Source organism: Terriglobales bacterium (assembly GCA_035457425.1).
Classification (GTDB): Bacteria; Acidobacteriota; Terriglobia; order Terriglobales; family Acidobacteriaceae; genus JACPNR01.
Genome location: DATIBR010000119.1, coordinates 1 through 46,672 on the forward strand (window position 1 = coordinate 1; position 46,672 = coordinate 46,672).

Genomic DNA, 46,672 nt, shown 5'->3' on the forward strand with positions numbered 1-46,672 from the left:
GGCGGCCATCCTGAAGCGCAACGGGATGAAGGACTGCGTCGCGGTCAGCGACCCGTACCACCTGTTCCGCATCCGGCAGATGCTGGAGCGCGAAGGCGTGACGGTGTATCCGTCACCGCGGCCGCAGGCGAAGCCGCTGGGATTCTGGGCAAGGAACGCAGCGGTGCTGCGCGAGGTGGTCAGCTACAGCGCGTGGAAGCTCGGGTTGACGTAGCGCGGGCGGGACGCCCGCGCTACCGCCGGCGAGCCGCCGGCGCTACTTTCGTTTCAGGGCGAAGCTGAACCAGAGCGAGTTAGCGCCGTTGTAGTGGACGCCGGAGCGCCTGGCGGGCTCGAACCCCATGCGCTCGACCTTGATGCTGCACTTCGCGCAGGGCTGGTCGAGCGGGATCTCGTAACGGCCCAAGTACATCGTCTGCTTCTGTCCGACGACTTTGTTGGTGGGGTCGACGACCGAGACCATGACGCGGCCGAGCGGCCAGCCGTCCTCGTCGGTCACGACGCCCTGGATCTTGCCGCGCGGCGGCAGGCTGGAATCGCCGCCGGTGTACGCGGGACCGCGCAGCGGCCGCCCGCCGAGCTTTCCGGTGAGCTTGCCCTGGTCGAGCTCGAGGACGCCGTTGACCAAGACGTACGCGATGCCCTTCGCCGGACGGTTGGGGTCTTCGAAGGTGGCGACGTCGATGACCGTGTCGGGGTCGAAGATGGTGATGTCGGCGAAGTAGTCGGGCTTGAGCATGCCGCGGTCGACGAGCTTCACGCGCTGCGCGGCGAGCGAGGTCATCTTGCGGATGGCGTCTTCCAGGCGCAGGACTTTTTCTTCGCGCACGTACTTGCCGAGGATGCGCGGGAAGGTGCCCCAGGCGCGGGGATGCGACTTCGATTCGCTGAGCGGGCCGGTGGTGCTCTGGCCGCTGTAGTCGGTATCGACGGCGACCCAGGGCTGCTGCATCGCGAGGCGCACGTCGTCTTCCGACATGGAGAAGTAGACGGCGCCGGTGTTGTCGCGGTCGGCGATGACGAAGTCCATGAGCGCGTCGAGCGGATCCTTGTTCCACGCCTTGGCGATCTGCGCGACCGTCTGGCCTTCGAACTTCTTCAGCTCGGGGTTGAGCGTGGAGACGACCATGATGCCGTCGGGCCCGCCGGTGCCGCGCCACATGTTCTCGTCCTGGCCTTCGGGGCCGGTGAGCTCCTGGCGGATCTGCGCGCGGACCTTGGGGTCCTTGAGGCGCGCGACGAAGGCCTCCTGGCCGCCGGCGTGGAAGCTGGGCGGCACGGTCGCGCCGAGCGAGGTCGCGGCGGCGACGTAGGGATACTGATCGGCGGTGACGTCGAGGCCGGAAGCGCGCGCCTCCTCGACCTTGGCGATGATGCGCTTCATGCCGCCCCAGTTCTGCTTGCCGGAGAGCTTGAAGTGCCAGATCTCGACCGGGAGGCCGGCTTCGCGGCCGATGCGGAAGGCCTCGTCGAGCGCCTGGAGCTCGGTGTCGCCCTCGTTGCGGATGTGCGAGGAGTAGATGCCGCCGTGCTTCGCCGCGGCCCTGGCGAGGGTGATGAGCTCTGCCGTCGAGGCGTAGCTGGCGGGCGCGTAGATGAGCGAGGTGGAGAGACCGAGGGCGCCGTCGGTCATGGCGTTCTCCACGTACTCGACCATCTGCTTCATCTCTTCTTCGGTGGGAGCGCGGTTCTCCTTGCCGAGGACCATCTCGCGCACCTGCGTGGCGCCGACGTAGGTGCCGATGTTCACGCCCGAGCCCTGCTTCTCGAGGCGCTGGAAGTATTCGTCGAGGGTGCGCCAGTCGACGGTGAGCTTGTAGTGCTCGAGGAAGTCCCTGGCTTCGGAGATGGTGAAGTCGTTCTGCGGGGCGATGGATTCGCCCTCGCCGGTGATCTCGGTGGTGATGCCCTGGGTGACCTTGGATTCGACGCGCGGGTCGATGAGGACGGAGGTCTCGGACTGGCCGAGCATGTCGATGAAGCCGGGCGCGACGACGAGGCCCTTGGCGTCGATGGTGCGTTTCGCCGTCACGTTGGCGTCGGCGCGGCCGAGGAAGACGATGCGGTCGCCCACGACGCCGACGTCGGCGTAGAACCACGGGTTGCCGGAGCCGTCGACCACCTTGCCGTTGCGGATGAGGACGTCGTACTGGGGCGTCTGGCCGGCGGCCAGCAGGGAAGACAGGAGCAGTGCAAGAAGAGCGAGCTTTTTCATGGCGGCACAGTATAATCCGCGCGTTTGGAGGTCGAACATGGACAGCGGCGACGACAGACAGAAAGTAGTGGCACTCATGACGGCGGTACTGCTCTCCGGCAGGGCAGTGGCGGCGGGCGCGAAGGGGCAGAAGGACATCGACGGTGCGGTCGAGACAGCGTACCGGATCTGGACGTCGGTGAAGTGGCACGAGACCGACGCGATCAAGAAGATGGCGGCGGCGGCGAACCGGTGAAGCAGCGATTAGCGATCAGCGGTTAGCGTTCGCTGCCTAGAACAAACAAAGGACGGCGGCGAACCGGTAGGGGCGGCGATCCTCGTCTTGAAGGGGCTGCGGTTTGGCGCAGCTAAGAAGCGGGCGAAAGAGCGTGTCGTCGGCTAAAGCCGACTCTTCCTTCATGCCGAGTCTTGACGGCGCGGCTGAAGCCGCGCCCCTTCAAGCCTGACTCGCCTCGCTCAGCTAGAAGAGACAGAGCATGGCAGCGAAGAGGGCGGCGGCGAACCGGTAGGGCGGCATCGTCGCGGGTGAGATCCTTCGCGCGCTGCGCGCGCTCAGGATGACACTCACGGAAGAGTTGGATCAGTACAGGCAGAGCACGGCCGCGAAGACGGCGGCGGCGGCGGTAATAGAAGTCAGTCGGCCAACGCCGCGAACGAGAGCAGGAGCGCCGCGACTGCCGACGTGCTGAGCAGGTTCACGGCGTCGTTGTTGAGCCATCCGCGCCGCTCGAGGGTCGCGCCGAGCAGACTGTCGACGAATGTGCCGAACAGCGCTGCGAGTGAATAGAAGGGAACTCCCGGCCACTCCAGTCCGGTGTCGAGCACGGCAGCGAGCGCGACGGTCGAGCTCGCAGCGACCAGAGCTGCGATGGTCCCCAGGAGACTGACGCCGCCATCGGTGCCCGGCGTAACGGGTCGAAGCGAGGTAATGAGCACCGTCTTGCCGCCGAATGCCTTGCCGATCTCGCTAGCGCAGGTATCGGCGGCAGCCTCGGCCAGCACGACCAGCGCCACCCCGGTAGCGACGAGCGCGAAGTCCAACCCCAGCGGGAGCGCCAGCAGGATCGCTCCGACGCCGAGATTCGCCACCACCTGCGAGGCGGTGCGCCCGCCCTGGGGTTCCGCCAGGCCACGCTCCTGCTTGTGCGTGTGTCCGGCGCGCGTCGCCGCCCACGTAAGCGCAAAGACGAAGAACAGGACCTCGAACATGTGGCGGTTCACGTTGGCATAAAGCGTGAACGCGATGCCGAAACCAGCCAGCGCGCCGGAGACGGTGACCGCACGCCACAGCCACGCCAGCACGGCAAAACCTGCGGCGACGGCGGCCGGAACCAACAGGTCCCTGAGTGGTAAATACCGCCAGAAAATGACGGTGAGCGCCGCCGGGGCCAGTCCTATAATCACGGCGCAGGCCTGGTAGGCCGTGCTGCGCCCAGCCGGATTTTGCGCTGTTGGCATGTCGTCGGGGGGGTCCCGGTGGCAGCACCGGTTCGAGTGCAGCGCATCCTAGCAGACATCCCCTGTAATACGCCCTAGCGTCCGCCGCGGCGGACGACGACGACAATTCAAGGTGGGAACCATGGCTTCGTCCGTGTGGACCGGCTATTTGACCTTTGGCTTGATCTCGATGCCCGTGCGGCTGTTCTCGGGCGCGCGCGGCACGCGCGTGTCGTTCAACATGCTGCATCGCGAGGACCATGCGCGCGTGAAGCAGCAGATGATCTGCTCGGAAGACGGGCAGGTGCTGACCCGCGACGACGTGGTGAAAGGCTACGAGTTCCGCAAGGGCGAGTACGTGGTGATCGAGCCCGACGACATCAAGCGCATCGAGCCCAAGACCGCCAAGGCGATGGAGATCCTGGAGTTCGTCCCGGCGGACCAGATCGACCCCATCTACTTCGAGTCGTCGTACTACCTGATGCCGGAGGAGGCGGGCCGGCGCCCGTACGCGCTGCTGGTGAAGGCGCTGGAGGAGAGCGAGTACGTGGCGATCGCGAAGCTGGCGATGCACAACCGCGAGTACACCGTGTTCCTGCGGCCCTACAAAGGCGGCATGCTGCTCGAGACCATGTATTACAAGGACGAGGTGCGCGAGGTCGAAGGCTTCGGCGAGACCAAGGACGTGCAGGTGAAGGAAGCCGAGGTGAAGGTCGCGCACCAGCTCATCGAGGCGCTCTCGGGCGATTGGGACCCGGAGAAGTACTACGACACCTTCGAAGCCAACGTGAAGCAGCTCATCAAGGCGAAGCTCGAGGGCAAGGAAGTGACCGCGGTCGAGAGGCCGGCGAAGCCGGGCAAGGTGGTGGACCTGATGGCCGCGCTCAAGCAGAGCCTGGACCAGATGGAAAAGAAGAAGCCGCGGCGCGTGGAAGCCTCGCAGGCGGAGAACGTGGTGCAGATCTCCGGCGGCGGCGCGAAGAAGAAGGCCGGGAAGCGACGGACGGCGTGAGGCAGTCCACAGTCCACAGGGGCCGGGCGGTACGGGCCTAGCGATGCGGCAGGTCGGTGAGCTGGCGGCTGGAGAAAGTGCGGCCGAGCTGAGAGGTGTCGGTTTCCACCAGTGGCTGCTCTGTGAGCGTCGGGCCGCCCTCCATGTTCTCCATGTCGATCTTGAGCTCAAGCATCATCTTCACACTCTGGCCGGGCTGAAGCGTCAATCTGCTCTTCGGTGACTTGAATCCCGAAGACCTCACGTCGATCACATAGTCGCCCGGGGGAAGATGCGCGAGGTGAGCCTCTCCGCAGTCGTCGGTCCGTCCGGCATAGGTCCTATCGCCCGCGACCGTCTTGAGGGTGACATCCGCCCTGCCGACCACGGCGCGCTGTTGATCCACCAACATGAGTAGAAGATCAGCGTCGGACCGTTGGGTTTGAGTGTGGACCGCCACTAGCTGGCGCGGCAGCGGCCGGGTCGCGCAGCCGGCGAGGGAGGCTGCCAGCACCGTGCTGAGGAGGACGACGACGGTGGTTTTTTGAGAGAGCAAGGTCATGGCGAGGTCCTCAGGGAAGAGAACGCCGGCGTGCGGGTAGCTTGCAGGGAAAATTCCAAGGCGTGGTCCCTCGACTCGCGCTCCCTCGTCCTGCGGACTCGGCTCGCGCTTCGCTCGGGATGACAGAGGAACAGGAGCCGCGAACAGGGAAGGGTTTGCAGGGGTTCCTTGTGCCGTCGGCTAAAGCCGACTCGGCATGAGGAATGGCGCTGACGCGGGGCTGAAGCCCCGCTCTTCCACCGGAGCAGCCCGCATCAGTGAGTGTCGGTTGAGGCAGCCTTCTTGACGGGCTTCTTTTTCGCGGCGAGCCACTGGTCGACGTTGCGCTCGACGAGGTCGAGCGGGAGGGCGCCGGAGCCGAGCACGACGTCGTGGAATTCGCGGATGTCGAACTGGTCGCCCAGCTCGCGCTTGGCGCGGGCGCGCAGCTCCTGGAACTTGAGCTCGCCGATCTTGTAGGCGAGCGCCTGGCCGGGCCAGGCGATGTAACGGTCGATCTCGTTGGTGACGTCGAGCTCGGTCTTGGCGGCGTTGTCCATGAAGTAGTCGATGGCGCGCTGGCGGTCCCACTTCATGGAGTGCATGCCGGTATCGACGACCAGGCGCACGGCGCGCCACATCTCGTAGGTGAGCTGGCCGAACTTGGCGTAGGGGTCCTTGTAGAGGCCCATGTCCTCGCCGAGCGATTCGGCGTAGAGTCCCCAGCCCTCGACGAAGGCGGTGTAGCCGCCGTAGCGGCGGAACTTGGGGATCTCGCCGAGCTCCATGGCGCGGGCGATCTGCAGATGGTGTCCGGGAACGGACTCGTGGAGCGAGAGCGCCATCATCTCCCACTTGGGGCGGGTCTCGGGCTTATAGAGGTTCACGTAGTAGGTGCCGGCGCGGGAGCCGTCGGCAGCGGGCTGGTTGTAGTAGGCGGTGGTGGTGTCGGGCGCGGCGGCGGCGGGGATGGGCTCGACGCCGTAGGGAGCGCGCGGGAGCGTGCGGAATACCTTCACCAGCTTGGGATCGATCTCCTTGGCCATGGCGCGGTAGGCCTGGAGGAGCGCGTCGCCGTTCGGGTAGTAGAACTTCGGGTCGGTGCGCAGGTAGTGGAAGAACTCCTGGCGCGTGCCGTGGAAGCCGACCTGGTCCATGACCTTCTGCATCTCGGCGAGGATGCGGGCGACTTCCTTCAACCCGATCTCGTGGATCTGCTGGGGCGTGAGGTCGGTGGTGGTAAAGCGGCGGGCGCGTTCGGCGTACATTTCCTGGCCCATCGGCATCTGCCAGGCGCCGACCTGATCGAAGCAGGCAGGGAAGTATTCGTCCACGAAGAACTGCTTGAACTTGCGGAAGGCGGGCACGATGCCATCGGCGATGGCTTGCCTGGCCGCGTTGCGCAGGCGTTGCTGGTCGGGGGGCGCGACGTTCTTCGACATCTCGCGGAAGGGCTTGTAGAAGCCGCTTTGCGCGGGGTCGTCGACGATCTGGTGGTCGATCTGCGCGAGGATGCGCTGCATGATGACTTTCGGCTGCACCATGCGGACCTTCATGCCTTCGCGCATGAGCGCGATGTTCTGGTCGAGGTAGGCGGGGAAGGCCTTCAGGCGCGCGACCCAGTCTTCGTAGTCCTTCAGGGTCTCGAACCGCAGGTTGTCGGCGAGCTCGTCCTCGGTCTGCGGACCGCCGCGCTGGTTCAGCGGGACCAGGTACCAGCGGTACTTGTGCTCGGCGATGCCCTGCTCGTAGTCCTTCCGGAAGAGGTCGTAGTCGAGCTGGTCGGCGGGGGAGAGCTGCGCGCGCGCGATGCCCTTGAGCTTCGCGAGCACGGCGAGGTCGTGCTGGTGGCGGCGCTCGATGGCGGCCAGGCTCACGTCTTCCCAGCGATCGTTCCAGCGGCGGTCGCCCATGGTGGAGGCCCAAGTGGGGTTCTGCTCCATGGCGTAGTCCCACTCGGCGTCGAAGAGCTGGTGGAGCGCCTGGGAGGTGGAGGCGCGGGGCGCCTGGGATCTCGCGGGCACGCTGGAAACAAGGATGGAGAGGAACAGGAATGCGACGAGCCGTCGGCGCATGGGAAGCCTCCGCAAGGACGGGATGGAGAGGTACAGGATACTAGGGATGGACGCTCGCGGCGGTCGAAGCGTGAAGTTGGGATATGCTGGTGGGATGAAGTTGGAAGCGATGATAGGCCTGCTCGCGGGTGGGTAGCACCAGCCGTGCGGCGGGGCCTTATAAGCCTCGGAAACGCCAGATCAGCGTGCCGGGAGGGGGCAGCACCCTCACCCACCACCAAACCAGCGAGTGAGCGCTGAAGCGCTCCGTCCTGCCGGCGGAAGCCGGCGCCGCGCGAGACGGCGCCTCGGTTCCAAGTAGCGCGTTCGGCAGACTCCGATTACAATCGGTGTCTCCCCTCGCGGTAGCAGCGTCACTAATAGAAGTGTGTCCGGGAGCAGATCCCGGCGGAGCAGGAATGCGGAAACGTAGCACCGGCATAGCGGCCATTTTCCTTCTTACTGTCCTAGCCCTCGGGTGCGGGTCGACCTTCCGCCCGATCGCGACGCCGATCCCGGAGCCGGGCGGCGACCCCAACGCGTTGAAGCGCGCGATCGTAGTGACCGACAACGGGGGGGCGCGCGGGGGCGCGAGCGTCATCAACACCACCGGCGACAGCAACCTGGGCAACGTGCCGGCGGGCATCGGGCCGGTGCACGCGGGGTTCGTCACGGTCGCGCGCACGTACATCGCGAACCAGACGGAGAACACGGTGACGCGCATCCTGACGTCGTCGCCGGGGAGCACGCCGGCGACCATCCCGATGCCGCCGGGTTGTGCTCCGCAGTACGTCTTCAATCGCCTGACGGTCAATGCGTATGTGGCGTGCCCGGGAAACGATACGGTGGCGGTGTTGAACTCGGGACAGGATTCGGTGGTCACGAGCGTCGCGCTGGCGGCAGGGGCGGGGCCGGTGGGGATCAACCAGACGCTCAGCGGCAACAAAGTGTATTCGCTCAACGGCGGGAACGGGACCGTCACGGTGATCGCCGCGCTGGACAACACGGTCAGCACGACGCTCGCGGTGGGGGGGTCGCCGACGTGGTCCGACATGAGCCAGGACGGCGGCTTGCTGTTCGTGGCGAATGCGTCCGGGTACGTGACGCCGATCGACACGGCGACCGACACGGTGCTGCCGAACATCGCGGTGGGCGCGAACCCGACGTTCGTGGCGTTCGACACCAATCGTCGCCGGCTTTACGTGGTGAACCAGGGCGGCGGCAGCGTGAGCGTGATCGACGCGGTCTCGACCTCGCCGACCTACCTGACGGTGATCCGCACCGTGACGGTGGGCGCGACGCCGACTTCGGCGACGGCATTGAGGAACGGGACGAAGGTTTACGTGGCGAACTGCGGTTCCGACAGCGTGTCGGTCATCGATGCGGCCAGCCTGGCGGTGACCAAGACGATCGCCACCGGGACGTGCCCGATCTCGGTCGCGTCGCCGACGGATTCGTCGCGCGCGGTGGTGGGCGTGCAGGGCGCGGCCGGCGGCACCGATTTCACCGACCCGCCGAGCATCCTGGACATCAGCACGCAGACCGATACGGTGATCGTGAACCTGAAGCCGGCGCAGCAGAGTGCGGCGTGCGACGCCGCGACGGCGCCGAACAACTACTGCGCGTTGCAGCGGCCGGTGTTCGTGGTGATGACGCCGTAGGAGTTGCGAGTTCCGAGTTGTGAGTTGCGAGTAAGAGCGAAGGGCGGCCGAGAGGCCGCCCTTCTTCTTTTGCGGGCTAAAGCCCGCTCGCTTGTTCAGGGGACGCGACACGGCCGGCTCAAGCCGAGCCCGGATACGTTGTCAGCCGGCGACGGCGGCGCGCTCGGTGCGGCGGCGTCGGTTGTAGCGCATGGCGATGTTCATGTACATGGTGCCGTTGTCGGTGTCGAAGCACATCACGAGCGCTTCCTGCTCTTCGTTGGACTTCTCGCCGAGCTCATCGGAGTGGAGCTCGGGAGGCGCGATCTTGAAGCGAAAGCCCTGGTCGTTGAGGGTGGTGACGGCGTTGCCGATGATCTGGTTGGCAAGCTCGAAGATGGTCTCGCGCACGATGTCGGCGCTCTCGGCGACGGGTTCGCCGGCGAGGTAACTGGCGACCTTCACGGCGGTGGCGCTGTCGAGGTCGAAGATGACGCGCCCTTCGATGTCGCCGTGGATGGCGATGATGGCGGCGGTGCCCTTGCGGCGGTAGGCTTCCTCGTCCATGGCGACGTCGCCGATCTTGGTGGGGCACTGCAAGGTCTCGGCCAGGACCGCGTCGGCGGCATTGATGAAGGGCTGGATGAGCTCCATCTTCATTACTTGTCTCCTGCCGCGGTGGCGGCCACAGCGATGGCGTCTTCGCCGAGGACGTACTTGATGACCTCGTAGAGCACCTCGGGCTTGACCGGCTTCTGCACGAAGTGGCGGGCGCCCTTCTGCAGGGCGGTCACGATGTTCTCCTGATAGCCGACGGAGGAGACCATGATGACGCGCGCTTCGGGATGGGTGCGCACGATGCGCTCGGCGGCCTCGATGCCCTCCATCTGGGGCATGGTGATGTCCATGAGCACGACGTCGGGGCGCGAGCGCTCGTACTCGGTGATGGCGGTGAGGCCGTCGCCGGCTTCGCCGGCCACCTGGCCGCCGAAGATCTCGATCATCTTGGTGAGGTTCTTGCGGGCGAAGACGGAGTCGTCGACCACCAGATACCGTATCGGCTGCTTGTCCTTGCTGCGAAGCAACGCCGCGTACTGTTCCATACCAGTCTCCTGAACTACTCGGACCGTTCGTTCGAGGGCTTCGCGGTGAAGCTGCTCCGCCCTCGCGACTAACGACGCGCGATGCGGCGCGCGTCAGCCGCTCACCCAACTAAGCTCGCACCGCCTTCATGCGGTCGGGCACGCACTGCGCCTGAAAGGTGTTGGCCATCATGTCGAGCGGGACGACGCGGATGGCGTTACCGCGCTCGATGGCCGCCTTCGGCATGCCGTACACGATGCAGGAATCTTCACTCTGCGCGATGGTCAGGCCGCCCGCGGCCTTGACCGCGCCCAGGCCCTCGGCGCCGTCCTCGCCCATGCCGGTCATCAGGGCCGCGATGGCTTCGCGGCCGAACTCCTGCGCGACCGAGCGGAACAGCACGTCGACCGACGGGCGATGGCCGTTCACGCGCTCCTCGTCCGACAGGACGACGATGTTGCCGAGGGGCATGCGGCGGACCTTCATGTGGCGGTTGCCGGGGCAGATGAGCGCGCGGCCGGCGACCAGCAGGTCGCCGGACTGGGCTTCCTTGACCTCGATGGCGCAGCATTCGTCGAGCCGGCGCGCGAACAGGTCGGTGAAGCCCTCGGGCATGTGCTGGACCACGATGATGGAGCCGGGGAAGTCCGGCGGGAGCTGCGAGAGCACGTACTGGAGCGCGTTCGGGCCGCCGGTCGAGATGCCGATGGCGACGATCTTGGAGGGGGCGGCGTGCGGCTTGCCGAGCGACTTGGGCGGGCGGCGCAGGGCGGGGAGCGGCTTGAACTCCACGGGCGCCGCGGGCATCTTGGTCTGGGCGGCGGCCTTGATCTTGGTGATGAGCTCCGCGGCGATCTCGTCCATGCGCGCCTGCGCGGCGTCTTTCGGCTTAGCGACGAAATCGAAGGCGCCGAGCGAGAGCGCCTTGAAAGTCGCGGAGGCGCCCTGCGTGGTGTGCGCGCTCACCACGATGACCGGGATGCGGTACTTCTTGTGGATCTCGCGCAGGGTCTCGATCCCGTCCATGCGCGGCATCTCGAGGTCGAGGGTGACCACCTGCGGCTTGAGCTCCTCGATCTTCTTGAGGCCGAAGCTGCCGTCCATGGCGGTGCCGACGACGTGGATGCTCGAGTCGCGCTCGAGGATCTGCGGGATGAGCTTGCGCATGAGGGCGGAGTCGTCGACCACAAGGACGCGAACGGGATCGCTCATGCGTGCGCTCCCTTCGCGGCTTCGCGGCCCAGGCGCGCGACGACCGCCTGGATGTTGAGGATGAGCACGACCGTGCCGTCGCCCAGGATGGAAGCGCCGGAGACCAGTTCGGTGGCGACCAGGTAGTCGTCGAGCGCCTTGATGACCAATTCTTCTTCACCGACCAGCCGGTCGACGACCAGCCCGAACTTGCGATCGCCGATGGCGATGACGACGATGAAAAGTTTCTTCGAGGCCGACGGCTTCCGCCTGGTGAGGCGCGCGAGGCGGACAAGTGTGAGCACTTCGTTGCGGAGCTGGATGACCTCGTGGTTGTCGACGCGGTGGATCTCGCCTTCGGTGGCGCGGGTGATCTCGAGCACGGCGCCGAGGGGCACGGCGTAGAGCCGGTCGGAGACCTTGAAGAGCAGCGCCTTGATGATGGCGAGCGTGAGCGGCACCTTCATCTGGAAGGTGGTGCCCTCGCCGAGCCTGGTGACGATGCCGACCGAGCCCTTGAGGCGGTCGAGGACGGTCTTGACCACGTCCATGCCGACGCCGCGGCCGGAGATCTCGGTGATCTGGGCGGCGGTCGAGAGGCCGGGGTGGAAGATGAGCGCGAGCTGCTCGCCTTCGCTCATGCGATTCGCTTCGTCGGCGGAGACGATACCGCACTCGATGGCCTTGGCGACGACCTTGCCGCGGTCGATGCCGCGGCCGTCATCGGAGACTTCGATCACGACCTGATTGCCCTGGTGGTAGGCGTTCAAGCGGATGGTGCCGACGGCGGGCTTGCCGGCGGCGACGCGCTCCTGGGGCGTGCCGAGCCCGTGGTCGACGGCGTTGCGCACAAGGTGGATGAGCGGCTCGGCGAGCGTGTCGAGGATGCTCTTGTCGAGGTCGGTGTCCTGGCCGCTGACCTGGAGCGCGACTTCCTTGCCGGCGGCCTTGGCGATGTCGCGGATGATGCGCGGCACGCGCCGGAAGAGCTGCTCGACCGGCACCATGCGGATCTTCATCACCGATTTCTGGAGGTCGTGCAGGACGCGGGCCTGGAAGGCCATGGCGTCGGCGAAGCGGCCGCGCAGCGGGTCCTTGGCGAAGCGCTTGTCGAACTCGCCGATGGTCTGGAGCAGCATGGACTTACCGATGATGAGCTCGCCGACGAGGTTGAGGACGTCGTCGATGCGCTCGGCGTCCACGCGCAGGGAGCTCTCGACAGCGTGGGCGGCCTGCTTCGCGGGAGCGTCCTTGGCGGTGCCGGCGGCAGGGGCCGACATCACCGCCTCGATCGAGGGCACGGGCGTCTCGCTCAGCTCGAGCACGTCGTCGGGAGCAGCGGCCGCGGGAGCCGCAGGCGCGGCGCTGGAGCGCACGACCACGACTTCCTTCACCACAGCGGGGATCTTCGACTTCCTGGCGATCCAGTGCTCGTCGTGCGTGCTGGCAAGCGCGATCTCGACCACGTCGATCTGGGCGGGGGCGGCGTTCTCGTCGGGATGGAGGACGAGGACTGTGCCGGCGTCGGAGATGACGTTGCGGATCATCTGCATGGCGGCGGCGCGCATCGGGCAGTTGGGGTCGATCTGGAGCGCGACGTGGAAGATGGCGTTGCCGCGCGCGGCGGAGTCGGCGATGACGACCTGCTCGTATTCCGACCAAGCGAACCTGGGCGCGAAGCTGGTCTCGGCGGCGGGCGCGCTGGTCAGGCGCTTGACGTGCTCGCGCAGGGCGTCGCCGGAAGGCGGCTGGAGATTGTTGCGATAAGCCGCGAGCATGGACTGGAAGGTGTCGGCGGCGGCGAGGACGACCTCCGGGATGCGTGCGGCCTGCGCGGTCTTTGCCAGCTCGGGCGTGAGCACGTTCTCGAGCTCGTGCGCGAGCTCGGAGAGGTCGCGGTAGCCGCACGCGGCAGAATCGCCCTTGAGCGTGTGCACGGTGCGGCGGATGCTGCGCACGGTCTCGGCGTCGCCGGGGCGCTTCTCGAGCTCGAGGGCTTCGTCGTTGAGCGTCTGCAGGAGTTCCTGCGCGCTCTCGAAGAAGAGCTCCTTGAGCTCGCTCGCCTTGTCGTCGGAGAAGAAGCTCACGCGCCTGCCTCGATGCGTTGGTACGCTGTGCCGTTGTTGACGTGGATCATCTTGAACTTGTCGGTGAGGCCGAAGAGGCTCTCCGCGTGGCCGACGAAGAGGAAGCCTTCGCGGTTCAGGCAGCGGTAGAACTTGTCGACCAGGCGCTTCTGCTCGGCTTCGTCGAAATAGATCATCACGTTGCGGCAGAAGATGACGTCGTTGCGCTGGGGCAGGAACTCCGTCTTCAGGTTGTGGAAGTCGAAGTGGACCATCTCCTTGACGGCCTTCTTGACGGCGTAACGGTCGCCGACCTTGTCGAAATAGCGCAGGCGGTAGCTGTAGTCGACCGGCTCCATGTGGTTCTCGGGATAGCTGCCTTCCTGCGCGGCGCGCAGCACGGAGTAGTTGATGTCGGAAGCGAGGATCTCCACGCGCCAGGGCGGCGGGATGAGCGGCTTCGGGCTCGGCATCTCGAAGGGCAGCGGATTGCGGAGGTAGTAGTAGGCGAGCGCGTCGCAGATGAGCATCGCGATGGTGTAGGGCTCCTGGCCGGTCGAGCAGCCGGCGCTCCACACGCGCAGCGACCAGTCGCGGCGCTCGGTCTTCTTGTGCAGGATCTCTTCCAGCGTGACCTTGTGGAAGAGGTCGAGCTGCGGCTTGTTGCGGAAGAAGCTGGTCTCGTTGACGGTGAGGTTCTCGAGCAGGGCGGAGAGCTCGGCCTTGCCTTCGCGGCTGGTGAGCAGCTGGTAATAGCGGTAGAAGCTCTCGAGGCCGGTGGCCTTGAGGCGGCGCTGGAGGCGATCCTGGAGGAAGTGGACGCGGCGCTCGTCGAAGTACATGCCGCACTCCTGGTAGACCAGGGTCTGCAGCAGCTTGAGTTCCGGCTCCGTCAGTTGGATCTGAAGACTCGGTGTGGTCGCCATCGCCTCTCGCCAGAGTGGTGCGTCGCGGCGCTCGCGCGCCGCGCCCTTCGCAACTTCTCGCTTACGTCGTACGAAACCTGGTCTTGCCGAACCTGGTGTTGCCGAACCTGGTGTTGCGGAACCTGGTGTTGCGGAACCTGGTGTTGCCCGAAGCTAGGAGCCCGCCGAGGCGGCCGACTGCGCCGCCTCCGCCAGATCGCCCAGCCGCTTCAGCTCGCCGCGCTGCAGGATCTTGCCCAGCTCGATGAGGATGATGAGCCGTCCGTTGAGCTTGCCGACGCCGACCACGTAGTTCAGCTCGCCTTCCTCGAAGACGTTGGGCGGATTGTCGACCTCGCTGCGCGGGAGCTTGAGGACTTCCGACGCGGAGTCGACGATGAGGCCGACCATCTTGCCCTCGAGCTCGGCGACGAGGATGCGGTTCTTCTTGGTCCACGTGATCTCGCGCTCGCCGAAGCGCTTGCGCAGGTCGACGACGGAGATGATCTTGCCACGCAGGTTGATGACGCCCTCGATGTACTCGGGCGCGTCGGGGACGGAAGTGATCTCGGGCACGCGCACGATCTCGTGCACGAGCTCGATGGGGACGCCGAAGGTCTCGCGCCCGATGCGGAACCCGACGATGTGCAGGTCCTTGGTCGTGGCCATCCCGTGTGCCCCTAGTTCCGCGCCGCGGCCGCGGCGGCGACGCGCCCGCCCTGCTCGAACTGCTGGCGGCGCTGCGACGCGCCGTACGCGGCGTTGCCGTTGGCGCCTTCGATGACAAAGCGGTCCATGGCTTCCAGCAGCATGCGCGACATCTTCGACATCTGCTCGGCGGAAGCCGCCAGCTCGGTGGAGCCGGAGGTGGACTGCTGCACCAGCTCGCGCATCTTCTCCATGGCCTTGACGACGGCCTGCGCGCCCGAGGCCTGCTCCTCGACCGAGGAGTTGATCTCGTGCGTGATCTCGTTGAGGCGCGTGGTGGCCTTGGCGATCTGCGCCGAGCCGTGCGACTGCTCGTTGGTGGCGGCGCCGATCTCCTGCGCGAACTTGTAGACCTCGGTGACGACGTTGGAGATCTTCTTGAGCGCGGTGGAGAGGTCGCTGCCCAGGGTGAGGCCCTCGTTGACGATGGTGGTCGAGCGTTCCATGTTGTCGACCGCCTTGCGGGCTTCCTTCTGGATGGACTGGATGAGCTCGCTGATCTCCTTGGTGGAGGAAGCGGATTTTTCGGCGAGCTTGCGGACTTCATCGGCCACGACCGCGAAGCCCAGGCCGTGCTCGCCGGCGCGCGCCGCTTCGATGGCGGCGTTGAGCGCCAGCAGGTTGGTCTGCTCGGCGAGGTCGTCGATGACCTCGATGATCTTGCCGATGTCGTCGGCGCGCTGGCCGAGCGCCCCGATGATCTCGCCGGAAGAGCGGATGGAGCCGTTGATGCGGTTGAGGCCGTCGGTGGCCTTCTCCATCGTGGTGATGCCGGCCTGCACTTCTTCGCGCGAGCGCTGCGAGATGTCGAGCAGGACCTTCGCGGTGTCGGCCACGCGCTGGATGGAGGCGACCATCTGGTCGATGGAGGCGGAGGTCTCGCTGACGCTGGAGGCCTGCGTCTGCGTGTTCTTGACCATGTTCTGCACGTTGATGGACATCTCGTGCATGGTGCTGGTGACTTCGTCGATGGCCGAGGAGGCGTGGACGCTGATCTTGGCGGACTCGTCGGAGGCGTCGGCGACCTGGTTGGAGCCCGAGGCGACCTGCGCGGCGCTGTCGCGCACGCTCTTGACGAGCTGGCGCAGGCCAGTCGTCATGGCCATGAAGGCGTTGGCGAGAGTGTCGCGCTTGGAGCGCGGCAACACCTCGACGGAGAGATCGCCGCCGGCGATGGCTTCGGAGACGGCCGCCATCTCCTTCAGGTACGTGACCATGTTCTGGAAGGTGCGGGCGAGATCGCCGATCTCGTCCTTGCTGCTGGTGTCGATGGTGTGCTCGAGGTCGCCGGAGTCACCGATCTCCCGCGCGACGCCGATGAGCTGTGTCAGGGGCACGGTGATGGACTTGGCGGTGAAGCGCGCGACCGCGCCGCCCAGGGCGAAGCACAGCAGGAACATGATGATGGAAATGGACCACATCAGGACGCTGGCGGTGCTGGTGGAGCGCTCCTGGTCGGCGAGCATGCGCGCGTTGGCTTCGTCGGCCATGTCGAGCGGCTCGGTGGAACGCTTGAGCCAGGCGGCGGGATCCTGCTGCAGGTAGAAGATCTGCAGCTCCGCGACGGTGGCGTTGCCGGCGTCGACGTCCTTGCGCTTGGCGATGAGGGGCGCGGCGAAATCGGCGCTCCACTTCTGCTCCAGCTCGCGGACGCGAGCCATCGCGGTGCGCTGCTCGGGCGTGATGGCCTTGGCTTCCGCGATCTTGATCTGCTTGTCGAGCTCGGTCACGCCGGCGTGCATCTTGTCGGCTTCGCGGGTGTCGCCGCTGAGCAGGTAGTTGGCGAGCGCCAGGCGATTCTGCATCATCTGGTACTTCACGTCGCCGGTCGCGCTCTTGGCCTCGAGCGCGTTCTTGAGCGCGCCCTGGGCTGACTGCTGGCGCCAGATGCCGCCCGTCATGACCAGGAAGAGCAGCGTCAGGACGAGCAGGACGCCGCCGAATCCGTAGTAGAGCTTCTTCTTGATGCTCATGTTCTGTCTCCCACCACTTGCCGGGGGTTACGTTACTGAGGTCTGGTGAAATCGAAGGCCACGACCTGGGTCGTCTCTTCGCCGGCCGGCTCGAATTTCCATTTCTTCACGGCTTCCATGGCGGAATCGATCAGGAGCGGATGGCCACCGACCGCCTTGGCACTCTTCACCGTGCCGGCGGGCGTGATCACGACCTCGATCTTGACCGTCCCCGAAACGTTCATGCGCTTGGCGAGCTCGGGATACGCAGGCGCTACTTTACTCTTCGCTTTGCGGTCCTCCGCCAACGCGTTCGGGGTCGCCGCTGCCAGAACCGCCGAGGCCAGCACTCCCAGGGCTACCCACTTCTTGAGTCTGTCAAAAGACACAGCTCCTCCTAAACGGCATACGCCGGAGGGAACAAGTGCAATGTTGCTGCCATCGGAGACGGTCGGGGAGCGCCGGCCACAAATTTAATAACCGTCGTTGAATCAATAGATTAGCGATGATGCGCGGGAAGTTCGTCGGTGAGGTGACGCGCGAGGGAGTCTCATTGGGCGGTGGATAACGGGCTACCCGTCTCAGCGTGAGACGAAAGCGTGTCCGGCGATGTTTATTACTCGGTTAACGGGAGGACTTATTTCTTGACTCATTTTGAGAATCCACATAAGTTTCAGGTTCTCCCCCAACAATCGAGCCCGTCTCACCGATGCCCGTCTCAGGCAGAACGACCGCCGATGCCGCCGCGCCCGTCTTCCAGGAGGCGTTGCTGCGTTTCTCCGCGGCGGTGGCGGAGGGCGGCGACTTCCAGCGGCTGATCCGATTGTTCTGCGAGTCGGCGAAAGAGATCTTCGAAGTCTCGGGCGCCTACTACTGGCGACTGGACGAGAACGAGCGCCTTGTCGCGGTCGACGCCGAAGGGCGGATGGCGGCGGAGTTCCTGGCGGCGACGCTGGAGCTGCACGAGAGCGCGGTCGCGACGGAAGCGGTGCGCGACCGGCGCACGGTCTTCGTGAATGACGTGGTTGCCGAGCGCTATCCGATGGCCGGACGCTTCGGTGCGCGCGCGATGCTGGCCGCCCCGCTGGTGGTGAGCGGGGAAGTCGTGGGCGTCACGGTGCTGCTGCACGACGGCAGGGGCGACTACTTCAACGAAGACCTCGCCGCGAAGGCGACGATCCTGGCGACGCAGCTCGGCAGCATGGCCGAGATCGCGCGGCTGCGCGAGTCGTCGTTGGAAGAGCGCGAGCGCGCGGTGCAGCTCATCGAGCTGACGCAGGCGCTGCAGTCCAGCCTGGACCCGGCCACCATCCACCAACTGCTGGTGACGCGGGTCCGCGATCTGTTCGGCGCGGCGCTGGTAGCCCTCTACCTGCCGGAAGAGAAGACGCTGTTCCCGAAGGCGGTGACGGCCGACGGTCCTCCGAGCCTGGCGGCGGCGCAGGCGGAGACCCTGGCGCATGCGGGAGGGGAGCGGCTCGCGGCCACGACGGGCAGCGAATTGCCGGCGGCGATCCGGTTCGACCGCGGGCTGCGCAGCGGCGCCGTGCCCTTTGAAGAGGCATTGGCGGTGCGCATCCGGACCGCGCGCGACTACGGCGTGCTGCTGGTGTGTTTCGCGCCCGGGGCGCAGGTGCGCGGGCGCGCGTTCCGGCTGCTCGGGTCGCTGGCGAACTCGGTCGGCCTGATCCTGGCGAACGCGGAACTGTATTCGACGACCGAGCAGCATCGCAGCAGAGCCGAGAACCTGGTGAAGCTGGCGCTGGAGCTGAGCTCGTCGCTGAACCTGCCGGGATTCGTGCAGAGCTTCAGCTTGCGGGCGGCGGCGATGCTGGGGGCGCGCGGCGCCGGCCTGGTGCTGGCGCAGGGCAGCGCGCTGGAGACGATATTCCTGAAGACCGAGGCAGGCGACGATCGGGGATTGCCGCGGCAGCTGAGCGCCGCGATGGGGCAGCACGCGGCGAACCGCACGGAATCGATCGCGGCGGGCCGCGCGGCGGAGCTGCTGGGACCCAAGCTGGCGGCCGCCTTGCGCTGGAGCGATGCTTGCGTGGTGCGGCTCGTCGGCGCTTCCAACGAGTTCCTCGGCTACCTTTGCCTGGGCGACCTGAGGCGCACCTGGTCGGAGGAAGACCGCGAGCTGCTGCGCGCGATCGCGGGACACGTTTCGGTGGCGCTCGAGAATTCGCGCCTGTTCACGCGCATCGCGCAATCAAACAAGCAGTGGGCGGAGATCTTCGACGCGATCTCCGACTTCATCGTGGTGCACGACCACGCGAACCGCGTGCTGCGCGTGAACCGGTCGCTGGCCGAGTACCTGGGCGGGCAGCCGTCGGAGCTGATCGGGGTGGGCATGCGGGCGCTCGGCTCCATCACGGCGGGGTCCTCGGAGCTGCCGTGCCCGTTCTGCCGCGCCGGCATGGAATCGGCGGATGAATACATCCATCCGGTGCAGGAGCGCACGTACCTGGTCTCGACTTCGCGCATGCGCGGGGCGCTGAACGAAGGCACGCAGACCATTCACGTGCTGAAAGACATCACCGAGCGCCGCGAGGTCGAGCGGCGTTACCGCGAGCTGTTCGACAACACGCAGGAAGGCATCTTCTTCTCGACGCCGGAAGGGCGGTTCCTCGAGGTCAACGACGCGCTCGTGCGGATGCTGGGGTATGCGTCACGCCAGGAGCTGCTCGAGCTCGATATCTCCTCGCGGCTCTACCTGCATCCCGACGACCGCGAGCGCTTCCGCAAAGCCATCGAAGAGCGGGGCATGGTGCGCAACTACCAGGAGGTGCTGCGGCGCAAGGACGGCACGCTGGTGCACACCCTGCAGAACAGCTTCGCGGTGCGCGATTCGAGCGGCAAAGTGACGCAGTACCGCGGGATGATCCTCGACATCACCGAACTGAAGACATTCCAGTCGCAGCTGCTGCACGAGCGCGATTTCAACAGCAAGATCCTGAACAACACGCAGAGCATGATCCTGGTGTCGGACACCGCCGGGCTGATCAGCTACGCGAACCGGCGGTGCTTCGATTCCGGGGGCTTCAAGGAGAGCGAGCTGCTGGGCAACCGGCTGGTGGACCTGGTCGCGCCCTCGCGCCGCAAGAAGTTCGAAGAGGCGTTCGACGCGGTCATCGGCGGGCAGCAGGTCGACAACCTGGAGCTTCCGATCCAGCGCGCGAGCGGGAAGCTCGGGCACTTCTCGGTGAACCTGAGCCCGATGCGGGACGAGCAGTCGAACGTGACCAGCATCGTGGCCGTGATGACGGACATCACCGACGCGGCGCTGCTGAACGCGAAGCTGGTGCACGCGGAAAAGATGGCGGCGGTCGGACAGCTCGTCTCGGGCGTGGCACACGAGGTCAACAATCCGCTGACGGCCATCCTGGGATTCGCGGACCTGATGCTGGAGCAGCAGGAGATCCCGGATTCCGCGAAGAAGGACCTGCAGATCATCGTGCAGGAGGCGCAGCGCACGCGGCAGATCGTGCAGAACCTGCTGAGCTTCGCGCGCCAGACGCCGGCGGAGCGCAAGCCGGTCGACCTCAACGAGATCCTGCGCCGCACGCTGAAGCTGCGGGCCTACGACTTCTCCAGCCACGGCATGGACGTGGTCGAGCGCTACGACGAGAAGCTGCCGGCGGTGATGGGGGACGCGCACCAGCTGCAGCAGGTGTTCCTGAACATCGTGAACAACGCGTACGACGCGGTGCGCGAGGCCGACCGCCGCGGCCGCATCGAAGTGGTGACGGCGAAGGTGAACGGCAGCGGCGTCGAGGTGCGGTTCATCGACAACGGTACCGGCATCGCGCATCCCGACCGCATCTTCGATCCGTTCTTCACGACCAAGGAAGTGGGCAAGGGGACCGGGCTGGGGCTGAGCATCTGCTACGGGATCCTGCGCGAGCACGGCGGCGAGATCGGGTGCCAGAACAACGGCGAGCAGCCGGGCGCGACGTTCATCCTGCGGCTGCCGGTGGCCGCAAAGGTCGAAGGAGCGTACGCATGACGACGAAAGCCGCGGGTGGAAAGCTGCCGGTACTGGTCGTCGAGGACGAGCCGTCGGTCATGTCGTTCCTGCAGGCCGCGCTGGAGCGCAAGGGCTACAGCGTGGTGAAGGCGACCTCCGGGGTGGAGGCGCTGAAGTTGCTGGCGAGGGGCGAGTTCCTGGGCGTGATCACCGACATGCGCACGCCGGGCGGGGTGAGCGGCGCCGACGTGCACGCGTGGGTGAAAGCGAACCGGCCGCAGCTTGCCGACCGCGTGATCCTGGTGACCGGCGACACCGTGAATGAAGAGACCGTGGCGATCCTGCGCAACACACAAGCGCCGGTCGTGGAGAAGCCGTTCCGCGTGCAGCAGTTGCTGCAGGTGGTCGAGCAGATCCTGGGGAAGGCAGTATGACTGAAGATTTTCGCGTCCGTTTTCTGATCGTGGATGACCAGCAGAGCATCCGCAAGCTGTGCATGACCATCGGGAGTTCGCTGGGCTTCGTGTGCGCGGAGGCGGAGAGCGCGGAAGACGCGCTCGCGCACCTGGAGTCGAACGCCGCCGACATCGTGCTGGTCGACCTGAAGATGGCCAACATGGGCGGCCTGGAGTTCCTCGACACGCTCAAGAAGATGCTGCCGCGCACGGAAGTGGCGATCATGACCGGCTATGGCTCGGTCGAGACGGCGGTGCAGGCGATGAAACTGGGCGCCTATGACTACATCACCAAGCCGTTCCGCGTGGAGGAGATGAAGCTGGTGCTGCAGCGAATGGCGGAGAAGGTCCGGCTGGTGGCGGAGAACCAGTTTTTGCTGGAGCAGGTCCGCACGCAGATGGAGCTGAACGGGATCGTCGGGACGTCGGCGCGGATCCAAGACGTGCTGCGGATGGTCGCGCGGCTGAAAGACACGCGCACGCCGGTGCTCATCACGGGCGAGAGCGGGACGGGCAAGGAACTGGTGGCGCGCGCCATCCACTTCGGCGGCGTGTACGCGAAGCGCCCGTTCGTCGCGGTGGATTGCGGGTCGCTGGTGCCGACGCTGATCGAGAGCGAGCTGTTCGGCTACGAGAAGGGCGCGTTCACCGGCGCGCTGCGCACCAAGGCCGGCCTGTTCCAGGCGGCGGACGGCGGCACCATCTTCCTGGACGAGATCGGCGAGCTGCCGATGGAGATGCAGGCCAAGCTGCTGCGCGTGCTGCAGGAGAAAGAGGTGCGTCCGGTCGGCAGCAACCAGAAGATCCGCGTGGATGTGCGCGTGATCGCGGCGACCAACCGCGATCTGGAGACCGCGTACAAGAACGGGACGTTCCGCAAAGACCTTTACTTCCGCCTGAACGTGGTCACGCTGCACCTCGCGGCGTTGCGGGAGCGGAAGTCCGATATCCCGACGCTGGTGCGGTGGTTCCTGGGCCGGTTGGCGCCCAACCTCGGCATCCAGGTATCCAACGCGGCGATGAATTGCCTGCTCAATTACGAGTGGCCGGGGAACGTGCGCGAGCTGGAGAACTGCATCGAGCGCGCGGTCGCGCTGGGGAACGAGACGCTGATCGACGTCCGCGACCTGCCGCCGGCGATCCAGGCGGCCAGCACCATGCCACTGGCCTCCCACTTGGGCAGGGAAAAGACGGCATCGATCTCCGCTCGTGGGGCAGTCAACGCCAGCGAGCCCGGGATGCCGTCGATGGATCTGGAGGAGATGGAGCGCGCCACCATCCAGCGTGTGTTCGACCAGGTCGGCGGCGACAAGAACCTGGCCCGGGAGATCCTCGGCATCAGCCGGGCGACCCTATATAGAAAGATCAAGCGGTACAACATCCGGGTCGGAGCGCAGGCGGAGAGCGCGGTCGCCAGCCACTAGCGGCCTGAGACTGTTTCAGAGTGAGACGGATGGGGGTCTTTTTCCACCAAGGGCCACCGCGAGTCCATTCATAATCAATCACTTACGGCTACGTTGGTTTGGCCGTCCCCGTGCATTTCCCTTAGACGTCTTATCACGCCTTCGCAGCGTTCGAGAGGAGAACCGGCCCTCGGACGGGAGTGAGAGACGCAACTTGGCCTCTTTCTGGAACGTCCCTTCCCCCGGGCGTCGTCCAAAACCAGGAGAGAGGTGCGAGGAAGATTCGTGGGACAGCATGTCGCGGTTGCGTCATCGACTGCGGGCGAAGGCTCCGTGGCGCGCCTGGCGCAATTCTTTCCTGAAGCGGTCGCGGTGCGCATCCCGGTGCGGATCACCGGGACGGGCCACCGTGGTCGGGAGCTTTCCGAGCAGACGCTGATCGAGTACGGCACGGCGCAAGAGGTTCTGTTCGCCTCGAGCCAGCCGCTGGAGTTCGAGGAGCGGCTGCGACTGGAGAACGCCGACGGCAGCCTGCGCGCGGAGGCGGCTGTCGTCGCAGTGCAATATCACAACGGACGAACGGCCGTGGCGGCGCGGTTCACCGCGAAGCCGGCGAATTGGATCATCCAGCCATGAGCACCGCAACCGCAACAGCACAAACGAACGAGATTGCCGCGCAGTGGCGACTCGCGCGGCAGATTTACCCGGTGTACGCGGCTGCCATCCGGCAGCACGGCGTGGCGCTCGAGCCCTCGCGCGACCTCGAGTACCCGGTGGACCGGAACGAGCCCGAGGCCATCGCGCGCGTGCAAGAGTGGTTCGCGAGCGCGGACAAGAAGGTCGAGGTCTGGCACCTGCGGCAGGTGCTCCAGACCTCGGAAGTCTCGACCGAGCCGGTATTGCGAGCGCTGGTCGCACGTTTTCTCGAGCAGGAAGAGCGGAGCGACAGCGACCGCGACAAGGTCGATTTTCTGCTGGCGCAGTATTTCTTCCAGTGCGCGCCGGCGAAGCTGCACCAGACTGAGCCGACGCTGGATGACGTGGCCGAGGTCCTGGGGCCGGTGCTCGGGGAGTCCATCCCGGAGGCGCCGAGCTGGCTGGCGCCGCTCGATGAGGTACTGGCGGAGCTGAAGCAGTGCGAATCGCTCAGCGACATGCTGGAGCGGAACCTGCTGGCCCGCGCGCGGAAACTCAAGACGGAATCCGGACCGAAGTTCTTCGGCTCGAGCGCGCTGCTCACCTTCACGCGCTTCAACATCCTGGTGCGCGGAGCGTTCGTGCGGCTGATCCAGGGAGACCTGCACGCCATCCGCTTTGCCTTGCACGCGCTCGAACAGCGCGGCCAAGCGATGTTCGACTGCTCGAGCGTCGGTCTCGGCAAGCAGGAGACCTCCGATCACTTGCGCCAGTTCTGCCACGAATGGAAGGCGCTGTTCCGCCGGCAGTACAGCTCCGGCCAGTCGTTCCAGCAGTTGATCAAGCTGCGGGAACTGCTGGAGGCCGCTCTGGAAGCGCCTGCGCCGGTGGTGGCCGAGGCTGAGCCGGAACCGCAGCCCGAGCCCGTTGCGGAGAGCAAGCCCGACCCGGCGCCGGCGCCGGCCGAGGTCCAGGCCGAAGAACCGGTGGCGGACGCCAAGCGTCCGCCGGTGCCGCCCATTGTGCAGGTGGAAGTGGCGGCGGCCTACACGGCGCCGGCAAAGCCCGCGCCGGTGAAGATCGGCAGCAAGCCATTGCCGCCGCAGCCGAAGGCAGTCGCGGCGCCGACCGACGTGGACGGCTGCCTGGAGCTGATCGCCGAACAGCTGTTCCGCGACAGCGCGAAGAAGAGCACGGCGGTGACCGCGGTGACGGTCGCGGGCCACAAGCTGATGCTGTCGTCGTGGGAGGTCACCGCGTTCGTGGAGGGCGGCGACGATGTGTCGGACGCGCTGCAGCGCGCGGTCGCGGCGCGGGCGTTGCTGTCGCGCGCGGTCGAAGAGCGCAAGGCCGGCAAGCCGCTCGATGCCGGACCGATGCTGGCGGCCGCGCACCAGGAAGCGGCGGCGCTGCAGGCGCAGATCGCGCACGCGAAAGAGAAGAAGAACATCGATGGCGCCGTCAACCTGGCCGCGAGCGCGCGCCGCTTGATCGGCCTGATGGAAGAGATGGAGCACGGTCCAAAACCCCCGCAACGGAGCGCGCAGTGAACCAGGACACTGTACTGATCATCGCCGACGAGGCCGAGTTCCCAAGGAACGTGATGGGCCGGTGGCAGGCCGAGCGCAAGGTGCCGGCTTTCACCCTGGTCGGCAGCGAGTCATGGAAGGGGGCGCGGCAGGCGTCGTACGACCTGGCGCTGGTCGGCGGGATCCGCAACGGGCGGCTCGCCATGGTGCTCGACTCGCTCGATTCGTCTTCGTCTCCGACCATCTACGTGCCGGCGGACGACCAGTCGGCGTCGGCGATGCGCACCAGCCATCCGAAGCTCCTCATCCTGCCGCAGCACGACGGCTGGCTCGACGCCCTGATCCTGCTCTCCACCGAGGCGCTGCGGCATGCCGAGGCGGCCGCGCGCGCACGCCGGGCGGAAGAGGCTTCCTCGCAGGACCGCCGCCACGCCACGCTGGGACGCTACATGCTCGAGCAGCGCCACAGCATGAACAACGCGCTGACCTCGGTGCTAGGCAACGCCGAGCTGCTCTTGCTGGAACCCGGGGCGTTGAACGCCGAGGTGCGGGAACAGGTCGAGACCATGCACTCGATGGCACTGCGGATGCACGAGATCATGCAGCGGTTCTCGTCGCTGGAGAGCGAGTTGGCCTTCGCTGAGAAAGAGTCTCAACGTGAGACGAAGGCGCAGTCTCAGCGCGCCGCGACGGGCACGTAGCCCAGATTGCCCGTTCGTGTAACATCCCTAGAACAAACAACTTAACCAACGAGACAAGAGTTGATTCCGGAGCCATCAAGGTGGCTGTGGAATTGCTTTTGTATTCATCGGATAACTCCGCGGAGAGGTGCGCCCGCCCGCCGAGTTCCCGGAAAGAACGATGAAGAAGATTCTGATCGTCGACGACTCGCAGGCCGAGATCAAGCTGATGCAGAGTGTGCTGCAGGCGGCGGGGTATTGGCCGGTGGCCATCAACGACCCGATGAAGGTCGAGCAGACCATCGAGAGCGAGCGGCCGAACCTGATCCTGCTGGACGTGGTGATGCCGCAACGCAACGGCTTTCAGGTGTGCCGCGAGCTGAAGGCGAGCGCCCAGTACGGGCGCATCCCGGTCGTGCTGGTGAGCTCGAAGAACACCGACAGCGACAAGTTCTGGGCGAAGCAGCAGGGCGCCGACGATTACGTGGTGAAGCCGTGGAAGAAGGAAGCGCTGCTCGAGGTAGTGCAGCGCCTGGCGTAGCGAGATGCCGGAAGAGAATCCCCAACTCGAGCCGATGCAGGCGGAAGCAGACGGCGGAGCGATCCCGCCGGAGTTCGCCGAGCAACTGCCGGAGCACCAGTACTGCGTGTTCCGCGCGGGACGCGAGCGCTTCTGCCTGTTGGTGCTCGACGTGGACGAAGTGGTGGAGTGGCCGCGGGTGACGCGGGTGCCGCTGGCGCCGCCGTTCCTGATGGGGGTGTTCAACCTGCGCGGCTCGATCGTGCCGCTGATCGACATCGCGTTCACCGAGGGCCGGCGCGCGGACCTCGCGCCCAAGCACGTGGTGGTGGCGCGGATGAAGGGCGAGGGCGACCGGGACGACCTGCGGCTGGGCATCGCGGCGGACGAAGTGATCGGCACCTACACCACCACCGACACGCTGCTGGTGGACGAGGCGCCGCGCGACGTGCCTCACTGCTGCGGCATGTTGCGGCACGAAGATCGTTTGGCGCTGGCTTTGGATCTGAAGCGCGTGACCGAGGCATTTCCGGTCGGCGTGATCTGAGCACGAAAGTTCTGGGTTCTGGGAGGACGGTATGAAAGGTCGGTTGAGTTCGACCATCTGGATGCTGGTGGCGATGAACCTGGCGGGGATGTTCCTGGTCCTGCTGCTCGGGTACTGGGCGGGCGGCTGGGCGAAGGGCTTGCCCTTCCTGGACGCCTTCAGCATCAGCGACGCGGGCAAGGACCTGCTGGGCGCGTTGCTGGTGATCGCCATCGTCGGGATCGGCAGCGGCATCATGCTGGCGAACAAGGTGCTGACGCCGGTGAAGGAGCTGGTCGAGGTGTCGGAGAAGCTGGCGGCGGGCGAGTACCGCAGCGCGAAGGCCGACGTGCAGTCGAATGACGACTTCGGGCTGATCGCCGACAACCTGAACCGCTCGACCGAGCGGGTGTCGAAGGCCGTCTTCAACCAGGAGGCGCAGGAGACGCTGCAGCGCAGCGTGACCGAGTTCCTGACGATCACGAGCCAGATCGCGCGCGGCGACCTGACGCTGCGCGGCAAGGTGACGAACGACGCGCTCGGCAACGTGGTCGACTCCGTGAACTACATGCTCGACAACTTCGCGAAGGTGCTGGAGCGGGTGCGCAAGGCCGCCATCGACGTGAGCTCGAGCGCGAACGAGATCCTGCTTTCGGCCGAGGAGATGAGCCACGGCGCGAACCAGCAGGACCAGGAGATCACGAACACGTCGTCGGCGGTGGAAGAGCTCACGGTCTCGATGAAGCAGGTGTCGAACAACGCGGAAGCGTCGGCGGAAGCCGCGCGGCGCGCGCTCGACGCCGCGGAGCAGGGCAACCGCGCCGTGCGCGACACGCTGGAAGGGATGCAGCGCATCCGCGCGTCGGTGCAGGCGACGGCGAAGAAGATCAAGTCGCTGGGCGACCGCTCGCTGGAGATCAGCGAGATCATCAACGTGATCAACGACATCACCGAGCAGACGAACCTGCTGGCGCTCAACGCGGCCATCGAGGCGGCGCGCGCGGGGGAGGCGGGCCGCGGCTTCGCGGTGGTCGCCGACGAGGTCCGCAAGCTGGCCGAGCACTCGCGCAACGCCACCAAGGACATCGCGGCGCTGATCAAGGCCATCCAGGCGGAGACGAACGAAGCGGTGGTCGTGATGGAGGAAGGCACCAAGGAAGTGGAAGTGGGGGCGCGGCTGGCGGACCAGGCCGGCAAGGCGCTGGAAGCCATCTCCTCGGTCGTCCGCCAATCGGCGGAGCTGGTGCAGGAGATCTCGCTCGCGTCGAAGCAGCAGGTGCGCGGCACGGAAGGCGTGGCGAACGCGATGCAGATCATCTCGAACATCACGCGGCAGACCTCGCAGGGCGCGCGCCAGACGGCGCGCACGGTGGAGAACATGGTGAAGCTCTCCGAGCAGTTGAACGAGGCGCTGTCGCAGTTCCGCGTCTCGGCGAACGCGGAGCGGGCGGACATGGCCGCCGCCGCGCGCCGGTAGACAGAGAACGGTCAGCAGGCGTTTGCAGCGACGCACATGCTAGAGAAGAACAACCAAGCCGCCACCGTCTCGGACCACGAGTTGTCGGAGATCCGCGCGCTGATCGAGAAGCGCTCGGGCATCCTGTTCGACAGCTCGCGCGAGCGCTTCTTTTCGACGCGCGTGCGCGAACACATGACGGCGAAGCGGCTGGCGCACGGGCTCGACCTGATCCGCGCGATGAAGTCGTCGAACGTGGAGTACGACTCGCTGCTGGAGCGGCTGCTCACGCAGGAAACCTCGTTCTTCCGCTATCCCGACGTGCATGCCGCGCTCGAGCGCAAGGTGCTGCCCGAGCTGCACATGAAGAAGTTCTGGGAGAACCCGCGCTCGCTGCGCATCTGGAGCGCGGGCTGCGCCACCGGGGAGGAGCCGTATTCGATCGCGATGTCCATCTGCGAGACGCTGGAGTTCGCCGAGGCGTGGAACATCCACATCCTGGCGACCGACATCTCGCGGCAGGCGCTGCAGGCGGCGGAGCGCGGCGTGTACTCGCGGCGCGAACTGGGGTCGATGGACCGCGCGCTGATCGAGCTGTACTTCTCGAAACTCGGCGACCAGTTCATGGTCAAGCCGAAGATCCGGAACATGGTGACGTTCGCGCCCATGAACCTCGCGCAAGTCGTCTACATGGGGCGCTTCGACTGCATCTTCTGCATGAACGTCCTGATCTATTTCTCGGACGAGCGGCGGGCGCAGCTCATCCAGCGCTTCTACGAGTACCTCGAGCCGGGCGGCTACCTCTTCCTCGGGCACGCGGAATCGATCGCGAAGACGGGCGTGCAGTTCGAGGCGATCGTGCAGGGTGATTCGCTGTACTACCAGAAGCCGGCGGCGGGCGTGGGCAAGCGCGCGGCCGCGGCGGCCGAACAGGAGTCGGTGTGAGCGGGCCGGAACACGAATTCGTGGAGATCTTCCTGCAGGAAGCGAGCGAGCACCTGCAGTTCCTGCGGGAGTACTCCGGCATCCTGCAGGACCCGTACCCGGTCCCTGAGGACCTGGAGCGGCTCTACATCTCGGCGCACACGCTGGCAGGGACGTCCGGCAGCTACGGCTACCCGCTGTTCGCCGAGGTCAGCGGCAAGCTGGCGCACATCTTCCAGTACGCGATGAACGCGACCATCGGCGCGGAAGCCGCCGGGCCGCTGGTGGAGTTCATCTCGGAAGCGATCGCGGTGCTGGAAAGCGACCTGCTGATGGTGAGCGCGAACGGCGTGGAGGCGGGCGAGGACATCGCGGCGTTCAAGCAGAAGTACCCGTTCGCGTTCCAGGCGCCGGAGGCGGTGCGGGAAGAGGCGGCGTACGTGGACGAGGTCGCGAGCGCGATGGAGACCGCGCCGGAAGAGGCCGCGCCGGTCGCCATCACCGAACTGCCGCAGGACGGAGAGGTGCACGACGAGATCCTCGAGTTCTTCGTGCCGGAAGCCGAAGAGCACCTGCAAGTGGTGACCGAGTGCCTGCTGGCGCTCGAGGCGAACCCGAATCCGGAAGACATCAACCGGCTGTTCCGCGCGATGCACACCATCAAAGGCGCGGCAGCGCAAGTCGGGCTGCTGCGCATCTCGCGCGTGGCGCACCGCGCCGAGGACCTGGTCGGCCGCCTGCGCGACGGGCAGCTGAAGCCCTCGGCCGAGATCGTGGACCTCTGCCTCGAGTCGGTCGATGTCCTGAAGAAGTTCCTCTATCGCCAGTGGCCGGACGAGCTGACGATGCAGGCGACGTTCCGGACGCTGATGCTGCGCATCGGGCGGCTTGCGCCGGAAGAAGAGGAAGAGGGCGCGCCCGCGCCGGCGGTGCAGCCGGTGGAGATCGCGCCGGCGGAGCAGCTGGCGGAGCCGGCGCCCGTTGCCGAGACGCTTCCTGAAGTCGCGGCGCCGATGCACATCGAGCCCGCGCGGCGGGAGCTGGCGCCGGCAGCGCCAGCCGCGGAGGCAAAGGACGAGGAAGAGACCGTCCTGCGGCGCGAGCCCGTGGCGATGCCGCAGTCGAAGTCGGTGCGCATCGCGCTGGAGCGGCTGGACCGCATGATGAACGCGGTCGGCGAACTGGTCATCAACCGCACCCGCATGCTGGGCCGCGTCGCCGAGCTGGAGAAGCTGGCCGACGTGCTGAATTTCTCGAAGGCACGTATGTCCGACAAGGTGTCGGAGTTCACCGAGAAGCACGAGTTCTCGCAGCTCTCGACCTTGCAGACGAGGCCGAAGGCGGAGAAGGGGATCACGTTCGAATCGCCGTACCGCGGCGGCTACTCGAGCTACACACACTCCTACGATTCGTCGCTCGCCGAGTTCAGCGAGCTGGAGATGGACCGCTACGACGACTTCAACATCCTGTCGCGGTCGCTCTCCGAGATCTCCGCTGACATCACCGAGGTGCTGACGCAGCTCGACGGCTTCGTGCGCCGCGTGGATTCCGACATCGACGAGTTCACCAAGCTGGCGCACCGGCTGCAGGACGAGATCACGCAGGCGCGCATGGTGCCGATCGGGAACCTGTACACCCGCATCTCCCGCACGGTGCGCGACGCCGCGAAGGCGTCGAACAAGCAGGTGGAGCTGGCGCTCGCCGGCGCCGAGACCGAACTCGACAACAACATCATCCAGCAGATCTCCGACCCGCTGGTGCACCTGGTGCGGAACTCGGTGGCGCACGGCATCGAGAAGCACGACGACCGCTACGCGGCCGGCAAGCCTGACCACGGCAACATCGCGGTGCGGGCCTACCATCGCGGCAACCATATCTACATCGAGGTCGAGGACGACGGGCGCGGCATCGACTACGACCGCGTGCGCGCGACCGCGGTCGAAGCCGGACTCGTCAGCCAAGAAGACGCCGAGCGGCTCAGCGAGCGCGACCTGACCGACCTGCTCTTCCACCCGGGCTTCTCGACGGCGCCGCGCAAGACGGAGCTGGCCGGCCGCGGGGTCGGGCTCGACGTGGTGAAGGCCAACCTAAGCGCGCTCAACGGCGAGATCGAGGTGGAGACACAGAAGGGCCACGGGACGCGCTTCACCTTGAAGGTCCCGCTGACGCTCATCATCTCGCAGGCGCTGTTCGTGCGCTGCGGCGAGCACACCTTCGCGCTGCCCCTGGCGTTCGTCGAGGAGATCCGGCGGCTGCGCGCCGACGAGATCGAGGAAGTCGGCGGCAAGCTGCTGACCAAGGTGCGCGACGTGGTGACCGAGATCGTGCGGCTGGATGCGCAGCTCGGCCTGCCCGAGGTCGAGCCGGTGAACGGCTTCTACCGGCTGGTGCTGGTGAACGTGGCTGCGCGCCAGGTCGGCATCGTGGTGGAAGAGGTGCTCCGCAAAGACGAGATCGTGATCAAGAACCTGGGCGAGTACCTGCGGAACATGAAGATGTTCCCGGGCGCGACCATCGCGCCGGACGGCAGCCTGATCCTGCTGGTGGACGTGAACCGGCTGGTCGCGGGCGAGGCGGTGGAGCGGCGCCCGCTGATGGCGTCGCCGGTCGCGGCGCGCATCTTCGCGCCGGGCGCGGCCGCGGTCGCCAAGGGAGAGATCCCGGCCGCCGCCATCGACGAGGTGGCGCCGGAAAAAGTGGTGGTACTCGCCGACGATTCCATCAGCGTACGCAAATTCGTGGGTCGCATGCTCGAGAAGGCAGGCTACCGCGTGAAACTTGCGTCCGATGGACTCGAGGCTCTCGAGATCGTCACCCAGACTCGCTGCGATCTGGTGGTGACCGATCTCGAGATGCCTCGTACGAACGGATACGAACTGATCGCCCACCTGCGGCAATCGCCGGAGACGCGCCACATCCCGGTGATGGTGGTCACTTCGCGGGCGGGCGCGAAGCACAAAGATAGGGCGATGCACGAAGGCGCGGCGGCCTTCCTCACCAAGCCGGTGCAGGAAGACCAGTTCCTGGCGGAGGTGGCGCAGTTGATCGGCGCGGCCGGTACGCAGGCGAAAGCGGCGGCCACGAGTTAGGCGATGGCGTTTGACGGCAAGCGAATCCGGGTGTTGATCGTGGACGACTCGGCGTTCATGCGCAAGGTGCTGCAGAGCATCGTGAGCGCGGACCCGGCGCTGGAGGTGTGCGGCGAGGCGCGCGACGGCAAGGACGCAGTCGACAAGGTCGAGCAGCTCATGCCCGACGTGATCACGATGGACATCAACATGCCGCACGTCGACGGCTTGCAGGCGACGGAAGTCATCATGTCGAAGAACCCCAAGCCGATCGTGATCGTGAGCTCGGAATCGCGCGACGGCGCCGACATCACGCTCAAGGCGCTGGAACTGGGCGCCATCGACTTCGTCGCCAAGCCCTCGAGCGGCATCGACCTCGACATGAACACGGTGCGCGAGGAGCTGGTGCGCAAGCTGAAGCTCGCGGCGAAAGTGCGCGTCGTCCGCACGGCGGTGCGCTCGAAGCTGCAGAGCGAGATCGCGAGCTCGGCGCCGCGCACCGAGCCGGCGCCGAAGCCGATCGCGGTGGCCGCCGCGGCTCCGGCGAGCACCCGGCCCGCGCCCTCCGCCGCTCCCAACCTGTCGCGCACCAACGGCAAGTTCCCGGTCGTGGTGCTGGCGGCCTCCACCGGCGGGCCGCAGACGCTGATGAACTTCATCCCGCGCTTCCCGGCGGGGTTTGCAGGCGCGGTGATCCTGGTGCAGCACATGCCGGGGAACTTCACCTCGCAGTTCTCCCAGCAGCTGGCGGAGATCGCCCAGATCAAGGTGAAGGAAGCGGAGCAGGGGGAATTGCTGCAGCCGAGCGTGCTCTACGTCTGCCCGGGCTCGCACCACCTGCGCGTCACGCAGACGGGGCGCATCACGCTCGACGACGGCCCGCGCATCTCGGGCTACCGCCCGTGCGCGGACGTGACGCTGGAGACGGTGGCGCAGTTCGCCGGGCCGATGTCGATCGGCGTGGTGCTGACCGGCATGGGCAATGACGCGGCGCGCGGCGCGACGCTCGTGAAGGACGCGGGCGGCCACGTCATCGCGCAGGACGAAGCGACGTCCATCATCTTCGGCATGCCCGCGGAAGCCATCAAGACCGGGGCGGTCGACCAGATCCTCCCGATCGACAACGTGTTCCACGCCATCGAGAAGCGGGTGCTCTACGTGTTCGGCGCCGCCAAGGTGGGTGCGCTGTGAAGCGCGTGGAGAAGAAGCCGCGCGGCCGGCACGAAGCGGTCATCCTGTTCGCCGTCGGCAACTACACCTTCGCCATCGCGGCGCAGGCGGTGGAAGAGATTCGCAATACGGATGGATTGAGGCCGCTGCCGGCGGGAGTCGCGACCGCGCGGCTGGCAAAGTTCAAGCACCTGCTGGAGCGCGACCGGAAGAGGTATTTCGTGGTGGATTCGAACCTGCACTTCCGGCTGTTCCCGTCGAAAGCGACGCGGCTGCTGGTGCTGCGCGAGTCGGCGGCGGCGGTGTTGGTGGACCACACCGAGCGCATCACCGAGATCACGTCGCTGCACGCGCTGCCGCGCGCGTTCGCGGGCGAGGAGCGCCAGTGGTACCGCGGCATCGCGATGATCCAGGAGCGCGTGGTGCCGGTCGTCGACCCGGCCGCGTTCATGTCGAAACCGGAGTTCACCGTGCTGCAGGCGGCCGTGACGGGCGCCGAGGCGGCCGCGAAAGGGAAGGGCGCCGCCACCGCATGACCGCCAAGCCCAACTCGTTCGTGCTCTTCCCCATCGGCAAGAAGCGCTTCGCGCTGCCGGCGGCTGTGGTCACGGAGCTCGCTCGTCCGGACCGCGAGCAGAGCTTCCCGCACACGTCGAAGCTGCTGACCGGCGTGCTGATCCGCCGCGGCCACATCGTGCCGGTGTGCGACGTGGCGCCGGTGCTCGTCGGGCCGGACGCCCCCGCGCGCAAGTTCTTCCTCATCGCCACGCGCAAGTTCGCCGGCGCCAGCGAGTGGACCGCCATCCCGGTGACCGGCGAGTGCGAACTGGCCACCACCGAACTGCTGCCGCCGGCGGGCAAGCTGCCGAAGTACGTGATCGGACTGCTGTCGTTCGAGAACGAGATCGTGGAAGTGATCGAGCTGGAACGCCTGATCGGGACGGAGGCCGCGGCATGAACGCCCCCACCCAGGCGACGATGGCGCCCAAGATCCTGGTGATCGACGCGAACGTGTTCTTCGCCAAGCGGCTGGCGGACGCGCTGAAGAAAGAAGGCTACGAGGTGAACCACGCGACCGCCTCGGCGTTCGCGCTGACCTCGCTGGAGTGGGACACGCCGGCGGCCATCCTGTGCGCGACGAACCTGCGCGAGATGGGCGCGTTCGACCTGCCGAAGATCCTGCACGCCGACATCAAGACGGCGCACATCCCGATCATCGCAGTGGGCGACGGCGGCGACCAGGCGCTGATGGAGGCGTTCCGCGCGGGCTGCGACGACTACATCGACCGGCGCGTGGGTCCGGAATCGATCGCGTCGCACGTGCGCAGTTTCCTGCGCTCGCACGAAGAAGGCTTCCAGCCGACGCAGATGCTGACCACCACGGAGACCGCGCTGAGCGGATCGCTCTCGCACCTCGACCTGCCGGGCGTGGTGCAGATGCTCACGCACTCGCGGCAGACCGGCGCGCTGCACGTGAACGCCGGCACGCTCGACGGGATCATCTTCTTCGACGGCGGCGACGTGTCGCACGCCGAAGCGGGCGACATGATCGGCGACGACGCCGTGGTCCACATCGTGAAGAACTGCAACAACAGCGAAGTCGGAGTCTACAAGTTCGTGCCGGGCGCGACCGCCGCGACCCGGACCGTCCTGCGCTCGGCCACGGAGCTGATGCTCGACGCGCTGCGTGAGATCGACGAGAGCGAGCACGGCGCGGCCGAAGGAGAACTGCAATGAGCCAGGTGGCGCAACCCGGAGCCCCCACGGTGTACTTCATCGACGACTCGGCGACGATGCGCGAGGTCATCAAGATCGCGTTCCGCCGCGAGAACATCAACGTGGTGGCCTGCACCGACGCCGCCTCGGCGCTCGCGCTGATCGAGCAGGAGCGGCCGGACGTCGTCATCAGCGACGTCATCATGCCCGACAAGGACGGCTACGAAGTGTGCCAGTACATCAAGCAGCACCCGGTGCTGGGGAAGACGCCGGTCATCCTGATGTCGGGCGTGGTGAACCGGGCGGTCGCCGAAAAAGCTTTCGCGGTGAAGGCGGACGAGCTGATCCGCAAGCCGTTCCAGCCGCAAGACCTGATCACGCGCGTGAAGCACCTGCTGCATCCCGGAACACCCATCGCGGCGGGGGCGGCGCCGGAGGCGGCGAGCGCCGCGCTCAGCAGCATCTTCGCGGCAGCCGGTGCGCCGCCGGCGCGGCCGGCGGCTGCGCCGCGGCCCGCACCGGTCCCGTTCGTCGCGCCCGCGCCCGCCGTGCACCGGCAGGCGGCTGCGCCGGCACCTGCTCCGGTGGCGGCAGCTGCGGCGCCCGCGCCGGCGCCGCCGGCAGCGCCCGCGCGTCCCGCGGCCGCGGGCCACACCATGGACGCCACCAAGATGAAGCTCGAGATCCTGCGCCTGGAAGGCCTGGTGAAGAAGCTGCAGAGCGAGCTGCAGGCCGAGCGCGAGTACTCGCGGGCGCTGGAAGCGCACGTGAAGACGCTGCAGGAGTCGGAATAAGGGTGAGCGCCGGCGAGTCGCCGGCGCGCACCCAAGAGTTTGCAAGTTTCCGTTGAACCTTGGGGGAGGGTAGACGGAAAACAGCGCCGCGGGCTAACCAGCTCGCGGCGTTTCTGTTTCATCAGGCTTCTTGTTCAACGCAGAGGCGCAGAGTTCGCAGAGGTTGTTTGACCTTCTTTCTCCGCGTTCTTTGCGCCTCTGCGTTGAATCATGCGAAGAGGAACTCCTTGGTCCGGAGGTCGCGGATGGTGTCGCGCAGCTTGGCGGCTTTCTCGAACTCGAAGCGCTTGGCGGCCTCGCGCATCTCGGCCTCGAGCTTCGCGATGTAGGCGTCGAGCTCTTCCTGCGAGCGGAACTCGGGCATGTCGTCGGCGGCGGAAGTCATGTCGACATAATCCGCTTCGACGATGGCAGCGAGCGACATCTCCACCGGGCGCACGATGGATTCCGGCGTGATGCCGTGCTCCACGTTGTAGGTCTGCTGGATGGCGCGGCGGCGGTAGGTCTCGCCGATGGCCTTCTTCATCGAATCGGTCTCGCGGTCGGCGTAGAGGATGGCGCGGCCGTTGAGGTTGCGCGCGCAGCGGCCGATGGTCTGGATGAGCGAGCCGCCGGAGCGCAGGAAGCCTTCCTTGTCGGCGTCGAGGATGGCGACGAGCGAGACCTCGGGCAGGTCGAGGCCCTCGCGCAGCAGGTTGATGCCGATGAGGACGTCGAACTCGCCCTTGCGCAGGTCGCGCAGGATCTTGATGCGCTCCAGCGTCTCGATCTCGGAGTGCATATAGCGGCAGCGCACGCCGGCCTCGGCGTAGTACTCGGCCAGGTCCTCGGCCATGCGCTTGGTAAGCGTGGTGACGAGGACGCGCTCGCCCTTTTCCACGCGCGCGCGGATCTCGTGCAGCAGGTCGTCGATCTGGCCCTTCACCGGGCGGACTTCGACTTCGGGATCGATCAGGCCGGTGGGCCGGATGATCTGTTCGACCACCACGCCCGCCGATTTCGTGAGCTCATAAGGCCCTGGCGTTGCAGAGACATACACGGCCTGGTTCACGCGATGCTCGAACTCTTCAAAGGTCAGCGGGCGGTTGTCCATGGCGCTCGGCATGCGGAAGCCGTACTCGACCAGCGTTTCTTTCCGCGAACGGTCGCCGTGGTACATGCCGTGGAGCTGCGGGATGGTCTGGTGCGATTCGTCGATGAAGAGCAGGTAGTCGCGCGGGACGTAGTCGAGCAGTGTGGGCGGCGCCTCGCCGGGCAGGCGGCCGGAGAAGTGGCGCGAGTAGTTCTCGATGCCGTGGCAGTAGCCGACCGACTTGATCATCTCCAGGTCGAACATGGTGCGCTGGTGGACGCGCTGCGACTCGACCAGGCGCCCCTGCTTCTCCAGTTCTTTCTCCCACCACGCCAGCTCCTCGCGGATGGAGACGATGGCCTTGCCCTTGGTTTCGGGCGACATCACGTAGTGCGTCTTGGGGTAGATGGGCAGGCGGACGTAGCGGTGCTTGACGGTGCCGAAGAGCGGATCGATCTGCGAGAGCGATTCGACCTCGTCGCCCCACAGCTCGATGCGGTAGGCGTTGTCGTCGTAGGTGGGATAGACCTCGATGACGTCGCCGCGGACGCGGAAGGTGCCGCGGCGGAAGTCCGAGTCGTTGCGTTCGTAGAGGATCTCGACCAGTTTGCGGGTGATGTCCTCGCGCTTGATCTTCTGGCCCTTCTCGAGGAAGAGCAGCATGCCGTAGTAGGCCTCGGGGGAGCCGAGGCCGTAGATGCAGCTGACGGAGGCGACGATGACGCAGTCGCGGCGCTCGAAGAGCGAGCGCGTGGCGGAGAGGCGCAGCTTGTCGAGCTCGTCGTTGATGGTGGCTTCCTTCTCGATGTAGACGTCGCCGGCGGGAATGTAGGCTTCCGGCTGGTAGTAGTCGTAGTAGGAGACAAAGTACTCGACCGCGTTCGAGGGGAAGAACGACTTGAATTCGTGGTAGAGCTGGGCGGCGAGCGTCTTGTTGTGGGCGAGGACGAGCGCGGGCTTGCGCACCTGCTCGATGATCTTGGCCATCGTGAAGGTCTTGCCCGAGCCGGTGACGCCGAGCAGCACCTGGTGCTTCTCGCCGTCGGCGAGGCCGCGGACGAGCTGCTCGATGGCGCGCCCCTGGTCGCCTTGCGGCTGGTAATCGGATTGGAGTTTGAAGTCCATTATTTTCGAAAACCGCTATGCAGCGTTCCGCCGCCTTGGCCGATTCTGCCCCAGGACAGCCGGCTCGGCGGCCGCACGGGCCTCGCCGGCATCTCGCCGCAAGCACTCTCAGGCGCGAAAATCGCATGCCGGAGAATCCTTTATTATACGGCACGCCTTTCCGGGCCTCCCCGAGGCTCACCCACCGGCCGGCCGCGCGTCCTACATCTTGTAAGGAGAGACTTATGCGACGCTCACCCAAGTCCCTGCTGCTGTTGCTGCCGATCGCGATGATGACGCTGCTGACGTGTTCCAGCCAACAGCAGCCCGAAGCGCAGAACAGGCCGTTGTTCCATCCGGCGCCGGGCTCGCCACTCGCGGCCGGGGCGCAAGTCGGCAACGTGGCGCTCGCGGATGTCGACGGGAACGGCTGGGCGGACATCGTGTTCGCGAGCCAGGACGGCCTGGGACTGCTGCTCGCGGACGGACGTGGCGGTTTCCAGCCGGCGAGATTGCAGCAGCTGAAACCGGCGCCGCACCTGGTGGCGGCGACCGACTTCACCGCCGACGGCGACATCGATATCGCCGCCAGCAATCACGACAGCAACTCGGTGAGCGTGTTGCTGGGGGATGGCAGGGGCGAGTTCCGTGCGGCGCCGCATTCGCCGTTCGTCGCGTTTGCAAAGGGCAAGCCGCACAACCATGGCCTGTTCGCGCGCGACGTGAACGGCGACGGCGCCCCCGACATCACCTTCGGCCACCAGGAGACGGGCTTGATCGCGGTGCTGCTCAACGACGGCAAGGGCAGATTCAAGCCGGCGGCGGGGTCGCCGTTCCAGCTTGGGCGCGGGTTCTATCCGCACAAGGTGGTGGACCTCGACGGCGACGGCAAGATGGATATTGTCGCGCCGGACCTGCTGGGGAACGCAGTGGTGATCGCGCGCGGCGACGGGAAGGGCGGGTTCACCGTGGCGCAGACCATCCCGGTGCGGGAGCGGCCGTACTTCGTGGTGGTCGCCGACTTCGACCACAACGGGCATAACGACATCATCGTCATGCACGACGACATCTCGGAGGTCGCGGTATTGCTGAGCGACTCGGAGGGGCGGTTCTCGAAGACCGAGTGGCTGGATGTGGGTGAGCGTCCCGCACATGCGGTGGCCACCGACTTCGATCGCGACGGCAACCTGGACATCGCCTTCGCGACCGGCCACGGCGCGTACGTGTTCCTGGGCGACGGCAAGGGCGGGTTCCGGTTGAACGCCAATTACCGCGGCGGGCAGTGGGACATCGCGACCGCAGACTTGAACCGGGACGGGAAGATGGACCTGGTGCTGCCGGACTTCGAGCAGGGAACGATCAGCGTGCTGCTGGGACAGTGAGGTTCGTTTCCGTGCCGTCGGCTGAAGCCGACTCTGAATCCAACGCTTGCAGTCGTCCCAGGGCTTGCGCCCTGGGCTAACGAATGACGTCCCGCTGCGCGGGACTGAATCCAACGCTTGCAGTCGTCCCCGGGGCTTACGCCCTGGGCTAACGAATGACGTCCCGCTGCGCGGGACTGTAGCCTGCTTGGTGCCGGCGTTCTCGGCCAGGGACCGACCGTTGGACGCCAACAAGTGCCAGTCCGAAGGACGGGATCCGCTAGCCCAGCACGTGAGCGCTGGGAAAAGGGACGAATGAGAGAAGAGTCCGCTTGAGCGGACGGCACCGAGGCCCGGCCGAGGGCGGCTGGACGACAGCTTCGTTGGAGCTAGTCCGCGGTGGCGGCAAGGGGCGCAGCGGGCTGGCCGTTGCCGGGTTTCCAGACGCCGGTGGTCAGCCAATCGTGGATGGATGCTGCGGCTTTGCGGCCGGCGCCCATGGCGAGGATGACGGTGGCGGCGCCGGTGACGATGTCGCCGCCGGCGAAGACGCCTTCCCGTGAGGTGCGCAGCGTCTCCGGGTCGGCGACGATGTAGTTCTTCTTGTTGGTCTGCAAGCCGGGCGTGGTCGCCTGCACCAGCGGGTTCGCGGTCGTCCCGACGGCGATGATGACCACGCTGACCGGGATCTCGTACTCGGAACCCGGGATGGGGATGGGGCGGCGGCGGCCGGAGGCGTCGGGCTCGCCCAGTTCCTGCTTCTGCACGCGCACCGCGGTGACGCGCTCCTCGCCGAGGTAGGCGACGGGGTTGTTGAGCGCGAGGATCTGGATGCCCTCGTCCTTGGCGTGGTGGACTTCCTCGATGCGCGCCGGCATCTCTTTTTCGCTGCGGCGGTAGATGAGATAGACGTTCTTCGCGCCCAGGCGGAGGGAGACGCGCGCCGCGTCCATGGCGGTGTTGCCGCCGCCGATGACGGCGACGTCCTGGTCCTTGCAGTTGTAGACCGGTTCGTCGTACTCGGGGAAGCGGTAGGCGCGCATCAGGTTCACGCGCGTGAGGAACTCGTTGGCCGAGTAGACGCCGTTCAGGTTCTCGCCCGGGATCTTCATGAACTGCGGCAGGCCGGCGCCGGTGGCGACGAACACGGCCGAGTAGCCTTCGTCGTGGAAGAGCTCGTCGATGGTGACGGTGCGTCCGACGACGCAGTCGGTCTCGAACTCCACGCCCATCTTCTTCATGTTCTCGATCTCTTGCTTGACGATGGAGCGCGGCAGGCGGAACTCGGGGATGCCGTAAGCGAGCACGCCGCCGAGGTCGTGCAGGGCCTCGAAGACGCGCACCTGGTGTCCGCGCTGGATGAGGTCGCCGGCGCAGCTCAGGCCGGCGGGGCCGGAGCCGATGATGGCGACCTTCTTGCCAGTCGCGGGCGCGCGCTCGGGCAAGCCGATGACCCCGGAGCGTTGCTCCCAGTCGGCGACGAAGCGCTCGAGGTAGCCGATGCCGACCGGTTCCTTCTTCTTCCCGACGGTGCAGCCGCCCTCGCACTGGTCTTCCTGCGGGCAGACGCGGCCGGTCACGCCGGGGAGCACGTTGTCTTCGCGGATCTTGGCGGCGGCGCCGAGGTAGTCGCCGGCGAGGATGAGGTCGATGAAGTCCTTCACCTTCACGCTGACGGGGCAGGCGGTGACGCAGGTGGGCTTCTGGCAGGAGAGGCAGCGCAGCGACTCCTGCTTGGCGAGGTCCTCGCCGAAGCCGAGGTTCACTTCCTGGAAGCACTTGGCGCGCTCTTCCGGCGGGCGCTCAGGCATGCGCTGGCGGTCCAGCTTCATGCGCTCTTTCATCGGCAGCGGATTGTGGTCGGGAAGCGGCTTCTGGCTCATCGCGCGACACTCCGCAGGCGCGCCGGGATGGGTTCGAGGTCGCCGGCGCCGAGCTGTCCGGCGGCGCGCATCAGCTCGATGTCGGGCATGGGGTCATCGGTGAAGTCGGCCATGGAGCTGACCTCGAGTTCGCGGTAGGCGCGGTTGCGGCGCGTGAGCAAGTCGAAGTCGACCTGGTGGGCGTCGAACTCGGGGCCGTCGACGCAGGCGAACTGGCTGTCGCCGTCGATGCCGACGCGGCAGCCGCCGCACATGCCGGTGCCGTCGACCATGATGGAGTTCAGGCTGACGACGGTCTTGATCATGAGCGGGCGCGTGACGCCGGCGACCGCCTTCATCATGGGGATGGGGCCGATGGCGAGGACGTGGTCGATCTTCTGGCCTTCGTCGAGCAGCTTCTTGAGCGCGTCGGTGACGAAGCCCTTCGTGCCGTACGAGCCGTCGTCGGTCATGACGATGAGCTCGTCGGCGACAGCGCGGATCTCGTTCTCGAGCAGCAGCAGTTCCTTGTTGCGCGCGCCCAGGATGAAGATGACGTGGTTGCCGGCCTGCTTGAGCGCCTTGGCGGTGGGGAAGGCGATGGCGGTCCCGACGCCGCCGCCGATGACGACCGCGGTGCCGAAGTTCTCCATCTCGCTGGGCTTGCCGAGCGGGCCGACGACGTCGAGCAGGGCGTCGCCCGCGCGCAGCAGGTTGAGTAGCGCGGTGGTCTTGCCGACCGCCTGCACGATGATGGTGATGTGGCCTTCGAGCGGGTCGGCGGCCGCGATGGTGAGCGGGATGCGCTCGCCGCGTTCGTGCACGCGCACGATGACGAACTGGCCGGGCTTCTGCCGGCGCGCGATGCGCGGCGCGAAGATGGTGAGCTGCCGGATATCAGGCGCGAGCGTCCTGGCTTCGACGATAGGGAACATGCCTGCCCTCGGTACGTTGTGATTTTCGGGCGGGAGCGCGGGAGCGGCTGTGACCGGGGTCACAAAGCGATGTTCAGGGCTAACCGGGTGGGGAGCCTAGTGCGACCTATGTCCTGTCAATTCAGCGGCAAAGAGGCGGTCGCCGACCCGGCTGAGGCGGCGGGCCATACCCGGTTTCAGGAGGCGGGTGTGGGGGATCTCGCAGAGGTGCTCGGCGATGAACCAGACGTCCTTGGGGTGGGTCATCCAGCGGCGGCGGTCGAAGCGGGCGAGGTTGACGGGGCGCGAGAAGGTACGCAGGGAGCGTTCGCGGCGGAGATTGAAATAGAGGTTGAAGTAACTCATGGCCAGTTCGCGCAGCGAGCGGTAGACGGGATCGCGCCCGTGGCAGCCGGTGAAGTTGGATTTGGCGATGGCGCCCCAGTGTCCGCGGACCTGGTAGATGGCCATGACGTGGTCGGTGTCGTGATGCGCTTCCATGTCGAAGATGAGCGGAGGGTAGCCGAGCGCGCGGAGCGCGGCGGCGGCGAAGACCGCGCCCTCGAGACAGTGCGCGGTGCCGTGCTGCATCACCAGGCGCGGCGACCAGGCGGTGCCGGCGAGGTGGTAGGGAAGCGAATCGAGGTAGCGCTGGATGCCGCAGGGGTCTTTCAGCGAGCGCAGGAAGCGCAGCTCGGCGGCCGTGAAGTCGTCGCCGGTGGCGCCGCGAGCAGCGCGCTTGCCGCGCAGGATGAGTGCCCGCCCCTTAAGCATTGTCATCCCGAGCGAGTGCTCGGTCCCGCTGCGCGGGACCGAGCCGAGTCGAGGGAGCTTGTGCTTCAGGGAACCAGTCCGCGGCGAGGTCCTTCCAGCCAGGATTCATCTGCTCGATGAGCCAGATCTTCTTCTTGCGGCTCCAGCGCTTGATCTGCTTCTCGCGCGCGATGGCGTTGGCCGCGTATTGGTAGCGTTCGTACCAGAGCAAGCGGATGACGTTATAACGGTCGGTAAAGCCTTCCAACTCGTGGTTCTTGTGTTGCCAGATGCGTTTGCGGAACTCTGAGGTGAAGCCGACATAGATGGCGCGGCGCGAGCTGCTGCCGAGCATGTAGACGAAGAAGCGGTAGTCCTCGAAGCGGCGCCTCATGAACGCAAGGTTTCTCGACTCGCGAAGCGTCCGCAAGCGGACGCTTCACTCGCTCGAAACAACAATGATTTCAGGGCAGTTTAGTGGAAGAGCAGGGAAACGCAAGGCTTCTCAACTCGCCCGCCGCGGCGGGCTCGCTCGAAATGACAATCACTTTGCTGTCAGCACTTGGGCTAATTCAGAAGGCGTATCGACCAGCACGTCGGGCGGGACGGCCTTGAGCGAGTCCGGCGCGAGGCCGTAGGTCAGGCCGATGGAGTACATGCCGGCGTTGCGGGCGGTGAGCACGTCGTTGTCGGAATCGCCGACCATGACGGCTTCGTCGGCGCGGACGCGGTTCTCATCGAGCAGCACGAGGGCGCCGTGCGGGTCGGGCTTCTTGGTGTGGAAACTGTTGCCGCCGTAGACCTGCGCGAAGAAGCCGCCGAGGCCGAGGGCGTCGACGATGGCCTGCGAGGGGCGAACCGGCTTGTTGGTGAGCACGGCCATCGTGCGCGGCGTGCCGTTGGCGGAGCGCGCGATCGCTTCGAGCGCGGGCTTCACGCCGTCGTAGACGTAGGTGTGGTCGAGCTTGTGCTCCTTGTACCAGGCGAGGAAGTAGAGCAGTGCCTGTTCGACGAACTTCTCGTCGTCGGGGTCGCCGAGCGCGCGGCGGACGAGCATGGGCGCGCCGTCGCCGATGTAGCTGGCGATGACGTCGCAGGGGAGCTCGGACTTGCCGTAGTGCTTGAGCATGGCGTTGACCGAGTTGGCGAGGTCGAGGCGCGAGTCGACCAGGGTGCCGTCGAGGTCGAAGACGACGAGCCTGATGTTCTCGGCCGGGATGGGGCGGTGGACGCGGATCATCGCACGGAACCGTTCAGTATATCGGGCGACACCGTTTACAATAGCGCTTCAAGCCCGTTCTACTACTCGTCCAAGGACACGGATGGCGACCACCAAAGTCGAGCCAAAATCTGCTCCGAAAACAGAGCCGGCGAAGGCCGAGCGGAACTGGCAGGGGCTCAGCAAGCGGCAGCTGACCGACATGTACCGCACCATGTACATGTCGCGGAAGCTCGACGACCGCGAGATCCTGCTGAAGCGGCAGCAGAAGATCTTCTTCCAGATCTCGGGCGCGGGGCACGAGGCGCTGCTGGTGGCAGCGGCCGCCGCGCTGCGGCCGGGCTACGACTGGTTCTATCCTTATTATCGCGACCGCGCGCTGTGCCTCGCGCTGGGCATGACGCCCTACGAGCAGTTGCTCGAAGCGGTGGGCGCCGCCGACGATCCCAACTCCGGCGGCCGCCAGATGCCCTCCCACTGGGGGCACAAGAAGCTCAACATCGTGACGCAGTCCTCGCCCACCGGGACGCAGTTCCTGCAGGCGGTGGGCTGTGCCGAAGCGGGGCGCTACTTCGCGGCGCATCCGGAGTCCGCGAAGAAGGCCGAAGGCGACTACCGGCAGTTCAAGGACGTGGTGTGCCACGGCGACGAGGTGGTGTACGTCTCGTGCGGCGAGGGCACGACCTCGCAGGGCGAGTTCTGGGAGGCGATGAACTCGGCGGCGAACCTGAAGCTGCCGGTGCTGTTCCTGGTGGAGGACAATGGCTACGCCATCTCGGTGCCAGTGGAAGTGCAGACCGCGGGCGGGAACATCTCGACGCTGGTCTCCAAGTTTCCGAACTTCTTCTTCGGCGACTGCGACGGCACAGACCCGGTCGCCAGCTACGCGGTGCTCGCGAAGGCGGTGGAGCACATCCGCGCGGGCAAGGGGCCGGCGTTCGTCCACGGCAGCGTGATCCGGCCGTATTCGCACTCGCTCTCGGACGATGAGCGGCTCTACCGGCCGGAGGCGGAGCGCCAGAAAGACGCGGCGCGCGACCCCATCACGCGCATGCAGATGTTCCTCATCCGCGAGAACGTGCTCGACGAGCCCGGCATCAACGCGCTCGAGAAGGAAGTGGACGAGGCGATCCAGGACGCGACGGACCGCGCGCTGGAAGCCGCGCTGCCCGAGTCCGGCTCGTGGAAGCAGCACATCTACTCGGCGGACCTCGACCCGGCGTCGGCAGCGTTCGAGACCAAGCCGGCCACCGAGGGCGGCGACAAGACGATGGCCGACCTCATCAACGCCTGCCTGAAGGACGAGATGCGGCGCGACGCGCGCATCGTGGTGTTTGGCGAGGACGTGGCCGATTGCTCGCGCGAGGAGTACCTCAAGCAGAAGCAGGTGAAAGGGAAGGGCGGGGTCTTCAAGCTGACGGCGGGGCTGCAGGTCGAGTACGGCTGCGACCGCGTGTTCAATTCGCCGCTGGCGGAGGCGAACATCGTGGGGCGCGCGGTCGGCATGGCGACGCGCGGGCTGAAGCCGGTCCCGGAGATCCAGTTCTTCGATTACATCTGGCCGGCGATGCAGCAGCTGCGCAACGAGCTGCCGCTGATCCGCTGGCGCTCGAACGGGAACTTCTCGTCGCCGGCGGTGATCCGCGTGGCCATCGGCGGCTACCTGACCGGCGGCGCCATCTATCACTCGCAGTGCGGCGAAGTGCTGTTCACGCACATCCCGGGGCTGCGCGTGGTGTATCCGTCGAACGCGCTCGACGCCAACGGGCTGCTGCGCACCGCCATCCGGTGCGACGACCCGGTGATGTTCCTGGAGCACAAGCGGCTGTACCGCGAGCCGTTCGGGCGCGCGCCGTATCCGGGGCCGGACTTCATGATCCCGTTCGGCAAGGCACGGGTGTGGAAGGAAGGCACCGACCTGACGGTCATCACCTACGGCGCGGTGGTGCCGCGCGCGCTGCAGGCGGCGCAGAAGATCGAGCGCGAGGAAGGCGTCTCGGTCGAGCTGCTCGACCTGCGGACGCTCAGCCCGTACGACTGGGAGGCGGTCGCGGCGTCGGTCCGCAAGACGAACCGCGTGCTCGTGGCGCACGAAGACGTCCTCAGCTTCGGCTACGGCGCCGAGATTGCGGCGCGCATCGCGGACGAACTGTTCGAGGAGCTGGACGCGCCGGTGAAGCGCGTGGCCGCGGAAGACACCTTCGTCGCCTACCAGCCGACGCTGGAGGACGAGATCCTGCCCCAGGCGGAAGATCTCTATCGCGCGATGAGCGAGCTGGCGCAGTTCTAGGCGACGTCGGCAAGCAACCCATCCACAACATCGTGAAAACACGGGCGTTAGGCCTGTGCTGCATCTCACATCAGTTTGTGCGGGGTGTCATACCGGCGCGTGCACGGCAGAGCGATGCTGGCTATGCGCAGAGATGCGCAAGGAGCCAGCTCATGAGAATCATTGCAGCACTCGTAATCATCCTCGCATTATCCTGCGGCGCGTTCGCAGGCGGGCCACCGGCCACCTACACCAAGAGCTGCCAGAGCTGCCATGGCGCGGACGGGAACCCGTCGACCGCCGGGGCAAAGATGGGAGCGCCGGCGTTCAGTTCCGCCGACGTGCAGAAGATGTCGGACGACCAGCTGGCGAAGGCGATCCTGACGGCCGAGGGGCACGCGAAGTTTCCGCACAACTACGCGACCAAGGGCATGACGCCGGAGCAGGCGAAGGAGATCGTGGCTTTCATCCGCACACTGAAGAAGTAG

General features: G+C 66.5%; 41 protein-coding genes. 23 read left to right on the forward strand and 18 right to left on the reverse strand.

All coding sequences use genetic code 11. The annotated features are described in order from the left end of the window. The coding region (locus VLA96_08845; GenBank protein ID HSE49297.1) for a hypothetical protein at window positions 1–214 on the forward strand (214 nt) is incomplete at its 5' end. Between the two features lie 42 nt (window positions 215–256). Here the strand turns inward: VLA96_08845 and VLA96_08850 are convergent. Then, window positions 257–2,215, reverse strand: coding sequence for an amidohydrolase family protein (locus tag VLA96_08850; GenBank protein ID HSE49298.1), 1,959 nt, complete (start codon window positions 2,213–2,215; stop codon window positions 257–259). 76 nt (window positions 2,216–2,291) lie between these two features. On the opposite strand from VLA96_08850, the gene VLA96_08855 reads away from it, so the two are divergent. Beyond that, window positions 2,292–2,450: a hypothetical protein gene (locus VLA96_08855; protein HSE49299.1), complete on the forward strand. Its 159-nt coding sequence runs from the start codon at window positions 2,292–2,294 to the stop codon at window positions 2,448–2,450. 398 nt (window positions 2,451–2,848) lie between these two features. Here the strand turns inward: VLA96_08855 and VLA96_08860 are convergent, their stop codons facing one another. Further along, window positions 2,849–3,673: a DUF92 domain-containing protein gene (locus tag VLA96_08860; GenBank protein HSE49300.1), complete on the reverse strand. Its 825-nt coding sequence runs from the start codon at window positions 3,671–3,673 to the stop codon at window positions 2,849–2,851. 121 nt (window positions 3,674–3,794) lie between these two features. Here VLA96_08860 and VLA96_08865 point away from each other — a divergent pair, with 121 nt between their 5' ends. After that, the gene (locus tag VLA96_08865) at window positions 3,795–4,664 is read left to right on the forward strand and encodes a Ku protein (GenBank protein ID HSE49301.1); all 870 of its coding nucleotides are present in this window, start codon (window positions 3,795–3,797) and stop codon (window positions 4,662–4,664) included. A 37-nt stretch (window positions 4,665–4,701) separates the two neighbouring features. Here the strand turns inward: VLA96_08865 and VLA96_08870 are convergent, their stop codons facing one another. Continuing rightward, the gene (locus VLA96_08870; GenBank protein ID HSE49302.1) at window positions 4,702–5,205 is read right to left on the reverse strand and encodes a carboxypeptidase-like regulatory domain-containing protein; all 504 of its coding nucleotides are present in this window, start codon (window positions 5,203–5,205) and stop codon (window positions 4,702–4,704) included. A gap of 254 nt (window positions 5,206–5,459) precedes the next feature. Further along, window positions 5,460–7,259 (reverse strand): DUF885 domain-containing protein, encoded by a 1,800-nt coding sequence (locus VLA96_08875; GenBank protein HSE49303.1) that lies wholly within the window; start codon window positions 7,257–7,259, stop codon window positions 5,460–5,462. 398 nt (window positions 7,260–7,657) lie between these two features. On the opposite strand from VLA96_08875, the gene VLA96_08880 reads away from it, so the two are divergent. Then, a complete protein-coding gene (locus tag VLA96_08880) occupies window positions 7,658–8,899 on the forward strand; it encodes a YncE family protein (protein HSE49304.1) in 1,242 nt (413 codons plus the stop codon). 141 nt (window positions 8,900–9,040) lie between these two features. Here VLA96_08880 and VLA96_08885 read toward each other — a convergent pair whose 3' ends face one another. The 8 genes from VLA96_08885 to VLA96_08920 form a co-directional block, all read right to left on the reverse strand. After that, window positions 9,041–9,538, reverse strand: a complete 498-nt coding sequence (locus VLA96_08885; GenBank protein HSE49305.1) for a chemotaxis protein CheX — start codon at window positions 9,536–9,538, stop codon at window positions 9,041–9,043. Then, window positions 9,538–9,981, reverse strand: coding sequence for a response regulator (locus tag VLA96_08890; protein HSE49306.1), 444 nt, complete (start codon window positions 9,979–9,981; stop codon window positions 9,538–9,540). The genes VLA96_08885 and VLA96_08890 overlap by 1 nt, the downstream gene beginning before the upstream one ends. A 109-nt stretch (window positions 9,982–10,090) precedes the next feature. Then, window positions 10,091–11,173, reverse strand: coding sequence for a chemotaxis response regulator protein-glutamate methylesterase (locus tag VLA96_08895; protein ID HSE49307.1), 1,083 nt, complete (start codon window positions 11,171–11,173; stop codon window positions 10,091–10,093). Then, window positions 11,170–13,239, reverse strand: a complete 2,070-nt coding sequence (locus VLA96_08900; protein HSE49308.1) for a chemotaxis protein CheA — start codon at window positions 13,237–13,239, stop codon at window positions 11,170–11,172. Before VLA96_08900 ends, VLA96_08895 begins: the two co-directional genes overlap by 4 nt. After that, a complete protein-coding gene (locus VLA96_08905; GenBank protein ID HSE49309.1) occupies window positions 13,236–14,144 on the reverse strand; it encodes a protein-glutamate O-methyltransferase CheR in 909 nt (302 codons plus the stop codon). The genes VLA96_08900 and VLA96_08905 overlap by 4 nt, the downstream gene beginning before the upstream one ends. 153 nt (window positions 14,145–14,297) lie before the next feature. Continuing rightward, window positions 14,298–14,792, reverse strand: coding sequence for a chemotaxis protein CheW (locus VLA96_08910; GenBank protein HSE49310.1), 495 nt, complete (start codon window positions 14,790–14,792; stop codon window positions 14,298–14,300). 11 nt (window positions 14,793–14,803) lie between these two features. Then, window positions 14,804–16,804 (reverse strand): methyl-accepting chemotaxis protein, encoded by a 2,001-nt coding sequence (locus VLA96_08915; GenBank protein HSE49311.1) that lies wholly within the window; start codon window positions 16,802–16,804, stop codon window positions 14,804–14,806. 32 nt (window positions 16,805–16,836) lie between these two features. Next, window positions 16,837–17,172, reverse strand: a complete 336-nt coding sequence (locus VLA96_08920) for an energy transducer TonB (protein HSE49312.1) — start codon at window positions 17,170–17,172, stop codon at window positions 16,837–16,839. A 377-nt stretch (window positions 17,173–17,549) separates the two neighbouring features. Between VLA96_08920 and VLA96_08925 the strand changes: the two genes are divergently transcribed. The 16 genes from VLA96_08925 to VLA96_09000 all read left to right on the forward strand — a co-directional run bounded on the left by VLA96_08925 (window position 17,550) and on the right by VLA96_09000 (window position 35,630). Further along, on the forward strand, window positions 17,550–20,792 hold the full coding sequence (locus tag VLA96_08925) for a PAS domain S-box protein (protein ID HSE49313.1): 3,243 nt from the start codon (window positions 17,550–17,552) through the stop codon (window positions 20,790–20,792). After that, complete coding sequence (locus tag VLA96_08930; GenBank protein HSE49314.1) at window positions 20,789–21,187, forward strand: response regulator; 399 nt, start codon at window positions 20,789–20,791, stop codon at window positions 21,185–21,187. Before VLA96_08925 ends, VLA96_08930 begins: the two co-directional genes overlap by 4 nt. Then, entirely contained in the window at window positions 21,184–22,632 is a 1,449-nt protein-coding gene (locus VLA96_08935; GenBank protein HSE49315.1) for a sigma-54 dependent transcriptional regulator, read from the forward strand. The genes VLA96_08930 and VLA96_08935 overlap by 4 nt, the downstream gene beginning before the upstream one ends. A gap of 312 nt (window positions 22,633–22,944) precedes the next feature. After that, a complete protein-coding gene (locus VLA96_08940; protein ID HSE49316.1) occupies window positions 22,945–23,247 on the forward strand; it encodes a hypothetical protein in 303 nt (100 codons plus the stop codon). Next, complete coding sequence (locus VLA96_08945) at window positions 23,244–24,797, forward strand: hypothetical protein (GenBank protein HSE49317.1); 1,554 nt, start codon at window positions 23,244–23,246, stop codon at window positions 24,795–24,797. Before VLA96_08940 ends, VLA96_08945 begins: the two co-directional genes overlap by 4 nt. Continuing rightward, entirely contained in the window at window positions 24,794–25,477 is a 684-nt protein-coding gene (locus tag VLA96_08950) for a histidine kinase dimerization/phospho-acceptor domain-containing protein (GenBank protein HSE49318.1), read from the forward strand. Before VLA96_08945 ends, VLA96_08950 begins: the two co-directional genes overlap by 4 nt. Before the next feature lie 160 nt (window positions 25,478–25,637). Then, complete coding sequence (locus VLA96_08955; protein ID HSE49319.1) at window positions 25,638–25,997, forward strand: response regulator; 360 nt, start codon at window positions 25,638–25,640, stop codon at window positions 25,995–25,997. Between the two features lie 4 nt (window positions 25,998–26,001). Further along, on the forward strand, window positions 26,002–26,523 hold the full coding sequence (locus tag VLA96_08960) for a chemotaxis protein CheW (protein ID HSE49320.1): 522 nt from the start codon (window positions 26,002–26,004) through the stop codon (window positions 26,521–26,523). Between the two features lie 31 nt (window positions 26,524–26,554). Continuing rightward, the gene (locus VLA96_08965; protein HSE49321.1) at window positions 26,555–27,979 is read left to right on the forward strand and encodes a HAMP domain-containing methyl-accepting chemotaxis protein; all 1,425 of its coding nucleotides are present in this window, start codon (window positions 26,555–26,557) and stop codon (window positions 27,977–27,979) included. A gap of 36 nt (window positions 27,980–28,015) precedes the next feature. Beyond that, a complete protein-coding gene (locus VLA96_08970; protein HSE49322.1) occupies window positions 28,016–28,903 on the forward strand; it encodes a protein-glutamate O-methyltransferase CheR in 888 nt (295 codons plus the stop codon). Continuing rightward, window positions 28,900–31,971: a response regulator gene (locus tag VLA96_08975; protein ID HSE49323.1), complete on the forward strand. Its 3,072-nt coding sequence runs from the start codon at window positions 28,900–28,902 to the stop codon at window positions 31,969–31,971. The genes VLA96_08970 and VLA96_08975 overlap by 4 nt, the downstream gene beginning before the upstream one ends. 3 nt (window positions 31,972–31,974) lie before the next feature. Then, window positions 31,975–33,141 (forward strand): chemotaxis response regulator protein-glutamate methylesterase, encoded by a 1,167-nt coding sequence (locus VLA96_08980; protein HSE49324.1) that lies wholly within the window; start codon window positions 31,975–31,977, stop codon window positions 33,139–33,141. Continuing rightward, complete coding sequence (locus tag VLA96_08985; GenBank protein HSE49325.1) at window positions 33,138–33,656, forward strand: chemotaxis protein CheW; 519 nt, start codon at window positions 33,138–33,140, stop codon at window positions 33,654–33,656. Before VLA96_08980 ends, VLA96_08985 begins: the two co-directional genes overlap by 4 nt. Next, window positions 33,653–34,078, forward strand: a complete 426-nt coding sequence (locus VLA96_08990; GenBank protein HSE49326.1) for a chemotaxis protein CheW — start codon at window positions 33,653–33,655, stop codon at window positions 34,076–34,078. The genes VLA96_08985 and VLA96_08990 overlap by 4 nt, the downstream gene beginning before the upstream one ends. Next, on the forward strand, window positions 34,075–34,857 hold the full coding sequence (locus VLA96_08995) for a DUF4388 domain-containing protein (protein ID HSE49327.1): 783 nt from the start codon (window positions 34,075–34,077) through the stop codon (window positions 34,855–34,857). Before VLA96_08990 ends, VLA96_08995 begins: the two co-directional genes overlap by 4 nt. Beyond that, the gene (locus tag VLA96_09000) at window positions 34,854–35,630 is read left to right on the forward strand and encodes a response regulator (GenBank protein ID HSE49328.1); all 777 of its coding nucleotides are present in this window, start codon (window positions 34,854–34,856) and stop codon (window positions 35,628–35,630) included. The genes VLA96_08995 and VLA96_09000 overlap by 4 nt, the downstream gene beginning before the upstream one ends. 208 nt (window positions 35,631–35,838) lie before the next feature. On the opposite strand, the gene uvrB is transcribed toward VLA96_09000, so the two are convergent. Next, entirely contained in the window at window positions 35,839–37,827 is a 1,989-nt protein-coding gene (gene uvrB / locus VLA96_09005; protein HSE49329.1) for an excinuclease ABC subunit UvrB, read from the reverse strand. A 224-nt stretch (window positions 37,828–38,051) separates the two neighbouring features. Between uvrB and VLA96_09010 the strand changes: the two genes are divergently transcribed. Beyond that, the gene (locus VLA96_09010) at window positions 38,052–39,188 is read left to right on the forward strand and encodes a VCBS repeat-containing protein (GenBank protein ID HSE49330.1); all 1,137 of its coding nucleotides are present in this window, start codon (window positions 38,052–38,054) and stop codon (window positions 39,186–39,188) included. Window positions 39,189–39,556: 368 nt separating this feature from the next. On the opposite strand, the gene gltA is transcribed toward VLA96_09010, so the two are convergent. The 5 genes from gltA to VLA96_09035 all read right to left on the reverse strand — a co-directional run bounded on the left by gltA (window position 39,557) and on the right by VLA96_09035 (window position 43,936). Further along, the gene (gene gltA, locus VLA96_09015; protein HSE49331.1) at window positions 39,557–41,050 is read right to left on the reverse strand and encodes an NADPH-dependent glutamate synthase; all 1,494 of its coding nucleotides are present in this window, start codon (window positions 41,048–41,050) and stop codon (window positions 39,557–39,559) included. Next, entirely contained in the window at window positions 41,047–41,964 is a 918-nt protein-coding gene (locus VLA96_09020; protein HSE49332.1) for a sulfide/dihydroorotate dehydrogenase-like FAD/NAD-binding protein, read from the reverse strand. Before VLA96_09020 ends, gltA begins: the two co-directional genes overlap by 4 nt. A gap of 96 nt (window positions 41,965–42,060) precedes the next feature. Continuing rightward, window positions 42,061–42,723, reverse strand: a complete 663-nt coding sequence (locus tag VLA96_09025) for a hypothetical protein (GenBank protein ID HSE49333.1) — start codon at window positions 42,721–42,723, stop codon at window positions 42,061–42,063. Then, window positions 42,710–43,090 (reverse strand): GIY-YIG nuclease family protein, encoded by a 381-nt coding sequence (locus VLA96_09030; protein ID HSE49334.1) that lies wholly within the window; start codon window positions 43,088–43,090, stop codon window positions 42,710–42,712. The genes VLA96_09025 and VLA96_09030 overlap by 14 nt, the downstream gene beginning before the upstream one ends. Window positions 43,091–43,240: 150 nt before the next feature. Next, window positions 43,241–43,936: an HAD-IA family hydrolase gene (locus VLA96_09035; protein HSE49335.1), complete on the reverse strand. Its 696-nt coding sequence runs from the start codon at window positions 43,934–43,936 to the stop codon at window positions 43,241–43,243. 82 nt (window positions 43,937–44,018) lie between these two features. Here VLA96_09035 and VLA96_09040 point away from each other — a divergent pair, with 82 nt between their 5' ends. Both VLA96_09040 and VLA96_09045 read left to right on the forward strand, forming a co-directional pair. Then, window positions 44,019–46,205 carry a dehydrogenase E1 component subunit alpha/beta gene (locus tag VLA96_09040; protein HSE49336.1) on the forward strand — a complete coding sequence of 729 codons (2,187 nt, stop codon included), beginning with the start codon at window positions 44,019–44,021 and terminating at the stop codon, window positions 46,203–46,205. Window positions 46,206–46,357: 152 nt separating this feature from the next. Next, window positions 46,358–46,672: a cytochrome c gene (locus VLA96_09045; GenBank protein ID HSE49337.1), complete on the forward strand. Its 315-nt coding sequence runs from the start codon at window positions 46,358–46,360 to the stop codon at window positions 46,670–46,672.

Bases quoted from the DNA above. Each gene is read 5' to 3' on its own strand.
- VLA96_08905 (HSE49309.1), bottom strand. From the start codon at position 14,144: ATGGCGACCACACCGAGTCTTCAGATCCAACTGACGGAGCCGGAACTC.
- VLA96_08960 (HSE49320.1), top strand. From the start codon at position 26,002: ATGCCGGAAGAGAATCCCCAACTCGAGCCGATGCAGGCGGAAGCAGAC.
- gltA (HSE49331.1), bottom strand. From the start codon at position 41,050: ATGAGCCAGAAGCCGCTTCCCGACCACAATCCGCTGCCGATGAAAGAG.
- VLA96_08995 (HSE49327.1), top strand. From the start codon at position 34,075: ATGAACGCCCCCACCCAGGCGACGATGGCGCCCAAGATCCTGGTGATC.
- VLA96_08965 (HSE49321.1), top strand. From the start codon at position 26,555: ATGAAAGGTCGGTTGAGTTCGACCATCTGGATGCTGGTGGCGATGAAC.
- VLA96_08955 (HSE49319.1), top strand. From the start codon at position 25,638: ATGAAGAAGATTCTGATCGTCGACGACTCGCAGGCCGAGATCAAGCTG.
- VLA96_08880 (HSE49304.1), top strand. From the start codon at position 7,658: ATGCGGAAACGTAGCACCGGCATAGCGGCCATTTTCCTTCTTACTGTC.
- VLA96_08890 (HSE49306.1), bottom strand. From the start codon at position 9,981: ATGGAACAGTACGCGGCGTTGCTTCGCAGCAAGGACAAGCAGCCGATA.
- VLA96_08885 (HSE49305.1), bottom strand. From the start codon at position 9,538: ATGAAGATGGAGCTCATCCAGCCCTTCATCAATGCCGCCGACGCGGTC.
- VLA96_08915 (HSE49311.1), bottom strand. From the start codon at position 16,804: ATGAGCATCAAGAAGAAGCTCTACTACGGATTCGGCGGCGTCCTGCTC.
- VLA96_09045 (HSE49337.1), top strand. From the start codon at position 46,358: ATGAGAATCATTGCAGCACTCGTAATCATCCTCGCATTATCCTGCGGC.
- VLA96_08980 (HSE49324.1), top strand. From the start codon at position 31,975: ATGGCGTTTGACGGCAAGCGAATCCGGGTGTTGATCGTGGACGACTCG.
- VLA96_09000 (HSE49328.1), top strand. From the start codon at position 34,854: ATGAGCCAGGTGGCGCAACCCGGAGCCCCCACGGTGTACTTCATCGAC.
- VLA96_08875 (HSE49303.1), bottom strand. From the start codon at position 7,259: ATGCGCCGACGGCTCGTCGCATTCCTGTTCCTCTCCATCCTTGTTTCC.
- VLA96_08895 (HSE49307.1), bottom strand. From the start codon at position 11,173: ATGAGCGATCCCGTTCGCGTCCTTGTGGTCGACGACTCCGCCCTCATG.
- VLA96_08990 (HSE49326.1), top strand. From the start codon at position 33,653: ATGACCGCCAAGCCCAACTCGTTCGTGCTCTTCCCCATCGGCAAGAAG.
- VLA96_08865 (HSE49301.1), top strand. From the start codon at position 3,795: ATGGCTTCGTCCGTGTGGACCGGCTATTTGACCTTTGGCTTGATCTCG.
- VLA96_08945 (HSE49317.1), top strand. From the start codon at position 23,244: ATGAGCACCGCAACCGCAACAGCACAAACGAACGAGATTGCCGCGCAG.
- VLA96_08935 (HSE49315.1), top strand. From the start codon at position 21,184: ATGACTGAAGATTTTCGCGTCCGTTTTCTGATCGTGGATGACCAGCAG.
- VLA96_09010 (HSE49330.1), top strand. From the start codon at position 38,052: ATGCGACGCTCACCCAAGTCCCTGCTGCTGTTGCTGCCGATCGCGATG.
- VLA96_08910 (HSE49310.1), bottom strand. From the start codon at position 14,792: ATGGCCACGACCAAGGACCTGCACATCGTCGGGTTCCGCATCGGGCGC.
- VLA96_09035 (HSE49335.1), bottom strand. From the start codon at position 43,936: ATGATCCGCGTCCACCGCCCCATCCCGGCCGAGAACATCAGGCTCGTC.
- VLA96_09020 (HSE49332.1), bottom strand. From the start codon at position 41,964: ATGTTCCCTATCGTCGAAGCCAGGACGCTCGCGCCTGATATCCGGCAG.
- VLA96_08870 (HSE49302.1), bottom strand. From the start codon at position 5,205: ATGACCTTGCTCTCTCAAAAAACCACCGTCGTCGTCCTCCTCAGCACG.
- VLA96_08970 (HSE49322.1), top strand. From the start codon at position 28,016: ATGCTAGAGAAGAACAACCAAGCCGCCACCGTCTCGGACCACGAGTTG.
- uvrB (HSE49329.1), bottom strand. From the start codon at position 37,827: ATGGACTTCAAACTCCAATCCGATTACCAGCCGCAAGGCGACCAGGGG.
- VLA96_08860 (HSE49300.1), bottom strand. From the start codon at position 3,673: ATGCCAACAGCGCAAAATCCGGCTGGGCGCAGCACGGCCTACCAGGCC.
- VLA96_09030 (HSE49334.1), bottom strand. From the start codon at position 43,090: ATGAGGCGCCGCTTCGAGGACTACCGCTTCTTCGTCTACATGCTCGGC.
- VLA96_08850 (HSE49298.1), bottom strand. From the start codon at position 2,215: ATGAAAAAGCTCGCTCTTCTTGCACTGCTCCTGTCTTCCCTGCTGGCC.
- VLA96_09040 (HSE49336.1), top strand. From the start codon at position 44,019: ATGGCGACCACCAAAGTCGAGCCAAAATCTGCTCCGAAAACAGAGCCG.
- VLA96_08930 (HSE49314.1), top strand. From the start codon at position 20,789: ATGACGACGAAAGCCGCGGGTGGAAAGCTGCCGGTACTGGTCGTCGAG.
- VLA96_09025 (HSE49333.1), bottom strand. From the start codon at position 42,723: ATGACAATGCTTAAGGGGCGGGCACTCATCCTGCGCGGCAAGCGCGCT.
- VLA96_08855 (HSE49299.1), top strand. From the start codon at position 2,292: ATGACGGCGGTACTGCTCTCCGGCAGGGCAGTGGCGGCGGGCGCGAAG.